This window comes from Neobacillus kokaensis, from assembly GCF_014656545.1.
Taxonomy (GTDB): domain Bacteria; phylum Bacillota; class Bacilli; order Bacillales; family Cytobacillaceae; genus Neobacillus; species Neobacillus kokaensis.
The window spans coordinates 57,672-115,342 of the sequence record NZ_BNDS01000007.1; the positions used below are offsets into that span (position 1 = coordinate 57,672).

At 37.9% G+C, this 57,671-nt stretch carries 60 protein-coding genes and 1 other annotated feature (2 of these 61 cut by a window edge); of the genes, 15 read left to right on the top strand and 45 right to left on the bottom strand.

Annotation, left to right across the window (positions count from 1 at the left end; translation table 11 throughout):
- Positions 1 to 320 carry the 3' portion of a GNAT family N-acetyltransferase gene (locus IE222_RS09960; RefSeq protein ID WP_191272294.1) on the top strand. It extends 103 nt beyond the left edge of the window, so only the last 320 of its 423 coding nucleotides appear in the window; its start codon lies off the left edge, out of view; it ends in the stop codon at positions 318 to 320.
- Positions 321 to 438: 118 nt separating this feature from the next.
- Positions 439 to 2,736 (top strand): UvrD-helicase domain-containing protein, encoded by a 2,298-nt coding sequence (locus IE222_RS09965; protein WP_191272309.1) that lies wholly within the window; start codon positions 439 to 441, stop codon positions 2,734 to 2,736.
- 18 nt (positions 2,737 to 2,754) lie between these two features.
- On the opposite strand, the gene spoVIF is transcribed toward IE222_RS09965, so the two are convergent.
- From spoVIF to IE222_RS10000, 7 genes are all read right to left on the bottom strand, one after another.
- Positions 2,755 to 3,009, bottom strand: coding sequence for a sporulation-specific transcription regulator SpoVIF (spoVIF, locus tag IE222_RS09970; RefSeq protein ID WP_191272631.1), 255 nt, complete (start codon positions 3,007 to 3,009; stop codon positions 2,755 to 2,757).
- A 119-nt stretch (positions 3,010 to 3,128) separates the two neighbouring features.
- Positions 3,129 to 3,245 carry a YjcZ family sporulation protein gene (locus tag IE222_RS09975; RefSeq protein WP_191272317.1) on the bottom strand — a complete coding sequence of 39 codons (117 nt, stop codon included), beginning with the start codon at positions 3,243 to 3,245 and terminating at the stop codon, positions 3,129 to 3,131.
- Between the two features lie 107 nt (positions 3,246 to 3,352).
- Entirely contained in the window at positions 3,353 to 3,709 is a 357-nt protein-coding gene (gene spoVAE / locus IE222_RS09980) for a stage V sporulation protein AE (RefSeq protein ID WP_191272319.1), read from the bottom strand.
- Between the two features lie 11 nt (positions 3,710 to 3,720).
- Positions 3,721 to 4,740: a stage V sporulation protein AD gene (gene spoVAD, locus IE222_RS09985; protein ID WP_191272321.1), complete on the bottom strand. Its 1,020-nt coding sequence runs from the start codon at positions 4,738 to 4,740 to the stop codon at positions 3,721 to 3,723.
- Positions 4,740 to 5,216 (bottom strand): stage V sporulation protein AC, encoded by a 477-nt coding sequence (spoVAC, locus tag IE222_RS09990; RefSeq protein WP_191272323.1) that lies wholly within the window; start codon positions 5,214 to 5,216, stop codon positions 4,740 to 4,742. The genes spoVAD and spoVAC overlap by 1 nt, the downstream gene beginning before the upstream one ends.
- Before the next feature lie 15 nt (positions 5,217 to 5,231).
- Complete coding sequence (locus tag IE222_RS09995; RefSeq protein WP_191272325.1) at positions 5,232 to 5,696, bottom strand: sporulation protein; 465 nt, start codon at positions 5,694 to 5,696, stop codon at positions 5,232 to 5,234.
- A gap of 312 nt (positions 5,697 to 6,008) precedes the next feature.
- Positions 6,009 to 6,368: a DUF1360 domain-containing protein gene (locus IE222_RS10000; protein ID WP_191272327.1), complete on the bottom strand. Its 360-nt coding sequence runs from the start codon at positions 6,366 to 6,368 to the stop codon at positions 6,009 to 6,011.
- A gap of 139 nt (positions 6,369 to 6,507) precedes the next feature.
- On the opposite strand from IE222_RS10000, the gene IE222_RS10005 reads away from it, so the two are divergent.
- Positions 6,508 to 7,026 carry a CotY/CotZ family spore coat protein gene (locus IE222_RS10005; protein ID WP_191272329.1) on the top strand — a complete coding sequence of 173 codons (519 nt, stop codon included), beginning with the start codon at positions 6,508 to 6,510 and terminating at the stop codon, positions 7,024 to 7,026.
- Between the two features lie 38 nt (positions 7,027 to 7,064).
- Here IE222_RS10005 and IE222_RS10010 read toward each other — a convergent pair whose 3' ends face one another.
- From IE222_RS10010 to IE222_RS10020, 3 genes are all read right to left on the bottom strand, one after another.
- A complete protein-coding gene (locus tag IE222_RS10010) occupies positions 7,065 to 7,571 on the bottom strand; it encodes a CotO family spore coat protein (RefSeq protein WP_191272331.1) in 507 nt (168 codons plus the stop codon).
- A 122-nt stretch (positions 7,572 to 7,693) separates the two neighbouring features.
- A complete protein-coding gene (fabI, locus tag IE222_RS10015) occupies positions 7,694 to 8,464 on the bottom strand; it encodes an enoyl-ACP reductase FabI (protein WP_191272332.1) in 771 nt (256 codons plus the stop codon).
- 237 nt (positions 8,465 to 8,701) lie between these two features.
- A complete protein-coding gene (locus IE222_RS10020; protein ID WP_191272334.1) occupies positions 8,702 to 10,573 on the bottom strand; it encodes a monovalent cation:proton antiporter family protein in 1,872 nt (623 codons plus the stop codon).
- 60 nt (positions 10,574 to 10,633) lie between these two features.
- Between IE222_RS10020 and prpE the strand changes: the two genes are divergently transcribed.
- A complete protein-coding gene (prpE, locus tag IE222_RS10025; protein ID WP_191272336.1) occupies positions 10,634 to 11,374 on the top strand; it encodes a bis(5'-nucleosyl)-tetraphosphatase PrpE in 741 nt (246 codons plus the stop codon).
- 27 nt (positions 11,375 to 11,401) lie between these two features.
- Here the strand turns inward: prpE and IE222_RS10030 are convergent, their stop codons facing one another.
- The 4 genes from IE222_RS10030 to IE222_RS10045 are packed head-to-tail and all read right to left on the bottom strand — an operon-like array spanning position 11,402 to position 14,182.
- A complete protein-coding gene (locus IE222_RS10030) occupies positions 11,402 to 12,301 on the bottom strand; it encodes an RluA family pseudouridine synthase (protein WP_191272338.1) in 900 nt (299 codons plus the stop codon).
- 21 nt (positions 12,302 to 12,322) lie between these two features.
- The gene (locus tag IE222_RS10035; protein WP_191272340.1) at positions 12,323 to 13,117 is read right to left on the bottom strand and encodes an NAD kinase; all 795 of its coding nucleotides are present in this window, start codon (positions 13,115 to 13,117) and stop codon (positions 12,323 to 12,325) included.
- Positions 13,118 to 13,161: 44 nt separating this feature from the next.
- Positions 13,162 to 13,800 carry a GTP diphosphokinase gene (yjbM, locus tag IE222_RS10040; RefSeq protein ID WP_275671455.1) on the bottom strand — a complete coding sequence of 213 codons (639 nt, stop codon included), beginning with the start codon at positions 13,798 to 13,800 and terminating at the stop codon, positions 13,162 to 13,164.
- Positions 13,801 to 13,822: 22 nt separating this feature from the next.
- Positions 13,823 to 14,182 (bottom strand): UPF0738 family protein, encoded by a 360-nt coding sequence (locus IE222_RS10045; RefSeq protein WP_191272344.1) that lies wholly within the window; start codon positions 14,180 to 14,182, stop codon positions 13,823 to 13,825.
- Positions 14,183 to 14,286: 104 nt separating this feature from the next.
- Here IE222_RS10045 and IE222_RS10050 point away from each other — a divergent pair, with 104 nt between their 5' ends.
- The 4 genes from IE222_RS10050 (at position 14,287) to IE222_RS27065 (ending at position 16,798) form a co-directional block, all read left to right on the top strand.
- Positions 14,287 to 14,877: a CYTH domain-containing protein gene (locus IE222_RS10050; RefSeq protein ID WP_191272346.1), complete on the top strand. Its 591-nt coding sequence runs from the start codon at positions 14,287 to 14,289 to the stop codon at positions 14,875 to 14,877.
- A 172-nt stretch (positions 14,878 to 15,049) separates the two neighbouring features.
- Positions 15,050 to 15,463 (top strand): globin domain-containing protein, encoded by a 414-nt coding sequence (locus IE222_RS10055; protein WP_191272348.1) that lies wholly within the window; start codon positions 15,050 to 15,052, stop codon positions 15,461 to 15,463.
- Entirely contained in the window at positions 15,444 to 16,325 is an 882-nt protein-coding gene (locus IE222_RS10060; RefSeq protein ID WP_191272350.1) for a ClpXP adapter SpxH family protein, read from the top strand. The genes IE222_RS10055 and IE222_RS10060 overlap by 20 nt, the downstream gene beginning before the upstream one ends.
- A 323-nt stretch (positions 16,326 to 16,648) precedes the next feature.
- The gene (locus IE222_RS27065; protein WP_502253061.1) at positions 16,649 to 16,798 is read left to right on the top strand and encodes a hypothetical protein; all 150 of its coding nucleotides are present in this window, start codon (positions 16,649 to 16,651) and stop codon (positions 16,796 to 16,798) included.
- A gap of 408 nt (positions 16,799 to 17,206) precedes the next feature.
- Here IE222_RS27065 and pepF read toward each other — a convergent pair whose 3' ends face one another.
- The 5 genes from pepF to spxA form a co-directional block, all read right to left on the bottom strand.
- Positions 17,207 to 19,030, bottom strand: coding sequence for an oligoendopeptidase F (pepF, locus tag IE222_RS10065; protein WP_191272351.1), 1,824 nt, complete (start codon positions 19,028 to 19,030; stop codon positions 17,207 to 17,209).
- A gap of 137 nt (positions 19,031 to 19,167) precedes the next feature.
- Complete coding sequence (locus IE222_RS10070; RefSeq protein WP_191272353.1) at positions 19,168 to 20,370, bottom strand: competence protein CoiA; 1,203 nt, start codon at positions 20,368 to 20,370, stop codon at positions 19,168 to 19,170.
- 84 nt (positions 20,371 to 20,454) lie between these two features.
- A complete protein-coding gene (cls, locus tag IE222_RS10075; protein WP_191272355.1) occupies positions 20,455 to 21,966 on the bottom strand; it encodes a cardiolipin synthase in 1,512 nt (503 codons plus the stop codon).
- A 290-nt stretch (positions 21,967 to 22,256) separates the two neighbouring features.
- A complete protein-coding gene (gene mecA, locus IE222_RS10080; protein WP_191272357.1) occupies positions 22,257 to 22,922 on the bottom strand; it encodes an adaptor protein MecA in 666 nt (221 codons plus the stop codon).
- 343 nt (positions 22,923 to 23,265) lie between these two features.
- Positions 23,266 to 23,661 carry a transcriptional regulator SpxA gene (gene spxA / locus IE222_RS10085; protein WP_191272359.1) on the bottom strand — a complete coding sequence of 132 codons (396 nt, stop codon included), beginning with the start codon at positions 23,659 to 23,661 and terminating at the stop codon, positions 23,266 to 23,268.
- A gap of 544 nt (positions 23,662 to 24,205) precedes the next feature.
- On the opposite strand from spxA, the gene IE222_RS10090 reads away from it, so the two are divergent.
- Positions 24,206 to 24,391 (top strand): hypothetical protein, encoded by a 186-nt coding sequence (locus IE222_RS10090; RefSeq protein ID WP_191272643.1) that lies wholly within the window; start codon positions 24,206 to 24,208, stop codon positions 24,389 to 24,391.
- Positions 24,392 to 24,549: 158 nt separating this feature from the next.
- Here the strand turns inward: IE222_RS10090 and IE222_RS10095 are convergent, their stop codons facing one another.
- From IE222_RS10095 to IE222_RS10125, 7 genes are all read right to left on the bottom strand, one after another.
- Entirely contained in the window at positions 24,550 to 25,620 is a 1,071-nt protein-coding gene (locus IE222_RS10095; RefSeq protein ID WP_191272361.1) for an ABC transporter permease subunit, read from the bottom strand.
- Positions 25,613 to 26,473, bottom strand: a complete 861-nt coding sequence (locus IE222_RS10100; protein ID WP_191272363.1) for an ABC transporter permease subunit — start codon at positions 26,471 to 26,473, stop codon at positions 25,613 to 25,615. The genes IE222_RS10095 and IE222_RS10100 overlap by 8 nt, the downstream gene beginning before the upstream one ends.
- 133 nt (positions 26,474 to 26,606) lie before the next feature.
- The gene (locus IE222_RS10105; RefSeq protein ID WP_191272364.1) at positions 26,607 to 27,542 is read right to left on the bottom strand and encodes an ABC transporter ATP-binding protein; all 936 of its coding nucleotides are present in this window, start codon (positions 27,540 to 27,542) and stop codon (positions 26,607 to 26,609) included.
- The gene (locus tag IE222_RS10110) at positions 27,543 to 28,610 is read right to left on the bottom strand and encodes an ABC transporter ATP-binding protein (RefSeq protein ID WP_191272366.1); all 1,068 of its coding nucleotides are present in this window, start codon (positions 28,608 to 28,610) and stop codon (positions 27,543 to 27,545) included.
- Between the two features lie 4 nt (positions 28,611 to 28,614).
- Positions 28,615 to 29,538: an ABC transporter permease gene (locus tag IE222_RS10115; RefSeq protein ID WP_191272368.1), complete on the bottom strand. Its 924-nt coding sequence runs from the start codon at positions 29,536 to 29,538 to the stop codon at positions 28,615 to 28,617.
- Between the two features lie 2 nt (positions 29,539 to 29,540).
- Complete coding sequence (locus IE222_RS10120; protein ID WP_191272370.1) at positions 29,541 to 30,476, bottom strand: ABC transporter permease; 936 nt, start codon at positions 30,474 to 30,476, stop codon at positions 29,541 to 29,543.
- Positions 30,477 to 30,577: 101 nt separating this feature from the next.
- Entirely contained in the window at positions 30,578 to 32,176 is a 1,599-nt protein-coding gene (locus IE222_RS10125; RefSeq protein WP_191272633.1) for a peptide ABC transporter substrate-binding protein, read from the bottom strand.
- A gap of 462 nt (positions 32,177 to 32,638) precedes the next feature.
- Positions 32,639 to 32,890 (top strand) — a binding site (T-box leader).
- 47 nt (positions 32,891 to 32,937) lie between these two features.
- Between IE222_RS10125 and trpS the strand changes: the two genes are divergently transcribed.
- Positions 32,938 to 33,927 carry a tryptophan--tRNA ligase gene (trpS, locus tag IE222_RS10130; protein WP_191272372.1) on the top strand — a complete coding sequence of 330 codons (990 nt, stop codon included), beginning with the start codon at positions 32,938 to 32,940 and terminating at the stop codon, positions 33,925 to 33,927.
- Between the two features lie 52 nt (positions 33,928 to 33,979).
- Here trpS and IE222_RS10135 read toward each other — a convergent pair whose 3' ends face one another.
- The 9 genes from IE222_RS10135 to IE222_RS10175 form a co-directional block, all read right to left on the bottom strand.
- The gene (locus IE222_RS10135) at positions 33,980 to 34,726 is read right to left on the bottom strand and encodes a YjbA family protein (RefSeq protein WP_191272374.1); all 747 of its coding nucleotides are present in this window, start codon (positions 34,724 to 34,726) and stop codon (positions 33,980 to 33,982) included.
- A gap of 171 nt (positions 34,727 to 34,897) precedes the next feature.
- Positions 34,898 to 35,809 (bottom strand): oligopeptide ABC transporter permease, encoded by a 912-nt coding sequence (gene opp4C, locus IE222_RS10140; RefSeq protein WP_191272376.1) that lies wholly within the window; start codon positions 35,807 to 35,809, stop codon positions 34,898 to 34,900.
- Between the two features lie 11 nt (positions 35,810 to 35,820).
- Entirely contained in the window at positions 35,821 to 36,786 is a 966-nt protein-coding gene (gene opp4B / locus IE222_RS10145; RefSeq protein WP_191272378.1) for an oligopeptide ABC transporter permease, read from the bottom strand.
- Between the two features lie 178 nt (positions 36,787 to 36,964).
- Positions 36,965 to 38,683: an oligopeptide ABC transporter substrate-binding protein gene (gene opp4A, locus IE222_RS10150; RefSeq protein ID WP_191272379.1), complete on the bottom strand. Its 1,719-nt coding sequence runs from the start codon at positions 38,681 to 38,683 to the stop codon at positions 36,965 to 36,967.
- A gap of 226 nt (positions 38,684 to 38,909) precedes the next feature.
- A complete protein-coding gene (locus IE222_RS10155) occupies positions 38,910 to 39,920 on the bottom strand; it encodes an ABC transporter ATP-binding protein (RefSeq protein ID WP_191272381.1) in 1,011 nt (336 codons plus the stop codon).
- Positions 39,920 to 40,942, bottom strand: a complete 1,023-nt coding sequence (locus tag IE222_RS10160; RefSeq protein WP_191272383.1) for an ABC transporter ATP-binding protein — start codon at positions 40,940 to 40,942, stop codon at positions 39,920 to 39,922. The genes IE222_RS10155 and IE222_RS10160 overlap by 1 nt, the downstream gene beginning before the upstream one ends.
- 153 nt (positions 40,943 to 41,095) lie before the next feature.
- The gene (locus tag IE222_RS10165) at positions 41,096 to 41,887 is read right to left on the bottom strand and encodes a DUF2268 domain-containing putative Zn-dependent protease (RefSeq protein WP_191272385.1); all 792 of its coding nucleotides are present in this window, start codon (positions 41,885 to 41,887) and stop codon (positions 41,096 to 41,098) included.
- A 123-nt stretch (positions 41,888 to 42,010) separates the two neighbouring features.
- Positions 42,011 to 43,249 carry a beta-ketoacyl-ACP synthase II gene (gene fabF / locus IE222_RS10170; RefSeq protein ID WP_191272387.1) on the bottom strand — a complete coding sequence of 413 codons (1,239 nt, stop codon included), beginning with the start codon at positions 43,247 to 43,249 and terminating at the stop codon, positions 42,011 to 42,013.
- Between the two features lie 62 nt (positions 43,250 to 43,311).
- Positions 43,312 to 44,244, bottom strand: a complete 933-nt coding sequence (locus tag IE222_RS10175) for a beta-ketoacyl-ACP synthase III (RefSeq protein ID WP_191272389.1) — start codon at positions 44,242 to 44,244, stop codon at positions 43,312 to 43,314.
- Positions 44,245 to 44,439: 195 nt separating this feature from the next.
- Here IE222_RS10175 and IE222_RS10180 point away from each other — a divergent pair, with 195 nt between their 5' ends.
- Positions 44,440 to 44,805: a hypothetical protein gene (locus IE222_RS10180; RefSeq protein ID WP_191272391.1), complete on the top strand. Its 366-nt coding sequence runs from the start codon at positions 44,440 to 44,442 to the stop codon at positions 44,803 to 44,805.
- A 35-nt stretch (positions 44,806 to 44,840) separates the two neighbouring features.
- Here IE222_RS10180 and IE222_RS10185 read toward each other — a convergent pair whose 3' ends face one another.
- From IE222_RS10185 to IE222_RS10200, 4 genes are all read right to left on the bottom strand, one after another.
- Positions 44,841 to 45,035 carry a ComZ family protein gene (locus IE222_RS10185; RefSeq protein WP_191272393.1) on the bottom strand — a complete coding sequence of 65 codons (195 nt, stop codon included), beginning with the start codon at positions 45,033 to 45,035 and terminating at the stop codon, positions 44,841 to 44,843.
- Positions 45,036 to 45,051: 16 nt separating this feature from the next.
- A complete protein-coding gene (locus IE222_RS10190; RefSeq protein ID WP_191272395.1) occupies positions 45,052 to 45,999 on the bottom strand; it encodes a BMP family ABC transporter substrate-binding protein in 948 nt (315 codons plus the stop codon).
- A 187-nt stretch (positions 46,000 to 46,186) separates the two neighbouring features.
- On the bottom strand, positions 46,187 to 47,014 hold the full coding sequence (locus IE222_RS10195) for a hypothetical protein (RefSeq protein WP_191272397.1): 828 nt from the start codon (positions 47,012 to 47,014) through the stop codon (positions 46,187 to 46,189).
- A 78-nt stretch (positions 47,015 to 47,092) separates the two neighbouring features.
- The gene (locus IE222_RS10200; RefSeq protein WP_191272399.1) at positions 47,093 to 47,815 is read right to left on the bottom strand and encodes an alpha/beta fold hydrolase; all 723 of its coding nucleotides are present in this window, start codon (positions 47,813 to 47,815) and stop codon (positions 47,093 to 47,095) included.
- A 165-nt stretch (positions 47,816 to 47,980) separates the two neighbouring features.
- On the opposite strand from IE222_RS10200, the gene IE222_RS10205 reads away from it, so the two are divergent.
- A complete protein-coding gene (locus IE222_RS10205; protein WP_191272401.1) occupies positions 47,981 to 48,163 on the top strand; it encodes a YjzD family protein in 183 nt (60 codons plus the stop codon).
- Between the two features lie 130 nt (positions 48,164 to 48,293).
- Here IE222_RS10205 and clpB read toward each other — a convergent pair whose 3' ends face one another.
- Together clpB and IE222_RS10215 are read right to left on the bottom strand one after the other, a co-directional pair.
- A complete protein-coding gene (gene clpB / locus IE222_RS10210) occupies positions 48,294 to 50,891 on the bottom strand; it encodes an ATP-dependent chaperone ClpB (protein ID WP_191272403.1) in 2,598 nt (865 codons plus the stop codon).
- Positions 50,892 to 51,005: 114 nt separating this feature from the next.
- Positions 51,006 to 51,185, bottom strand: coding sequence for a YjzC family protein (locus IE222_RS10215; RefSeq protein ID WP_191272405.1), 180 nt, complete (start codon positions 51,183 to 51,185; stop codon positions 51,006 to 51,008).
- A gap of 261 nt (positions 51,186 to 51,446) precedes the next feature.
- Between IE222_RS10215 and IE222_RS10220 the strand changes: the two genes are divergently transcribed.
- Positions 51,447 to 52,139: a Crp/Fnr family transcriptional regulator gene (locus tag IE222_RS10220; RefSeq protein ID WP_191272407.1), complete on the top strand. Its 693-nt coding sequence runs from the start codon at positions 51,447 to 51,449 to the stop codon at positions 52,137 to 52,139.
- Between the two features lie 31 nt (positions 52,140 to 52,170).
- On the opposite strand, the gene IE222_RS10225 is transcribed toward IE222_RS10220, so the two are convergent.
- The 3 genes from IE222_RS10225 to IE222_RS10235 all read right to left on the bottom strand — a co-directional run bounded on the left by IE222_RS10225 (position 52,171) and on the right by IE222_RS10235 (position 54,741).
- Complete coding sequence (locus tag IE222_RS10225) at positions 52,171 to 52,899, bottom strand: YwiC-like family protein (protein WP_191272409.1); 729 nt, start codon at positions 52,897 to 52,899, stop codon at positions 52,171 to 52,173.
- A 67-nt stretch (positions 52,900 to 52,966) separates the two neighbouring features.
- Complete coding sequence (gene mobB, locus IE222_RS10230; RefSeq protein ID WP_223282641.1) at positions 52,967 to 53,482, bottom strand: molybdopterin-guanine dinucleotide biosynthesis protein B; 516 nt, start codon at positions 53,480 to 53,482, stop codon at positions 52,967 to 52,969.
- Positions 53,476 to 54,741, bottom strand: coding sequence for a molybdopterin molybdotransferase MoeA (locus tag IE222_RS10235; protein ID WP_191272413.1), 1,266 nt, complete (start codon positions 54,739 to 54,741; stop codon positions 53,476 to 53,478). Before IE222_RS10235 ends, mobB begins: the two co-directional genes overlap by 7 nt.
- A gap of 228 nt (positions 54,742 to 54,969) precedes the next feature.
- Here IE222_RS10235 and ric point away from each other — a divergent pair, with 228 nt between their 5' ends.
- Positions 54,970 to 55,665 (top strand): iron-sulfur cluster repair di-iron protein, encoded by a 696-nt coding sequence (ric, locus tag IE222_RS10240; protein ID WP_191272415.1) that lies wholly within the window; start codon positions 54,970 to 54,972, stop codon positions 55,663 to 55,665.
- Between the two features lie 52 nt (positions 55,666 to 55,717).
- Here ric and moaA read toward each other — a convergent pair whose 3' ends face one another.
- Positions 55,718 to 56,734, bottom strand: a complete 1,017-nt coding sequence (moaA, locus tag IE222_RS10245) for a GTP 3',8-cyclase MoaA (protein WP_191272417.1) — start codon at positions 56,732 to 56,734, stop codon at positions 55,718 to 55,720.
- Positions 56,735 to 57,002: 268 nt separating this feature from the next.
- On the opposite strand from moaA, the gene IE222_RS10250 reads away from it, so the two are divergent.
- Positions 57,003 to 57,671: the 5' portion of a Crp/Fnr family transcriptional regulator gene (locus tag IE222_RS10250; protein ID WP_191272419.1), read on the top strand. 30 nt of this gene lie beyond the right edge of the window; the window shows 669 of its 699 coding nt (coding positions 1-669); its start codon is at positions 57,003 to 57,005; its stop codon lies beyond the right edge, outside the window.

The following is a 57,671-nucleotide window of genomic DNA, read 5'->3' on the forward strand; positions in this document are numbered from 1 at the left end:
TTGATCAATATGAGGAAGACTCTGTACATTTTGTAATGTACAATAATGGGTTACCAATAGGCGCTGGAAGATTCCGTGTTATTGACGGTTTCGGTAAGGTTGAACGCATTTGTGTGTTGAAAAATGCGCGTAAGCATGGCGCTGGAAAAGCCATAATGGATTCCATTGAAGCATACGCCGTCGACAGCAGCATTCATAAACTGAAACTTAACGCCCAAACCCATGCTGTTCCTTTTTATGAAAAGATTGGTTATAAAGTCATTTCGAATGAATTTATGGATGCCGGTATCCCACATAAAACGATGATGAAAAACGTTTAAGGAAATGCACTTGCTGTTTCTATGCAGCAAGTGCTTTTTATATCGAAATAACCTTTCCGCATTCCTTGTGGTTTGATATGATAGAATATGTGTCATTTTCATAATAGAGGTATTGAATATGAAATCAGCAATTTACCAAAAACAGACTATTTCTCTCGATCAATTGAATCGAGAAGAATATCAAAAAATATATACTGCAGGGAAAAATGGCGAATTACACTGTCCCACCTGTAAAGAAACAATCCAATTGTTTCTTGGTATACAACGAGAGCCCCATTTTTATCATATTTATGCACCAGTGAAGAAATGCCCTGAACCAGCTCCAACACAGATCATCCATCATTTTACAGAAAGAGGCGGTTTTCGGATTCCTCAAGGGCGAACCATCACAGAAACAGCAAATTCAGTTAATCTTTTTAAGCAATCTAGAAAAATTCAATCGACTATTTCTTTTAACAAAACAAATAATACCGATCTCCCATCGCATTCACCTTATCTTCAGCTTTTGGCAGAAAGCGGAGTAACCCTTGATAAAAATCAAGCAGAGGCCGTAACGGAGACAAATGGTTCATTATTGGTTCTTGCAGGTGCCGGAAGCGGCAAAACGCGGGTGTTAACTGCCCGAACAGCCTATTTGCTTAAGTTTAAAGGCAGTGACCCGCGATCCATTATGCTTGTCACCTTTACTTCAAAAGCTGCAGCTGAAATAAAGAATCGCCTGCTTTCCTATCCTGAAATAAAACGAGATCAGGTTTACCAGCTTGTTACAGGTACATTTCATAGTATTTTTTATCGGATTCTGATGTTTCATGATGGGGCAAATTGGGCAAATGAAAAGCTGCTAAAGAAAGAATGGCAGCGGGACAAGATCTTGAAAGAAGCTGGAAAAGAGCGGGATATTTCGGAAAAGGAGTTTGCCTATGATGCTGCACTTCAGCAAATAGGATATTGGAAAAACTCACTTATGATGCCCCAGGATATAAAGCCCTTGACGGATTGGGATGAAAACGTCCTCTTTTTGTATAAAAAATATGAGGAGTACAAGCAGAATAACGGCCTGTTTGATTTTGATGATATGCTCCTAGGCTGTTACCAACTGTTAAGCAACTCCGCGGATATTCTCGACTATTATCAGGATCGTTTTCAATATTTTTTAATTGATGAGTTTCAGGATATAAATAAGGTACAGTATGAACTGATGAAACTATTATCAGGTAAACATCAAAATGTTTGTGCCGTCGGAGATGACGATCAAGCGATTTATTCCTTTAGAGGCAGTGACCCAGGTTATTTACTCGATTTTGAAAAAGACTTTCCTTCTGCTAAAGTGATCACTCTAGAGCAAAATTACCGTTCTGCACATGAGATTGTCACTGCAGCCAATCAGATGATCGCTTCTAATAAAAACAGAAGGCCAAAACGAATGAAGGCCCAGTTTTCAAGCGGGAATTCACCCGTCGTGTTTTTTTCCTATGATGAAGAGGAAGAAGCGACAATGATTGTCACGGATATACAGGAACGTATTTTAAATGGAGCGAATCCGTCTGAGTTTGCAATTCTTTACCGAACAAATGCAGGCTCTCGAGCTGTATTCGAGCGATTGGCAAGTTCTAACCTGCCGTTTAAAGTTGATCAGGATACAGAGTCCTTTTATGACCGCTATATTGTAAGATGTGCCCTGTCCTTTCTTAAGGTCAGCTTGAATGAGGATGATGCCGGCTGCATGTCCGATATATTACCAATTTTATTTTTAAAACAGGCAATGTTAAGAGAAATCAAGGCTCTCAGTATCCTAAAAGACTGTAGTTTTCTTGAGGCATTAACACATTTGAACACAACTCACGCTTTCCAGGAAAAGAAATTAAAAAAGGCGGTTCCTGCTATTCGGAGCCTTAAGTCATTATCACCCGTTAAAGCAATTGAAAAGATTGAGAAAAAAATTGGCTATCTAGATTTTCTAAAAAAACGAGGCAATGAATCGAATCAGGTTGATAAAGGCTCAGACGATCTTAAAGACTTAAAAGTAGCAGCTAAAGGCTTCAATACAATTGAGGAATTATTAGCCCATGCTGAGCATATGTCAGCAATGAATCAGGAAATTAAAAAATTGAGTAAACATTTTACAGATGCTATTACGCTCAGTACGATTCATAGGGCAAAAGGACTTGAATATAAAATTGTATATCTATTAGGAGCAGTTGATGGCAGCCTCCCTCACGATTTTGCCTTGGAAAGCTCAAGAAATGGGGATTTTTCCGAAATTGAGGAGGAACGAAGACTTTTTTACGTGGCAATGACTCGCGCACGGGATGAATTGCTAATCTCAGTTCCAGAAAATCGGCGTGGAAAAACTGCGGCCTGCTCAAGGTTTCTAAGGCCATTACTTACAAAGACCAAAAAGGCCAATTTCCAATAAGGGAAACGGCCTTTTTGTTTATTTTTTATTAATCATATTGGAAATAGTATTAAAATCCAGCTTACTTCCATCATTAATAATCGTTTTTACAATTTGATCTTCCAAATCTCTGCTGACTGGTTTATTCGCAAGTCTGGAAACTTTTTTAATGACGTTGCGAACCGTTTTTTCATCTTTAAAATTCGCATGCTGTAAGGAATTAGCTAATTCGAAGACATCTTTCATATTCACGCCGGTTTTCTTTTCAATATTCTTAAAAAAACCATTATCCATGGTCAAAACTCACACTCCTTCATAAACTACTTTATTGTATGAAGGAGATGGAAAATGGTGCAAAGAAAGGGCTGGCCATAATGACCAACCCATTCCTCCGTTTACTCTATTACGGTAAATTAATACCAGCTTGCGCCAACAATGATCAATAGAATAAACAATACAACGATTAATACGAAACTACCGCCGTAGCCAAAGCCACCGCCATATCCGTAGCCGCCGCCATAAAAGCACATATTTGAGTCACCTCACTTTAGTAATCTCATTAATAACATATGAAATCACTAAACGATGTGTATAGGCACGGGCAAGCTTATGAAACAATAGAATAAAAAATGAGCATTTATCCTTTAGGCTTAAAAATAAGAGCACCTATAAAGCCAAACACAATGGCTGCAGAAATTCCTGAACTGGTTACTTGGAACATTCCGGTTAAAACACCAATCAATCCATGTGCATTGGCATCCTGAAGGGCCCCGTGAACTAACGAGTTACCAAAGCTCGTTATGGGAATGGTTGCACCTGCTCCAGCAAAATCAACCAAAGGCTCATATAAACCAAATCCATCTAAAACAGCTCCAACTACAACAAGCAGGCTTAATGTATGGCCCGGTGTTAATTTGGCTACATCGAATAATAGCTGGCCGATAACACAAATTAAACCGCCGACGACAAATGCCCAAAAAAACATTGCAAACAAAGAGCTCACCCCTATTTATGATTTATTTCAATTGACACTGCATGTGCAATACATGGTATTGACTCGTTTTGCTGAAAGCTTAGCGGCGATAATAAAGCACCTGTAGCTACAACTAATATTCGCTTATATGTACCTTTTTTCATTTCATTAAGCAAATGACCATAAAGAACAGTTGCTGAACAGCCTGCACCGCTTGCCCCAGATTGAACCGGCTGGTCTTCTTTATAAATAATTAAGCCGCAATCTTGGAATTGTTTTCGTTCTAACTTTAAACCACTTTTGTTTATTAATTCAAAAGCAGTATCATGTCCAATTCTCCCAAGGTCTCCTGTAATTATAAGATCATAATAAGAAGGATCTAACTGCATGTCACGAAAATGAGCCATGATGGTATCCGCAGCGGCAGGTGCCATTGCACCGCCCATATTAAAGGGATCGGTTAATCCCATATCGATGACCTTTCCAATCGTTGCTGACGTTGTGACTGGCATGTTTATCTCCGGATCGTTTGACTGAAGAAGCGCAACCCCCGCTCCAGTCACCGTCCATTGGGCTGTAGGGGGCTTTTGTCCACCGTATTCAGTTGGATAACGAAACTGCCTCTCAGCCGCTGCATTATGGCTGGCAGCCCCAGTTAAAATATAATTCGCCCCTTGGCAATTTATCACAAAGGAAGCTAATGCCAAGCCTTCCATTGATGTTGAACAAGCACCAAACAGACCAAAATATGGTATTTGTAATGTTCTTGCCGCAAAGTTAGTTGGCGTTATCTGATTGATTAAATCACCAGCAAATAAAAACTGTACCTGTTCTTTTTCAATGTTTCCCTTTTTTAAGGCAATTTTTGCAGCTTCTTCGATTAGAACTCGATGTGCCTTTTCGTAGGAATCTTGTCCAATCCATAGATCTTCGAATAGAAGATCAAAATCATTTCCCAGTTTGCCGTTTGCTTCAAATGGTCCTCCCGTTACACCCGTTGCCGAAATCATAGGCCGTTTGTCAAAGACCCATGTCTGATGTCCCTTTAACATTACAAAACCCCCCAGATTTTCAGTAACGTTTTGATTAGTGCAACCACAAATGCCGAAAATACCCCAAATAGAATTACAGAACCGGCGAGTTTAAACATATTCCCGCCAACTCCAAGGACAAAACCTTCTGTTCGATGCTCAATACATGCTGAAATTACAGCATTTCCGAATCCTGTTACGGGTACAGCACTGCCTGCTCCGGCAAATTGTCCAATTCGGTCGTAAACACCAAATCCTGTTAATAACATCGAGAAAAACACCATGGTTGCGACTGTTGGATTGCCCACACTCTGTTCTGTAAAATTAAAAAAATAAATGTAAAAGTAACTAACGGCCTGACCGACCACACAAAATAAGCCGCCAACAAAAAAAGCTTTAATGCAATTTTTTAGAACCGGTCTTTTAATTTCATGCTTTTGCTGGAGCTGTTGATAATTTTGCTGCTGTGGGGTCATTTTCTTTTGTTTACTTGCCATAATTTTCTTCCTTTCTTACTTCATTTCTTCGGTCATTTTTACGATCTCTTGTAAACGCCTTTCTGCTCTCTTTTCAGAGAATTTCCCCGACTTAATTTTTTCCTCCAATCTGACTGCTTCAAGAAAAATTTTATAGTCACTAGAAACGGTAAATTTCTCATCCGGATATTTCTTTTCCAGCATCTTTGTCACATTTTTTTCAATTTTTTTCATTCGAAAACGCTGCAAATGCTTAACCTTATAAACAACAAGATTATTTTTATTGCCTTTCACAACAGCTACATCATAAAGTTGTGAATATGAACTTACATCCTTTTTAATTTTCTCCCCTAAGTTTTGCCCCTGACTATCGGTGACCACAGGTCCGGGGTTAGTTGTTTTCATAAGGGCTAATTGACTATCCTTCACCTCCTGGTTTTGATTACAGGCGGCTAACAGGAATATACTAGTAACTAAGAGCAAATGACTAATTTTGAACATATAATTCCTTCCCCTTTTCCATAAAAATCTACCATCAGTACCATATAGTTTTTTCACATTGGTTAAAATTATGACAAACTATGTTTGAAAATAAAAAACTGCTAGAGGATCTCCAGCAGTTTCATCATTTATTTACTTGTCTTTTTCCCACAGCCGCAGCCTTTTTTCTTGACCAAATTAGATGATTGATTGACCTTAACAGTTTTTGTGCCCGTTTTCTTCTTCTTCATTCTCTTCTCCCCTTGTAATAACGGATTGTTCTCTCTAGTTAGGATATGAAAGAAAAGATAGTCTTGTCTGAGGCAAAAATCCTCATTTTTCCATAATTTGTTGAATAATTGTTTCAATCATCGAAGCAATACCAGCAATAGCCAAAACCAGTATTACCGGTTCAGAATATACTGGTAAAAGAAAATAAAGGCTGACAATAAGTATAGTCATCCATATTCCAGTACACCAATAGCAGCTGAGAAGTTCACCAAAAAAACGCTTCACCCCCGTTTGCTTAGGTATATAATAAACTTCCGTTTCACCTTCTTCATTCTCTTCTTTGACTTCATCAAAAAATGGATTCCGTATAAATTCGGTGATTTTATCAAAAACGAATAGTCTTGTTAACCTAAAGCTGGCAAAAGACAAGATTAGCAGTTGTAAAAGTGTAATTTTCTCCATAAGTCTGTCCCACCTTTTTTGCCTAATATAATGAAACCGCCTAATTTTTGCTAAATAAGGCAATTGTCCGTAACCCAAATGGCTGTCGTGAAATATGTTAGTAATGTAAGATATATTACGGGTTAAGGAGGAAAAATAAATGGGTTGTGGAAAATCTCACCACGAATTTAGCAAAGAGAACTGTGTGTGCCAAGTAGTCCGCGCAATTAATGATCTCCAACAAGCCGTTGCTGCAGAAGAATGCCAGCCATGTACCAGCTGTTTCAACGAGCCGCTTGGTTCGCTAGTATCACCTACAACAACACAAGCAGATACACGGGTGTTTGTTCTAAAGACGGCAGACGGAACGCCATTTAATGCATTCTTTTTCGAAAACAACAATCCTACATGCGTATCCATCTATTTCCGAGTAGAAGATGTTTTTGATAACTGCTGTGCTACACTTCGCGTATTAGCACCTGGAAGAACTGACGCTTCTGGCAATTTTATCCCAGTGAATCTAATCTCTACCGCTAGTAAGGCTGGGTGCTGTGTCAACCTCTCAGCAGTATGCGAAGTTACTGCCTTCCAAGCTACAAATGATTGCGTTACAGTTGACTTAAGCTGCTTCTGTGCCATCCAATGTATCGCTGATGTAGATTTAGGAATTTGCCACTAATCAAATGGCCAGTCGTTAAATCGGCTGGCCATATCTTTTTACTTTTTTAATCCAATCATGATAATGTTTTTTATTTCATCGATTGGTATCGTTTTGGTTGATTTATTATGAAATTGAATGGTGATCTGGTTTTCTTCAGAAGCAGTGAGATAACCCTGGTAATTTTTATTTGCAGTATAAAACACGCATGGGACTGGCGGAAGCACTTTGGGAATATTGAGTAAATAATCAATTCGCTCTCTTATATCCAGTTCATTAAATGGTGTTACCCGCTTTAAAGCCGAATGGATTTTTTCCTTAGGCTTTATATCCACAGCACCTGGACGATTGTTTGGTTTGTCTATTTCTATCGGGATAGGTTCGTGGAAATCCCCTAATTTTGAAGCTGCTTTTATTATTTTTTCTGGAACAGCTTTTTCCTCTTCAACCGTGTCTTCTATTACCGGCTTACTTGTATAAACTTCCTGCATATTAGAGTTAAATTCTGTTCTTCTATAAGTCTGATTGATAAACAGTAATGGTCCTTTAGCTTTCTTTTTTGACATCGACATCACCTCCAGTTGCGGACTTCCTACACTTTATATGTATGCAAGAGGCCTATTCGGGTTAACGGTTAATTTTTTGTTAATACACACAAAAAAGCCCGCGATGTGCGGGCTTTTTAAGATTATAAAATATGATATCCTGAATCTACGTGAATATTTTCGCCTGTTATGCCGCGGGACATATTGCTGAATAGGAAAACAGCTGTGTCGCCAACCTCTTCAGGTGTAGTGGTTCTTCTTAGCGGTGCATTATCTTCAATATTCTTTAAAATCGTATTGAATTCACCAATTACTTTTGCTGACAAAGTACGAATCGGACCAGCAGAGATGGAGTTTACTCGAATTCCGTCTTTTCCAAGGTCAGCTGCTAAATAACGGACGCTCGCATCAAGCGATGCCTTCGCTACACCCATAACATTGTAATTTTTAATGGCACGTTCGCCTCCAAGATATGTCAAGGTAACGATGCTGCCGCCTTCTGTCATTAAGCTGCGTGCTTCTTTTGCAACGGCTGTTAAAGAATAAGAGCTGATATTATGTGCAAGCAGGAAGCCGTCTCTTGTTGTATTCAAATACTCGCCTTTTAGCTCTTCTGTTTTAGCAAACGCAATACAGTGGGCTACACCGTGGATGGTGCCTGCAGTTTCTTTAATTTGTGCAAAACATGCTGCGATGTCTTCATCACTTGTTACATCACATGGAAGGACAAGGGTTCCCTCAGCCTCCAATGAATCTGCTAACTCACGTACGCTGCTCTCTAATCTTTCACCTGCATACGTGAAAACTAGACGGGCACCGGCGTCGTGAAGTGACCGGGCAATTCCCCAAGCAATACTGCGTTTATTGGCTACTCCCATTACTACAAATGTTTTTCCAGCTAAAGAAAAAGTCATTTTTAAATGTCCTCCTAGGTTATCAACTGATATTAGTACTTGGTACTAATTTTACACCAATTCCTCAAAAATGAAAAGTACAAAGAAAATCGTAAGCGCCTCGGTCAGTCCCGCAAAGAACAAGACGAGCCATCGAGAAGGTTGTTCTTTTAGCTTCTTGACGGATTGCCCTGTGACCTCGAGAGACTAGGCGCTGAGCCGGACAATTCTCAAAATGAAATTATACTTTTAACCATCTTAATAAAAACTTTTCGTACCCTCGCTAAATTCCAAGTCACGTTTCAGTTCATCTACGTATTCCTTTGTACCAGTAACAATTAAACGATCGTACATCTGTAGTTCTGTATCACCATGCGGAACGATGGAGTCCTTGCCGCGGAAAATACGGACGATGATAACGTCCCCTGTAAACGGAAATTTTCGCAATGACATACCTTCAAAATGTTCATTCTTCATCACAATTTCATATAGACCCGTTTCTTGATTAGTTAGAATATTGATCACATTTGGTGACTCAATCAGGGCCCGAAGCAGAGCTTTGGTTGACATAAATGAAGAAAACACTTCCACATTATGTTCCCTTAATGATTGTTCTAAATCAGGGCTTTCAATTCTAACAATAACCCTTGGTACACCCTTTTCTTTTGCAGCTATTGCTAATTGTGCGTTCAACTCTTCTTCACCGGTAGAAATGACGACAACCTCCGATTGATAAACCCTTGTGTTCTCTATCGACTCTAACGAATAATCAGGAATCTCCTCAATTTCAAAGAGAGAATTAGATACCTGCTTTTCCGCCTTTTCCATTTTAGGATGGTATAAAATTGGATCATAAAGACCAGATTTTAATTCTAATGATACAGGCAGAGTAATTTGATTAGCCCCCAGAAAAGCCACCGGAACTTTTCTATTTGCCAGTACTTCTTTCGGGAACAGCTTTTTAAATACAATTGGAGTCAATATCGAGGTGATGACTGCCACCAAGATTAATGTCCCCTTCATTTGTTCTGTAATAACTCCAATTCGCTCACCAATTGTTGCTGCCGCAATGACAAGTGATAAAGTCGAAGTTAAAAGAAACGCTGATGAGACAACTGTCTTCATATCATACCAAATCTTCAGAAGGTACACCGGGATAATCTTTGATACTAATAATCCGATGAGCAGCAGCGGAATTAACATTAGCAGTTTTTTCTCACTAAATAAAGTCCAAATATCGAGCTCGACTCCTACCATTACGAAAAAAATTGGAATTAAAAAGCCATAGCCGAATGAGTCAAGCTTATGCACCAGCTCCTGGTTAGGGGATAACAATGAAACAAGAACTCCTGCCAAGAAGGCACCTAAAATATTTTCCGCGCCTACCGTCTCAGATAAACCCACTAATACAATGATTAAAGTAAACACTGCTCTCGTGCCAATTTGCACGGTTCCGGTTGAAAGTGTTGCAACGAATGTACGATTTTTAAATCTTTTCCCAACAAAATAAAGAACAATGCCTGCCGCAAATAAAACCAATAAAAGCCATGTATTTTCATGCTGTGGTTCATACAGGGAAACAAAGACGGCTAATAAAATCATTGTCACTAGATCTGCAATTACGGCAATTAATAAAATAATCTGCCCAATCACCGTTTTCATTAAGTGTGCTTCCTTAAGTGTAGGTACAACCACACCTAACGAAATAGTGGAAATAATGAGTGTCATCAAAAACGCGTTTTCAATAAAACCCGCTAGCACAAATAAGTAGGACAAACCAAGGGAAAGGATGAAGATTCCGCAGAAAATGATTGATGAAACAACAAATGAATTCGGTTCCTTTTTCCCATTAGGCAGGACCTCGCGTTTTTTACTGCCAGTGAAGGCAGTAAAGTCAATTTCTAAACCACTTAAAAACATCAAGAAAATAAAGCCAAGGGTCGAAAGAGTTGAGAGCCACATATCTTCATGCACAAGATCAAAACCACTCTTCCCAATTATTAAACCCATAATAATTTCTGCGACAACAACAGGTATAAAGTTTAATTTCAATCGATGTAAAATTATTGGTGTTAAAAATGCCATTGTGACCACAATAAGCAATGAAATGACGGAAACATGCTGCTCCATTTTTCTTCCTCCTCCTTTAAATGGGCATTTTTTAAAAATCAAATAAAAGGTGGCTCATATATGAAAATTGATATTATAGGTGATATTCACGGATGTTTTCAAGAATTAAGTGAACTCACACGCCAGCTTGGCTATGATTGGAAAAGCGGTATTCCTCTCCATTCAGAAAACAGGATATTAGGCTTTGTTGGCGACTTAACAGACCGAGGTCCTGAATCCCTAAAAGTGGTTGATGTTGTCTGGAAACTAGTATTCGAACACAAAAAGGCCCTCTATACACCAGGAAACCATTGCAACAAGCTTTACCGCTACTTTCTTGGCAACAAAGTTCAGGTTACTCATGGGCTTGAAACAACAGTAGCAGAATATGAATCATTATATAGAAAGGACCAGCAGACCATTCGTAAAAAATTTATTCAGCTGTATGAAAACGCACCACTTTATGCTGTTTTGGACAATGGAAAGCTTATAATTGCTCACGCAGGCATTAAACAGGAATTGATCGGAAAGCCATATGCAAAGGTAAAGACATTTGTCCTTTACGGAGACATTACCGGAGAAAAACATCCAGATGGTTCTCCCGTAAGAAGGGATTGGGCTAAAGACTATAAAGGTAAAGCCTGCATTGTCTATGGCCATACCCCCGTAAAAGAACCGCGGATTATTAACAATACTTATAATATCGACACTGGTGCAGTTTTTGGCGGCAAATTAACGGCAATAAGGTATCCAGAATTGGAGCTAATTTCTGTTCCTTCTACTATGCCATACATCGAGGAAAAATTTAAACGATTTGATTGAAAAGTATAAAAAAAGGCTGATTATTATCTAGTCAGCCTTTAAATATCTTGCCATATCAGGAGGAAGCGGCGCCGTAAAAATCATTTTCTCATGTGTTAATGGATGTGTGAAAATTATTTTTTTACAGTGGAGTGCCTGTCTGTCCATCATTTCGTTAGTGGGACCGCCGTATAAATCATCGCCCATCAGTGGATAGCCTAGATAAGACATATGTACTCTAATTTGATGAGTCCGGCCTGTTTCAAGCTTGAGTTCAACATGAGTAAATTTATGGTGTCTTTCTATCACCTGATAATGAGTACATGCATATTGACCATCTTCGCGAACCTCCCGCTCAATAATGCTGTCCTCTTTCCTGCCAATCGGTGCTGCTATCGTCCCGCTGTCATCAGGAATTATACCGCTTGCTATGGCCTCATAGGTTCTGTACACCTGACCTTTTCGCTGCATTAAACTGAATAAGTGATGGACATGTCGATGCTTTGCTACAAGTACAATACCGGAAGTATTTCGGTCGAGTCGTGTGACAATATGCGGTGCAGAACAAAAACCTAATTTTTCATAATAACCGACGAGGGCATTCGCTAAACTTCCGGAAGGGTGCTCTCTGGAAGGAATCGTATTCATCCCGGCAGGCTTATTAATGACAACAAGAAATTCATCTTCAAACAGAATGGTAAGCGGGAGGTCTTCTCCCTTTGCCCCTTCACTTGGTGATTCGAGCGGGAAAATGACAATTAGTTCGTCTCCAGTCTGAAGCTTATATCTAACATTTACCGTTTCCTTATTGACAAGGATGCTGCCGCCTTTAAATTTTATATCTGTCAATGCCGTCCGAGAAATTTCTTCTATTTTTAAGAAATCTTTAATCAAAAGGCCTGCATTGTGATCATCGATTTCCCACTTCAGTTGAAAACGTGATGTCATATGAATACCCCCCGCCGCTTTTTAATCAGAGATAAATGAATCATGTACTCTTTTCCAAAATGGGAACGGCCGGAAACGGGCAAAACGGATTTTTTCTTCCGGTACTCTGAACTGAATCGATTTCACGTCCTTATGCAGCAGCGTTAAGTGATCAATCGTGATCTGGAAATCCGAGCGATTGACTGGTTTCAGCAGGCATGTATGATGCGCTGGAAGAATCAGCGGGGACCCTACTGTTCTAAACACCCGATTGTTAATCGAGGCCATTTCCGCAATCTGAATTGCGGAAATTGACGGATGTATTATCGCCCCTCCAAGAGCCTTATTATAAGCGGTACTTCCGGAAGGTGTGGAGACACAAAGCCCGTCTCCGCGGAAACGTTCAAAATGCTGACCACGGATTTCAACATCCATAACTAGTGTTCCATCAATACTTTTTACGGTTGATTCGTTTAACGCTAAGTATCTTGCTTCTTTCCCGGCATGGGAATAGCGGATGATAACCTCAAGGAGCGGATATTCGACCACTTGATAAGGGGTTTTGGCAATCGCAATGACCAGCTTTTCGATTTCATCAGGTGTCCAGTCGGCATAAAAGCCAAGATGACCCGTATGGATTCCAACGAAAGCCGTTTTACTTAAACGGCTGCTGTAACGGTGAAAAGCATATAACAGCGTGCCATCGCCGCCAATAGAAATAACAATATCCGGCTGGTCCTCATCATAAATGAGATCAAAGTCGAGTAGATACGTCCTTATCTTATGCATCAAAATATTCGATTTTTGATCTCCTTTTGACGTAATGGCAAATTTCATTTTAATATTCTCCTCGTAGAAAAAATACTTTCAAATACCGTTTATTAGCTTTTCTCTTGCTGCTTTAATTCTTTTTTTCGAGTAAAAAAGGCCTGAGCGTCTTTGATTTCCCCGCGTATTAATGACATTTCCTCATCTAGACGAAATGCTGCCTCGGCCGCTCGCTTCAGACGCATTTGAATATCAGAAGGAAAAACACCTTTATACTTATAGTTAAGAGAATGTTCAATTGTTGCCCAGAAATTCATTGCTAGCGTCCTGATTTGAATTTCTGCAAGAATTTTCTTTTCTCCATGAATCGTTTGAACCGGATACTGAATAACGACATGGTATGAGCGGTATCCGCTTGTTTTTTTATGTGAGATATAATCCCTTTCCTCGATGATGTCGAAATCATTGCGGTTTCTTAATAATTTGACAACCAGATGGATATCCTCAACAAACTGGCACATAATCCGGAGCCCTGCAATATCTTGTATTTCCTCTTCTAATTTATCTAGTGGAATTCCTTTTTGGTTCGCCTTATCAAGAATACTGGCGATTGGTTTGACACGGCCGGTAACAAATTCAATCGGTGAATGATCCGAGTCCAAGTCAAATTGCCCTCTCATGCCCCTTAATTTTACTTTCAGTTCATCTATTGCTTGTTTATATGGGGCTAAAAATTGGTCCCAATGCTTCATTGAATCCACCTCGATGTCTATCTTAAAAAATTTCTTCTACTTTTTCGACCATTTCTTTTCCGTAATTACTGTTACCTTTTATATTGCCAATAATAAATCCTAATTCATCATGAAAATGGAGTAATTCCAACTCCTGATCAGATCCTGACAGCCATACAGGCAACACCTGCTCTAAGGCGCTTTTTAATTCAGACCAAATTTGTTCTGGTAAAACGATATATGTATAATCCTCCTGATCCTCCATCAAATATATGAATGAATATTGTTCAGAATCTACGAGGATTTGCCCTGCGGGAATTAAACCACTGAGTGATTCAGATACTTCTAATTGCAGCTTTGTTTCGGTTATACTAGCTTTTGAGACAGTTAATCTTTGCTTCATCTTCTTCCCCCTATCCTTTTTCAACCTTATTTTAGCATAATGGAGACGATTCTCCCAAGAGTTGCTGTGACACAAAAGGAAACTTTATGAAAGGTTTGATATTAATGACGCAAAATCTAGAAATTGAATTTAAAAATATGCTGACAAAACAAGAATATGAAATGCTCCTCCAAGCATTTCATATTGACAAAAAGGAAATTTTCACTCAAGAAAACCATTACTTTGATACACTGAAGTTTTCTCTAAAAAACATCGGCTCTGCACTGCGGATACGCAGGAAGAAAGATCAATTTGAGATGACACTAAAGCAGCCGGCACCAGTCGGATTGCTGGAAACCAATCAATTATTAAGTAGAGAAGAAGCTGCTGAAGCAATCCAAGCTGGCAAACTGCCTACTGGAAAAATTGAAGAAATTTTGGAAGAGAATAGCGTCCAGTTAGCTGATATCCAATACTTCGGTTCACTTGTAACAAATCGTGTTGAAGTTGAATATGAAATTGGTTTGCTTGTCCTTGACCACAGCCTATATTTAAATAGGGAAGATTATGAACTGGAATTTGAGGTCGAGGACTATCCAAAAGGAAAAGAAGTCTTCCATAAGCTGTTAAAGCACTATGGGATTCCAATACGGGAAACAGAAAACAAAATTCGCAGATTTTATCAGGAGAAATACGAACAAACCAGCAGCAGCTGACATTTCCATTAGATGCTTACTTCAGGAAACTATTTCTACTAAAATAGATTACTTTGTATACATTAATAACATAATTAAACGATTTAATGTGCATTTCCAAGGCAATTAATTTGTGATATGAAATAGGCATTGCTACAATAAACATACAATGAATTGAAAAGGAGTTGTCAACATGATTGAGGATAATATGACACCATTTGATCGTCTTGGTGAAAAAACTCTTCATAATCTAATCGACACTTTTTATAGCCTTGTTGCACAACATCCTGATCTTGCTCCAATATTCCCGAAGGATTTAACTGAAACTGCTCGGAAGCAGAAGCAATTCTTAACACAATATTTAGGCGGACCACCGCTCTATACAGAAGAACACGGTCATCCGATGCTGCGTGCCCGGCATATGCCCCATCCTGTTACACCGACAAGAGCAAGGGCATGGCTTTCATGTATGAATGAGGCGATGGACAAGTCAGGGTTAACTGGACCGCTTCGGGATGAATTTTATTCGCGGCTGTACTTAACGGCCCAACATATGATTAACACCCCAGATTCGGGTGAAGAAATTGATGGTGACATTCGTGAATAGCTCTTGGTATCCTGGCTCAAAGAAAAATTGTCATTGCCATGATAAAAAGCCTATTGAAATTTATATGTTTATCGACCCGTTATGTCCTGAGTGCTGGGCCCTTGAGCCAATTATTAAAAAACTTCGGATTGAATATGGAAAGTACTTTTCCATAAAACATGTTCTAAGTGGAAGACTGGCAAATTTAAATCTTAGCAGCAAAAAAAATTATGAAAATATCGCTAAGGTTTGGGAAAAAACTGCTAGCAGGTCAGGAATGTCCTGTGACGGGAGTCTATGGCTTGAAAATCCTGTGGATGCCCCCTATAATGTTTCGATAGCGCTAAAGGCGGCTGAACTGCAAGGAAGACGTGCAGGGATTCGCTTTCTGCGTAGAATGCAGGAGGAGTTATTTTTAGAAAAACAGAACATTTCTAATTTAACGGTCCTTCTGGAATGTGCGAAAAGCGCAGGTCTGGATATTGAGGAATTCATAAATGATATGCATTCGGAAAGTGCAGCAAAGGCCTTCCAATGCGACTTACAAATCACAACTGAAATGGATGTTACCGAAATACCGACCCTTGTATTTTTTAATGAAAATGTAGAGGATGAAGGGGTTAAGATAACTGGTACTTATCCTTACGAAGTGTATGTTCAAATTCTTGAAGAAATGCTTTCGGTCAAACCGGTTAAAACCCCTCCACCACCACTTGAAGCATTTTTGAAATTTTTTAAATTTGTTGCATCAAAGGAAATAGCGGTGGTATATAACATGCCGATTTCTCATATTGAAAAAGAAATGAAAAAGCTTCTTCTTAAACAAGTGGTAGAACAAGTTCCAGCGAAGTATGGTACATTTTGGCGCTATATTGAGGATTGATAAATGTCGGTTTTGAGTACCGACATATTTTTTATTGTTCAAAAAAATGCCCTGCAGTTATTAATCTGCAAGGCATTTTCTATAAATACGAACAAAGGGGATGGGAGAAATTTTTCACGGTCAAACAAAGGGGTATATGTTTGTTGGTGATCAACTTCCGTATTTAATATAACATGAAGCTAAATACCGAACAATAAGATTGTGCTTTTTTTCACATAATTGTCAAAAAGTCATAAATTCACAAAATGGACAATAGACTTATAGTAGACAAATCTGAATTTAAAGGTGGCATAGCACCCTTGAAGAGTTTTCCTTATTTTATCATGATACTCTTTTTTGTCATAGCATTTTTCCTTCATATACTTGCTCTATTGAAAGTTTTCCCATTAATTATTAGTGTCCCGCTATTATTTATTTCAATTTTAATCATGCTTCTTTACTTCAATAATCGGAAAAAGTTTAAAGGGTTTTAAAAAAGATATTTTAATTGCTTCTACATCACTATCTATTGGTGAATCGGATAGTGATGTCGTCTTCTATAAATAATAACCCTGAGTGAAATCATTTTGTCACTTATCTATCCAGTTTTTTGTTGCCTATAGGTTTGATTGGAATCACTTCCCCATCTCTTTTTCCGAGTTTTGTCGCCAATACCCCCGATTGGAATCACTTCTCCTTCTCTTTCTCCGAGTGTTGTTGCCAATACCCCCGATTGGAATCACTTCTCCTTCTCTTTCTCTAAGTTTTGTTGCCAATCGCTTTGATTGGAATCACTTATATCCAATATCTATATGGAATTGGCGTCAATCCACCCAGTTTAAAAATACATCTCGTTTATTACGTAAAAAAGAGCCAGTACCATCCTGGCACCAGCCCCTATTTTATTCATGTACTAACATTTGCTCTAATTCACCTAATTTTTCTTCAAACACCTTTAGTGCATTTTTAACCGGATCGGCGCTGGTCATATCTACTCCAGCCTTCTTCAGCACTTCAATTGGATAATCTGAGCTTCCGGCACTTAGGAAATCAATATAGCGTTTTACCGCCGATTCGCCTTCTTCTAAGATTTGCTTGCTTAACGCGGTTGCCGCACTAAAACCAGTCGCATATTGGTATACATAATAATTGTAATAGAAATGCGGAATTCTTGCCCACTCCAAGCCGATTTCCTCGTCAATTATAATGTCCTCTTCACCAAAATACTTTTTGTTTAAATCATAGTAAAGTTCCGTTAAGGAATCAGCTGTTAATGCTTCGTTGTTTTGCGCCTTTTGATGTATCAAATGCTCAAATTCCGCAAACATGGTCTGACGGAATACTGTGCCGCGGAAGCCTTCTAAATAATGGTTTAACAAATAAATCCGCTTCTGCTCATCATCAATTGTCTTTAATAAATAATCATTAAGCAGCGCCTCGTTGCATGTTGAAGCAACTTCAGCAACAAAAATCGAATAATTGCCATATGGATACGGCTGTGATTTTCGAGTATAGTAGCTATGAACCGAATGTCCAAATTCATGCGCCAGCGTAAATAAGTTATTCACATTATCCTGCCAGTTCATTAGGATATATGGATTGGTTCCATATGCCCCTGAAGAATAAGCACCACTTCGCTTGCCTTTATTCTCATGGACATCCACCCAGCGATTTTCAAAACCTTCCTGTAAAACTTTACAGTATTCCTCACCTAATGGAGCTAGACCTTTAAGCACCATGTCTTTTGCTTCTTCATACTTAATTTCCATTTTTACATCTTTTACTAGCGGCGTATATAAATCGTACATATGTAATTCATTTAATCCTAATACTTTTTTACGCAGCTTCACATAGCGATGTAATAAATGGAGATTTTCATTGACTGTATTGACAAGGTTGTCATAGACACTTTCCGGAATATTATTCGTAGAAAGAGCCGCGTGTCTTGCTGAATCGTATTTCCTGACTCTTGCATTGAAATTATCCTTTTTCACATTACCGCTTAATGTGCTTGCAAATGTGTTCCGAAAATCTCCATATGTTTTGTAAACCGCTTTAAAGGCATCACGTCTTACTCGCTGATCTTCACTTTCCAAAAAGCGAATATAACGCCCATGAGTAATTTCAACCTCTTGTCCGTTTTCATCCTTAATGGATGGGAATTCTAAATCCGCGTTATTCAGCATCCCAAACGTATTGCTAGAAGCATCCATTACTTCTCCTGCTTCTGCTAATAGCGCTTCCTGCTCAGCGCTTAACACATGCGGCCGCTGGAGATTTATTTCCTCGATTGCATGCTCATAAAGCTTTAATTCCTGTTTTTCATTTAAAAATCCCTTTACTTTGTTCTCATCAATGGAAAGAATTTCGGGAACAATAAAGGCTAACGCACTGGCAACCTGTGAATACAAATTTTTCATCCGGTCGTCTAAGCCTTGATAAAAAGAATTTGTAGTGTCCTGGTCATATCTCATATGTGAATATGTATACAACTTACCAATCCGCTCGAGAAGCAGGTCCTCATATTGTAATGCCTTATAAAAAGTATCTGCACTTTCACTAAGTTTACCTTCAAATTCTTTTATTCCTGGGATTAGACCTTTTACTGCTTGAAATTCTTTTTCCCATTCCTCATCGCTCGAAAAAATATCCTCTAATCTCCAAGTATCCTCTACAGGAAGTGTACTTCTTGCCGGAAGTGATTTTACAGCCGATTCGTTAGTCATAATTTGACCTCCATTCAACTTTATTCGGAATACGAATAGTATTCCACTTACATATATTCTTTTCATTAGGTCTATTTTCCTTTTTTATCTCAGGAAAAAACCGAATACTCATTATTATTATGCCCATTGCTTTTTTTTCATTTATTATTTCGAGAAAATGCTTTAATTTTTTGATGAAAAGATTGCCACATTTCTTCTTTCTCACGATTGGACCTCGGCAATAAAATTTTTTGTTTCAGTTGAAATGTTGTTTCTGTCAGCTTGGTTAATATACCTAATCGTTCTAATAGAAATAAGTAGTCCAATATTGCATCCATATATGGTACTTTATCCAGCTGCGGTAACTGGCGTATAGTAATCTCTTTTCGCCTGATCCTTTTTTTAATAAAATAGGTAATCTCATTCACAGTTATAAAATCACCAAGTTTTTTTCCAATCAATACATCAAAAAATAAATAAGATTGCCAGACAACCGTTGAAGTTTGAATAAATAGAGAATGTGGTACAGGCAGACCTATTTCAGCTGGCAATAAAAAAAGATTCATCTCTCGGTTATACAATTCATGAAGAAATTGATTAGAACGTGCTCCGTTGTTTAATCCCCAATGTAGTTTAAATTGATTAACGACTGCTTCCCATTTTGTGATAGACAACTTGTTAAATGTGAAAGCGGGGGCTAATAATTGTTGTAAACTCATTCGCTCCAGCCTGTGAAATGAATGATGAGCAAACGCGTTTTTAACGGAATAAGGTATGATGGAATCTATGAAGTGAAAAAGTCGTTTTTCGGGGCAATATGCGGGAATATACAAATTCCCCATCTCTGATGTTCGTAAAAATAAATAGTGAAAGTTTGTTAAAGAAGCGATATTACTTTTTCTAAAAGGAAGATGCTGGTTCGAGATGATCCAAAGCGGTGTGTAACCATTTTGTAAATATGAATGTGTCCGCTTACTGAAAATATGTTCTGGTATTGGAGAGCATTGATATTCTAATGCGTATTTCTTCCCTTGATACATGAACATGATATCAGGCCGCTGCTGAATCCCTCGGTCATAATACTCCAATATTGCAGGTATTTTTTGATTCATCAACCAATGATATAGCTGCAGCTTTCCTTCCAGATGATTTTCAGTTTCGCCATCAAAAAGTTCAATACAGGTCCCCGCTCGTTTGTGGGCAAAATGGAAAATTCGCTGATCTCCTAATTTGAGAACAACATCCTCTCCGCAAACCGGGCAGACAAATTCTTCATTTTCCCGTAAAGATAATAGCACCTCCTTCCTTTGATTATTTCCAAGACAGATTGTTTTTCCCGCTTTTGTACACGCTGTTAACAAGCGAACCCCTCCCTTATTCCGTACATAATTCGATAGAATCTGCGGGAATCCTCTAAAAAAAACCCGCCAAATGTGACGAGTTTTTTACAAAAGAGGAGACAAAAGCCGTGCTGTTGATTCAAGTAAGCGAAATCCAATATGCCGTTCCTCAAAAGCTTTTAAGTCTATTTGTTTCGAATATTGAAGATCATTCTCATATTCTTCAACAAGTTTTTGCGTACTTTTCGTTCGGAATAAAAAGGCATTGACCTCAAAATTCAAGTGAAAGCTTCGCATATCCATATTAGAGGTTCCTATAGAGGCTAATTCATTATCAACTATCACGATTTTGCTATGCATAAAGCCGCGTTCATATTGGAATATTTTAACCCCCGCCTCAAGAAGTTCAGGAAAATATGATCTCGATGCATGGAAAACAATCCGCTTATCCGGACGATTTGGAACAAGCAGCCTTACATCTACCCCACTTAAAGCAGCCACCTTTAAGGCAGAAAATATATCTTCATCCGGAATAAAATAAGGTGATGCTATCCAAACTGATTTTTTCGCAGCTGTTATCATCGAAAAAAAGATATTTTTGATAACGCTCCATTCGTTATCAGGCCCCCCGGCAATCAGCTGAACACCGCCATGACTTTTTAGGTCAATTTGCGGGGATAAATATTCTGCAGTTAAAAAACTATGACTTGTCATATAATACCAATCCTGAAGAAAAATCAACTGTAAGCTTCTTACTGCTTCCCCCCTCAGCATTAAATGTGTATCCCGCCAAAATCCGATTTCCTTATCCCTGCCTAAATATTCATCCCCAATATTTAATCCCCCGACAAATCCGATGGTACCATCAACCACAATAATTTTCCGGTGATTACGGAAATTAAATTTATTGTTTAAAAACGGCAATTTAACTGGGCCAAAGGGGACTGTTTCAATACCAGCATTTTTCAGATCATTAATGTAAGTCTTAGAAAGCTGCCAAGAGCCCACGGCATCATACATAAACCGAACCTTAACTCCTTGATTTGCTTTTTCAATTAAAACATTTTTTATTTCCTGGCCAATATGGTCATGCCGGACAATATAATATTCCATGTGAATATGATGTCTAGCCCTTTTTAATACCTGGATTATATGTCGGAATGTTTCATCCCCATTTGTTAAAACTTTCGTAGCCGTGTCAAAGGATATGGGACTATTTCCAAGCTTCTGTGCTAACGTAAATAATTGTCCATGATGCTCCCCCATTAAACCCCTTTTCTCTTCACTCCTAGGGTCATCTTCACCCTCAACCGTTAAAAAGGCCTGTTTATCAAGAAAATATTTTTTCCTGAACATTTTTTCTTTACGATAATTCCGGCCAAAAAGGAGATAAAAGATAAAGCCGACAAGCGGGAAACTTCCAAGAACCACAAGCCATGTAATCGTTTGAGATGGATGCCTGTTTTCTAAAAAGATGACAAACCCAATAAAAATGACTGATAACGAAATCATCACGCTAAGGAAGCCAAGTATTCCGCTCTCTAAACGGTCTCGAAAGAAAAACAAAAGTATGGATAGTACCAACAGAAACAGAATTACCCTTACTGTGTTTTTCATTATCCTCACCTACCAGACCATTGAATATTTTTTATGTAAATAAAATAAAAATTCAATATTAAGAATTGTCCAGCTCCAGCGCCTAGCCCCTCGATGGTCTACAGCCAATCCGTCAAGAAGACTAAAAAACAGTCTTCTCGCCGGCTCGACTTATGCTCGTCGGGGCTGACCACTAAGAAAAACTCCTTAGAATAATCATCGCAGGAACAATCTGTGCTTGTTTCGAAAGCGCTTTCGCTTTTCTTCCTATGTAAAAATACCGATTTCAAATATTGAAATCGGCACTTTAATTAACTAAAATATTTTCGTAATTCCGCAAAAACATTGTCTGCTATTATTTCTTTCCCATATTCTTGAATTCGGTGAATCGTCAGCTGTGTTTCATAACCATATTCAAGCAGGATACTTAAAATATCATCGATTTCCTCTTCTTCAAAAGCATCTTCTGGAAATTCTACGTATAGATAATATTTACTTTCAAAATGATACAGCTTAGTGATTATACTATCTAAACCCGGGCGAGAACTCAGGCTTATTACATCCTCAAAATCTTTAAAGGCAAGTATGAATTCTAATGTATCGTCTTCGAGGATGTCGTCATCAGAATAATTGGGATTGAAATGCTGATCCAAGATTTCTTCTATTTTTTCATCAACAGGCAGATCTTTCATTTTGCCATTTGGAATTGGAAGCTCAAACTTCTGTCCATCTTTAGATAGCTGAGCTCTCGTTACAAGCACTTCTAGACCTTTATCAAGTGCTTGGACTTGGATCCAAAGCGGGCCTTCCATAGAGAACTCCTCTTCTTCATGAACTTCATCCATCATTTCCCAAAAGAGTTCTTCGCTTCGTTCGCGATTATACCAAATTTCCTCACGATCAAAGCCCCTCTCTTCTATATCAACATAGGAAATATAAAATTTTACTGTATATTCATTGATACGTTCAATCTCCATCTTTACCTCTCCCCTCCATTGTCCATATTGAAGGGACAAAAATACCCCCAGGCAGATAATGCTATTTAGTATTTACTCCCGTATAGAGGGTTATTCCATTTAAGGGGTCTCCCCTTCTGAAAACTATATACCCCCGTACTTTCATTTTATGACAAAATTGCTTTTTAGGGAAATAAAAAATCCGAAATATAACTAAACGATTAAAATGCCTATTTACAGAGCTAGAGACACTTTTTCACACAGTATCCACATGAAAGATATTCATTTTATTGTAGCAAATAATCAGGAAAATCACAAATTGTGGAGATATTAAAAAGCCTCCTTGAATAAAGAGGCTTTACTGTTAATTAACCATCCGCTGTGCTTCACGCAATTGAAATGTTCTTACCTTTCTAGGCAGAAACCGGCGGATTTCATCTTCGTTATATCCAACCTGCAGACGCTTTTCATCAATAATTATCGGCCGTCTTAGCAAGCCAGGATTTTCTTTAATTAATTTAAACAAATCTTGCAGCGGCATTGAATCTAAATTAACATCTAATTTCTGGAAGGTCTTTGATCTGGTTGAAATGATTTCATCAGTACCATCCTCCGTCATTCGGAGAATTTCCTTAATTTCTTCCATCGATAAAGGCTCAGAAAAAATATTTCTTTCTTTATATGGAATTTCATGCTCTTCTAGCCAAGACTTTGCTTTGCGACATGATGTACAACTAGGTGAAGTGTATAATGTAACCATATTTTCTTCACACTCCTCTTTTATTTGCAATCCACTATTTAGATGAAGCTATATATATGAGAGTTAAAAAGCAAAATTATAATTATTATAAATAAGTAATTTATATTATTTATTATACACCACTGTTTCTAAAAAAGGTATCCTTTTTTCAAAAATTATTGAAGAACCGCATATTTCAGCAGTTTTTAGTCCCACTATATTAGACGAATAATCTCCCAAAAAGTTTCATGCATTTTATTAATTTTGCTAAAAATTTTTCATATTTCCGAAAGACTGTATAATAATGTTCGTTTCGAGAAATTTCTTTTTTGTGGGTTTTCATTCAGTAATTTTTATATACCACAGTTATACATAACGTAAACATTTCAAACAAGTGACTATATCCCTATATTCTCAATTAAAAAACTAAATGAAAACGCATTCATTTGATTGCAACTTAATAAACTTTCCCCTTTCAATCTCAAGCAAGTTCTTTTAAAATAGGGTTGAGGGATATTAAATATATAGAGGTAAATATTTGATTAAAGAACATGGAGGGACTCGAGTGGCTGCTTACATAACAGATTTAGTAGTTGTCGCCTTATTAATTATCGGTATGACTGCGTTTATGGGTGACATAACAAATGGTATTGGAGAAAGACTTTTCGGCGGAAAGCGCCGCAGTGAATATGTTGATCAAAATGCCCGTTTTCAAACAGGCTGGAAAGCTGTTGGCGGGAAGAGAAAATAATTAGACAAACAATTTCTTTGGTGCAGTAAAGGACAAAATCTAAACAGATATTGTCCTTTTCTTCTTGGTTTGGATCTAAACAGATATTGTCCTTTTTTTCTAATGGTTTGGATCTAACCATTTATTGATATATGCTTAGATTTCTTAACCCTATATCATTATCCTTTGTTTAAAATCACATAGGTCCCTGCCCCAACAAATGCAAGAATCAAAATAATCAATGCCAATTTTTCACCCGACGGCAGGAAACGAAGCTTTCCATGATAGACCTTTCTCTTGGATACTAAAGTAGGTTCAAACCCCGTCTTGATCCATGGTGTGCGCTGATATGCAGACTGGATGCGATTCTTTAAGCCATTTGCCAATAAATTAAAAGATAGGGTGATCATTAGTAACGTAATCAATGGTATATATAAAATATAAGTTGAATTACTATAAATATTTTCCCTTGCCGAACCTACCAAGCCAGCGATTTCTTTCGTAATTGATAAGTAAATTTGTGAATCCGGTCTAAAAATTGTTCCGCCAATAAAGATTTTCATTAAGGCAAGCTGACCCATTATCGCAATTACATGGACGATTTCTAAAATAAACATAACGAGCAATGTTTCCTTTAACTGCGGAAAAATATGCTTCCATACAACACGATGACGGTTTGCTCCTAGAGTTTGAGCTGCTTCAATAAAAATTGATTTTGAAATTTCTTTAGACTTTTTTCGAACAGAAGAAATAATACTTGGAATACTAATAATTGATGCTATGATAATAAAGTAAGAGATTAGAATAAATGATTCTACTTTTTCATCAAAAGTAATTGGCATGAGAAAGAAATACAGGATTATAAAAAGCGGTACATAACTCCATGCGTTCTCAAATGCTTCAAGCCACTGAGGACTTTTCTTCCAGGTTCCTACATATAATCCAATTATAGTCCCTGCTGTCATCTTGAAAATCGTCACGACAGTTGAAATGATTAATGTATATCGGATTCCGTACAGAATCATTGACAACAGATCATATCCCCAGCGGTCCGTTCCTAGTGGATAATCCTTAGAATGAAATGGTTCAAGCGGTGGAGCTATTATTGTTCCATTTACATACCTTGTTCTAAGCGTCTCTGTCAGGGTATGAGGGGCCAAAGCAGGGCCAAAAGTAGCAAGAAAAATAAGAAGGACTGTTAATACAACCCCAGCATATAATGAATAATTGATGGATAAAATTTTATTCATAAATTAATCCTCTTTTGAATAAGTAAAGTACTATTCTAATAGAAAAGTAAACGATTAAAGAAATCAGCAACATAGAAAATAAGCCTATCGTAATTGGCTGAAACTGATTACTTTGAAAGATAAATTTCGTAACTCCGGGCACATTAAGTAAATACTCAATAATAAAGAGATTTCCGATTGCTAATGAAACAACTTTTGTTAATTCCGCAATAATAAAAGGTTCAATATTTTTATATACATGCTGAAAGTTTATGTAATTTGCAGGCATTCCTTTGGAAACTGCTGTACGAATATAGTCTTCACCGCTTGTCTGATAATACTTTACGGCAATTAATTTAAACATATATAAGGTAGGCGCTATAGCCGTTAGCATCATTGGAAACCATGTATTTAATGCTCCCGCATCAGGTCTGAAAGCAATCATTCTCACACCGGTAACTTCATAAATTTTTATCGCCAATACCAGTGAAAAAATGATTAAGATAAAATCAGGAATGGCTGCTAAAATATTTAGAAGTATATTAATGATTCGCGTTACGGTAAACCTGCTTAAAAAAAGTCCAAATAGTAACCCGGTTACTACTGCAGCCAGAACACCAACAAGCAAAATTGAAAAGCTGGTAAAAAAATTTTTTGTAATATCTGCTGCAATGTACCTAACCTGACCGCCAAGCTGGTATGTACCTAAACTTCCTCTAGCAAGTTCACGGATAAACTCTACATACATTTGATCCATCTGACTTAAATTCCAGGTTATATTTTTTTCCAAAGGGTTTATTTCAATAATCGCAGGTATGGCCGCAAGGAAGATAATAATAATAAAAATAAATACAGCTTGCTGCAATATTCGCATTGTTGCCCCCTTTCATATAACTATATTAATATACATAGTTACACCTTAATTTTCCTTGTTTACGGGAATATTGTCAATAAAATTCAATATATTTAAAAAGTATAAAAAATAATACGGTCTCATTGAGACCGTATTATTTTTTATATTGGGTTTTATATTGTTCAAATTCATTTTCCGAGCAGTAAACCAAATGACCCGGAGCAATTTCCCGCATTTCAACTTTTTCGTTTTCACCATAATGATGTGATGCTGGATCATATAAAATACGGCGGCGGGTTCTTTCAGATTCAGGGTCTGGCAGCGGTATTGCTGATAAAAGTGATTTCGTATATGGATGCATCGCATTTTTATAAAGGTCATCAGCCGGGGCCAATTCTACCAGTTTCCCGAAATACATAACCCCAATCCGGTCGCTTATATATTTAACCATTGATAAATCATGTGCGATAAACAGATACGTAAGTCCTTTTTCCCGCTGCAGTTTTTTCATTAAGTTAACAACCTGCGCTTGGATTGAAACGTCTAAGGCAGAGATTGGCTCATCAGCGATAATAAACTCAGGTTCAACTGCTAATGCTCTGGCTATTCCGATTCTCTGTCTTTGTCCGCCGGAGAATTCATGCGGATAACGATTCGCGTGCTCTTTATTTAAGCCAACAGTTTCAAGCAGCTCGTATACACGCTCCATTCGTTCTTTCTTACCTTTAGCTAATCCGTGAATATCAATTCCCTCTGCAATAATGTCCGCAACTGTCATCCGTGGGTTTAAAGAAGCATAAGGATCTTGGAAAATCATTTGCATTTTACGGTTGAATTTTTTCAATTCCGAATTTGACTTTTTGCCATGGACGTTTTCTCCATTAAACAAAACTTGTCCACTGGTAGCATCGTATAAGCGGATTATGGTCCGGCCAGTGGTCGATTTACCACAGCCAGACTCACCAACAAGCCCTAATGTTTCACCCCTATAGATATCAAAGCTGACATCGTCCACTGCTTTTACTTGGTTTGGACGCCCGATATTAAAATACTGTTTTAAATGTTTAATTTCTAATAATTTATCTTCCACTTATTTCCCCTCCTTAACAAGTACAGGTTTATCAAAGGTAGAGGATAATTTTCGCATCTTTCTTTTTACAGCTTCCGGCGGCTCCACTTTAGGGGCATCTGGATGCAGAAGCCACGTTTTAGCAAAATGTGTTTCTGAAATTTGGAACATTGGCGGCTCTTCCTCAAAATCAATAGCCATCGCGTATTGATTTCTAGCAGCAAATGCATCCCCTTTTGGAGGATTTGTTAAATCCGGCGGTGTACCTGGAATGGCAGCAAGCTCTGACTTATGATCACTATCTAAGCTTGGCATCGATGCTAACAAGCCCCATGTATAAGGATGACGCGGGTCATAAAAAATTTCATCAACAGTACCAATTTCAACAATTTGCCCAGCATACATGACAGCAACTCTGTCAGCTACATTGGCTACAACCCCTAAGTCATGGGTAATAAAGATAATGGACGTATCCATTTTCTTTTGTAAATCCTTCATTAATTCTAAAATTTGTGCTTGAATCGTTACATCCAATGCTGTAGTTGGTTCGTCGGCAATCAACAGACTTGGATTAGCGGCAAGAGCAATGGCAATCATTGCACGCTGTCTCATACCTCCAGAAAATTCATGCGGATATTGGTTAACCCTTTTTTCCGGCATAGGAATTCCTACGAGTCTTAGCAGTTCAATTGCCCGTTCTTTCGCCTGCTGTGATTTCATATTTTGGTGTTTGAGTAAAACCTCCATGATCTGATGTCCGACCTTCATTGTTGGATTTAATGAAGTCATCGGGTCTTGGAAGATCATACTAATTTCTTTACCACGGATTTTCTCCATTTCCTTATCTGTTTTCTTAACGATATCCTGGCCATGAAACAAAATCTGCCCGCCAGTAATCTTTCCAGGCGGCATGGGTATCAGCTTCATAATCGTTTGATTCAAAACTGATTTTCCTGAGCCGGATTCGCCTACAACAGCAAGCGTTTCTCCTTTATAAAGGTCAAAATTTATCCCTCGAACTGCTTGCACTTCTCCTCCATATACTTGGAATGAGACTTTTAAGTCTTTTACTTCGAGTATTTTTTCCATGTTCTCACCCCTTATTCCGTAATCGTGGGTCTAGAGCGTCACGCAGCCCATCACCGATAACGTTAAATGCGAAAATGGTCAGAGCAATTAGAATGGCAGGGAAAAATAGACGCCATGGGTAGTATTGAAGAGATGCTAAACCATCACTTGCCATTGTTCCCCAGCTGGCTAATGGCGGGGTTAACCCTAGACCAAGGAAACTTAAAAATGCTTCCGTAAAAATAGCAGAAGGTATTGTTAATGTCATGGTCACCAGAATGGAACCCATCGCATTAGGGATTAAATGACGTCCCATAATACGGGTAACATTTGCTCCAAGTGTTCTTGCTGCTAAAACATACTCCTGATTCTTTAATGATAACACTTCCCCGCGAACAATCCTGGACATATTAATCCAGCCTGTTATCGTCATCGCAATAATCATCGTCGTTAAATTTGCTCCCAAAACAACCATTAATAAAATAACGAGCAATAAATATGGTACACCATATAAAATATCAGCAATACGCATCATGATTTCATCGACACGCCCGCCTTTAAAACCAGCAATTCCTCCCCAAGTTACACCGATAATAAAGTCAACTATAGCCGCTGCTACACCGATAAATAAGGATATTCGGGCACCTTGCCAAGTTCGGGCAAACATATCGCGACCTAGGTCATCCGTACCAAACCAATGTGTTGATGAAGGTGGTTTATTCGTATTCATTAAATCATTTGTTGAATAATCAAATTTTGTCATATATGGTCCAAAGATTGCCATGAAAATAAGAATAATTAATAAAACAATCCCAAACATGGCAAGCTTGTTTTTTCGGAAACGAATAGAAACATCCTTCCAAAAAGAAAGGCTTGGCTTTGAAATTCTCTCGGCATCTGTTGCTTTTACACCAACAATTTGAAATTTTTCTTTTGAAATTTGCTGCATAATTATTCTCCTTTCTTCCCGCCAGCCAATTTAATTCGAGGATCTATTAGTCCATATGCAATGTCGACAAGGAGAATGGACACTAATAATAAAATACTATAAAAAACGGTAACACCCATTATAACAGTATAATCACGGTTAGAAATACTTAAAACGAAATGTGAACCTAAGCCTGGAATACCAAAGATTTTTTCGATAATAAAACTACCTGTAATAATACCTGCAGCCAAAGGTCCCATATAAGATACAACAGGAAGTAGCGCATTACGAATCGTATGTTTCATAATCATTGCTCCTCTGCTTAAACCTTTTGCCTTCGCGGTTTTAATATAGTCATTACTTAGAACTTCAAGCATGCTTGACCGAGTTAATCGAGCGATAAATGCCATTGGCGTAGCCCCTAGTGCCAGCGCCGGCAGGACTGTGTGTGAAAACGTTTCCCAACGAGCTACCGGAAAAAGTCCTAATTTAATCGCAAATAAATATTGTAAAAAAGTTGCCATGATAAAAGAAGGAACGGATATACCAAATACGGCTACAATCATTGCCGTGTAATCCTGCCACTTATTATGTCTTAAAGCAGCTATTACTCCCAATACAATTCCAACAGCAACCGCAAAAAGAATTGCTTCTAATCCTAACGCTAATGAAACCGGAAATCCATCATTGATCAAGTCATTTACAGTCCGTGATTCATATTTAAAGGATGGACCGAAATCCCATTGAACAATTCTACCTAAATAATCCCCATATTGAACATACCAAGGTTTATCAAGGCCATAGTGTTCATTAAGGCTTGCCTCAATTTCAGGAGGTAATTTTTTTTCGGATGTGAATGGGTTTCCTGGTGCTATTCTCATTAAGAAAAACGTTGCAGTAATGATCAGCAATAATGAAACAATCATATACAGCAAGCGTTTGCTAATATATTTAACCAAATGGCACACCTCCATATTTTGCTAGAAAGACCCCAATCAGAAACGAAGGTATACGGGAAATTTCCCATATACCTTTGTTCTAATTGGACATTTAATTGGGTTTATTCAAAATGAGCCCACTTAAATTGTACGTCACCAAGACCAGATACGACGACATCTTTTAACTTCTCGTTTTGAACCCAGCTATTAGTGTAGAAATAAATTGGTGCAACAGGCATTTCATCAATAAAGATAGCTTCTGCATCTTTTAACATTTGTAAACGTTTTGCAGGATCTGATTCAGTTTGAGAATCAGTCAGCAATTGCTTGAACTTAGGGTTTTCCCAGTTTGTATCATTGTTGCCGCCTTTTTTGTCACGGAACAACTCTAAGAAGTTAATTGGATCGTTAAAGTCACCTAACCAGCCCATACGGCCAATTTGATAATCGCCGGAATGAAGCTTCGTAATGTAAACTTTCCATTCTTCGTTTTCAAGTTTTACATTGATTCCGAGCTCTTTTTTCCACATATCTTGAATTGCTTGAGCAATCTTTTGGTGCCCTTCATCTGTGTTGTATGAAAGCGTAATTGTTGGAAGCTTAGAAGCATCGCTTAATCCAAGATCTTTTAAGCCTGCAGCTAAGAATTCTTTTGCTTTCGCTACATCATTATCTTTGAAGTAACCCTTTTCATTTTCTTCAATCATGGATGGTGGTACAGCTGCCATTGCTGGAATTTGTCCGCCAAGAGTAACGTTTTCTACAATTGCCTTACGGTTAATGGCATATGCTAGTGCTTTACGAATATTAGCATTGTTCAATGGCGGCTTTTCGGTATTAAATTTATACCAATAAACCCCTGCAATTGGCTGTGTATGAAGTGAACCATCAGACTTCAACTGTGGAAGAACATCGATTGGAAGTTTTCCAAGTGGAGAACCAGCCCAATCTAATTCACCATTCTTAAACATGTTAAGTTCTGTGTTACCATCATTGATCATATCCATTGAAATCTTCGTTAACTTAACATTTGCAGCATCCCAATAGTTTTCGTTCTTTTCAAGGACAATTTTGCTGCTGTGCTCCCATGAAACCATTTTGAATGGTCCATTTGATGTGTATTGGTCGCCCGCATCTTTATACCAGTCTTTGTTTGCTTTTGCAACTTTACTATTAACTGGAGAGTATGTGTAGAAAGCTGTTAACTCCAAGAAATAAGGAGTTGGGTTTTCTAATGTTACTTCCAATGTTTTGTCATCAATAGCTTTTACGCCAAGTGTATCAGCTTTTGCATTTCCTTCGTTGATTGCTTGACCATTTTTCACATAATACAGTTGATATGCGTATTGTGATTGGTTTGCAGGATCAACTGCCCATTGCCATGCATAAACGAAGTCTTCTGCAGTAACAGGATCTCCGTTAGACCATTTAGCATCACGAAGCTTAAATGTATAAGTCTTTAAATCATCAGAAGTTTTTACATCTTCTGCTGCTGCCATTTCAGGCTTACCATCTTTACCTATACGAGTTAAGCCATCATAGATTTGTCTGATGACACCGCCTGAAGTGGAATCGTTTGCAAGACCTGGATGCAATGAGAAAGGCTCAGTGCTGATATTAATCCGTAGTTCTTGCGCTGCGTCCTTCTTACCGTCTTCTCCTGTTTTACCTTTATCGCCGTCTGCATTATCTTTGCCGCCTGAACAAGCAGCTAGGAACATGCTTAACACTAGCGATAGTACCAGTAGTAGTGAAAGTTTTGTTTTCTTCACTTGTAGACCTCCCTTTTTCTATTTTTCTGAAAAATTACTACATTGCCTATTATACATATTTTAAAATTATTTGTACATTCCTTTTTGAAAATTAATTTCAACATCTAGCAAATTATTAGTATTCCTAGAAAAAAAGTGTGGTATAAAACCTTCTTCTTTATTTTTAAACTTCATTCAAACCCTTTAAATTCAACGTTTACTTTACTTTTTTATTTATATTTTTGTCGGACTTCAGACAAAAATGATAACGCTTACAGAATTTTCTTACTTTTCATATTAGCATAGTTTTTCAAGAGATTATCATTTAATTAAGTTATTTTAATATACTATCACCCACTTTCCTTCACGGAATATTTTTCACATACTTGAAAATAATTATGTGCTTCATTTATAATAGAAATAATTACGAAGAAAAATGCGATGATAAAGAGTAGTATGTATTTTTTACATCATTTTAGAGAGTTTGTGGCTGGTGTGAACAAACATGATGTGAATACTGAATGGACTTTTGAGCTTCTTCCCGAAACCTAATTTTTTAACGGCAGTAGGGAGTGACGTTTTCCTGCGTTAGAAGGATTTTTGATTGTATTAAAGACAATCAAAACTTAAGAGACTCAATTCTTTGAGTAATTAGGGTGGTACCGCGAGCCATTCGTCCCTATTTTTGGGGATGAATGGTTTTTTTATATATTTTTAGGAGGAAATAAGGAATGAAAACAATCTTTTCTGGGATTCAGCCAAGTGGAATGATTACACTTGGTAACTATTTAGGGGCATTAAAACAATTTGTCGATTTACAAAATGATTATAATTGTTTCTTTTGTATTGTCGATCAGCATGCAATTACGGTTCCTCAGGACCCGCAAAATCTTCGTAAAAATATTCGCAGCCTGGCAGCATTGTATCTTGCAGTAGGAATCGACCCTGAAAAGGCAACTTTGTTTATTCAATCTGAAGTACCGGCACATGCACAAGCAGGCTGGATGATGCAATGTATATCTTATATCGGGGAATTGGAGCGGATGACGCAGTTTAAAGATAAATCAGCAGGAAAAGAAGCTGTATCTGCAAGCTTATTAACGTATCCGCCATTAATGGCTGCAGATATTCTACTGTATAATACCGATCTTGTGCCTGTCGGTGAAGATCAAAAACAGCATATGGAATTAACCAGGGATCTTGCCGAAAGATTTAATAAAAAATATAATGACATTTTAACAATTCCTGAAATAAGCCTGCCTAAGGTTGGTGCGCGTATTATGTCGCTGCAGGATCCATTGAAAAAAATGAGTAAATCAGATCCAAATAAAAAAGGGTTTATTTCACTATTAGACGAACCTAATCAAATTGTAAAGAAAATTAAAAGTGCTGTTACCGACTCTGAAGGAATTATAAAATACGATAAAGACAATAAACCCGGCGTCTCGAATTTATTGTCGATTTATTCTATCCTTTCAGGTCATACGATTGAGAAACTTGAAGAAATGTATAGTGGCAAAGGATATGGAGATTTTAAAGGTGATTTAGCTGAGGTTGTAGCAAATTATTTAAAGCCAATTCAAGAAAAATACTATCAGCTTGTGGATTCAAATGAACTTGATGAGATTTTAGACCACGGTGCTGAAAAAGCAAACATAGTTGCAGGCAAAACCCTTAAAAAGATGGAAAAGGCAATGGGTCTTGGTAGAAAAAAAAGATAAGAAAAAAGCCTGATAACAAAGGGTATGGAAACATTCCCTTTGCATCAGGCTTTTAATTTACTTTTGAACCATTTTCCATTTCCCAAAGTTTTTCGAAAAATGGTTGTCCTTTAATGATATTTTCACAGAAAATTTCATGCTTCTTTGACCAGCCGTATTTTGTTTCTTCAAACAACTGCTCCCAAGCCATTTCAAAATTCATTTCTTGAATATGCGAATAACGTTCTGGGCACCATTCTGTATACCAGTATCTTACCTCTGCCTCATTATTTGATGAGAATAATTGATCAAGAGCCATAAATAAAAGCTGCTTTAATTGCCGTTCTTTTCTTGTTAATCCTCTCATCAGATCAGGATCTGGCGATAAAATATGAAATTCCTTCTCTTCTCGCCGTGGGTAAAATTGGTATTTCTTCGCTTCATGCGTGGCAATCATTTCGTATACAAGCTGTTCCTGTCTAGGAATTAACCTACTCTTACGAATAGGTATATTATACCCAATAGTATCTACAGCGAGAATTCCCACTCCATCCGTAACAACAAAGCAATATTCCAGCTGGATTCTTTCGTGGTTTTTTCTTAGATAGGCTTTTTGATAAATCTCATCTAATAATGGCTGCGGTAATTCAGATAGGTCATTCTCAATATAATGGAATAGAACAGATTCGACTTTTATCAGCGGGACTTGATCTAGGAGTTCTACAGCATCATCTTTACGCCATTCATGAAAGTGGCAAACATTATAACCGTTCTCTTCCCCTTCAAACCAATTCACCCAAACATCATGAAGATACAACATAACAACCCCTCACTTCTAGTAGCTATTTGTCTCTCAGTATGGGCAGGGTGCAGTTAATTTATTCCTCAAGATATATATTTTGGGGACAAAGTACTAACAATTTAAAGGATTGGTACGGTAAAGAAATAGAGGCGTAAATTAAAAAATCTACCATATCTTAATGGTAGATTTTTATCTTCTCGATTTAGGATTAAAGGCATCCTTTAAACCTTCACCAATAAAATTAATAGATAAGATGGTAATTGTAATCATCAAAGCTGGAGGCATCCAAATCCATGATTTAAATTGCAGGACATCAGGTTCAACCGCCGAATTCAGCATGTTGCCCCAGCTAGGGATTTCCTGCGGAACACCAAATCCTAGGAAACTTAAACCGGTTTCTGCAACGATCATAGTAGCAAAAGTGATTGTTGCTTGCACAATAATAGTTGACATTATATTAGGCAATAGGTGTTTTACGATTATTTTAGCAGGTGAGCACCCGATGGAAATAGCTGCCGTAATATATTCATTCTCTTTTTCTGCCAATACCTTACTTCTGACAATCCTTGCAATCCCCCCCCAGCTCAGTATACTTATCACAAGAATCAAAACCCATAATCCGTTTACTTTCCCAAAAAGAATTGCATTAATTACAATGACGAATACTAAAAAAGGAAAATTTAAAATTAAATCGGTAAATCTCATTAAAATGTTGTCTACGGCTCCGCCAAAATAGCCAGCAACTGAACCAATCAATGTACCAAGGAAAATTACAAACAATGTACAGCTTAGTCCAACCAAGAGAGAAATTCGGCCGCCGTAAAGAAGCCTTGTGAATACATCCCGGCCGGCTTTATCTGTTCCCAGCCAGTGGTCGCTGGATGGTTCTAAAGACATTTGACCAATATTGATCCTTGAAACATCCGCCGTTGTAATATAAGGAGCCAAGAAGGAAACAATCGCAACTGTAATTAGAAAAATCAAACTAGTCATCGCTAATTTATTTTTAACAAATTTTCTTCGTGCCATTGCCCATGGAGATAAACTTTTTTTCGGGGGGTGAGTCTTTACATTGGTATCTTTCTGAGTCACAATTTCCATTTGATCTCCCCCTAATCTAACCTAATTCTCGGGTCTACAACACCATATAAAATATCAGCGATAAGGTTGCCGACTAGTGTTAAGAAAGAGAATAACATTGTCAAAGTCATTAAAACCGGATAATCCCTTGTTCCTACGGATTGAAGAAACAGCTGTCCGAGACCTGGATAAGTAAAAATGGTTTCAGTAATGATCGCACCGCTGATTATAGCAACCAGGTCAAACCCTAAGAAGGTAATAAGCGGGATCACTGAATTTCTCAAAATATGAACATTATAAATTTTTCTTTCCGGTGTCCCTTTTGCACGAGCTGTACGGACAAAGTCTTTACGGCTATTTTCAATAATGTCATTTCGTAAAAATTGAGTATAGCTTGCAGTACTTAATAAGCCAAGAACAAGTGCTGGTAATAATACATGATGAAAGCGGCTTAACCAATATTCCAATGTTCCTTCTGTTGTACCAATATCTACAGAACCGTTTGATGGAAACCATCCTAGCGTAAATGAAAATAGGAAAATGGCAAACACACCCGCAACAAATGACGGAATAGATAATCCTAAATAATTCAGTCCGCCAATGAGATTGTCCCCAAAAGTATATGGCTTTCGTCCAGAATAGGTACCCATAAAAAATGCCAGGATATAAGTAATAATGATTGAAGTAAGCCCAAGCATAATCGTATTTGGCAGGCGTTCACTAAGGACTTCCGAAACTTCAATTTTAAAACGGGTTGATTTTCCAAAATCCCCTTGAACGAAATTCCCAATCCAACGAAAATATTGCTGTGGAAGCGGGTCGTTATAGCCCAATTTTTCTCTCATTTCCTGGATATATTGTGGATTTGTATTTCTAGGATCAATTTCACCAGAAAGAGAATCACCAGGCATTAATTTTGCTAAGGTGAAGACAATAATGGAGATCAGGAATAACATCGGAATCATGCCCAAAATTCTTCGAAATGCATACTTTAGCATGTGCATTCTCCTTGTCTATAAACTACGCTAAATATGTTAGTAAATATGTAGCTAAATCGTTCAAATAGGAGAGGCTAAGCATAGTACTATGCGTGCCTCCATCCCATTTGAACTAATTAAGCGTTGATCAATCATAGCAGGTATTTAACATAGTTTTATTCATGTTAGTCTGCTGTGATTATTGTTTTATCCACCAATTATTCGGACGGTTCATACCAGAAACGTCAAAGGTTACGCCTTGAACTCGCTTAGCAACGGCCATTGTTTCTTCAAGCTCTGCGATCGGAAGCACAGGAAGCTCTTTCATGAATAGTTTTTGCCATTGAACGTAAAGATCTTTACGTTTTTGGTCGTCTGTTCCAACTATACTGATATCAAGTGCTTGATCCAATAATTTATCACTATCAGCATTTACCCAGCGTGGATAGTTCCAAAGTGCTTTAGAACCCCAAAGTGGAGTTGGATCAGGATCGGAACCAGTTGACCAGCCGCCAAAGAATACTTCCACAGACTTATCAGCTTTTTCAAGCATATCGTAGTATAGGTTTACATCAGTCATTGTCAGTTTTGTTTTTAAACCAACAGCTTCCCAATATTGTGTCAATGCTTTTGCACGAGCTTCAAATGTTGGATTTTGCGTAGCATAATGGCTGAAGTTCACAACAAATTCCTTGCCATTTGGATCCTCACGGAAGCCGTCGCCATTTTTATCTTTGTAACCTGCTTCATCTAACAATTGCTTTGCTTTTTCCGGATCATAAGCAAACTGTTCAAGATCCTTATTATCCGCAGCAATCCAGTGATTAGTAGGGATTGGACGGTTAACTGGTTTACCTACACCAAAGAAGAATGCCTTAACCCACTCTTCACGGTTAATTGCATAAAACATTGCTTCACGTAGTTTAACATTTTGATATTTTTGATCGTTCATGACGTTTTTCTCGCCATCCCAAGTACCTAAACGGAAACCAACATAATAATAGCTAACACCAGGATAGGTAATTGCGTTTACATTATCAAGTGCTTTTACTTGATCAATAATGCTTGGGTGGAAAGATGTCATATCAAGTGTGCCGTTTTTTAGTTCCCCAACAGAAAGGGATGGGTCGATTACTTTAACAACAACTTTTTCGATATGTGGTTTACCACCAAAATATTCGTCAAAGCGTTCCATTTCAATTGATTCACCAGGTACAATCTTGGTTACTTTAAATGGTCCTAAACCGACTGGCTTAGTTCGAACCACCTCGGAACTCATCATATCTTTGACAGCAATTCCTTTAAATGCAGTACGGTTCATTGGATAAGTCCAAAGGTTATCCAGGTTGTTTACTCGTGCCTTATCGAATGTAATTTGGATATGATAATCGTCAATAACTTTAATACCTTCGATTTTGTCTGCCTTTTTATCATGATAAGCTTGTGCGCCTAAGATATTTCTTACATTATCAAAACGTGGACCTTCATATTCTTTATCAGCAATTGTATATAATGCGAATTCCCAGTCTTTTACTGATAATTCATCACCGTTTTGCCATTTAACGCCTTTTTTAATTTCAAAATCGAACACCTTATTGTCTTCTGTTTTCCATGAAGCAATATGCGGCTGTGCCTTTAAGTGCTCATCATAATCGATTAAATTTTCATCAAAGAAATCAATTACTTCTGCATCTGTGGCTGTTCCATAAAATGCATAATTAAATTTACCTTCTGGAGCAGAATCAAGTGCGTACACTAATGTACCACCATCTTGCGGCTCACCAGCTGTTTCGCCAGACTTACCTTTGTTGTCGTCTTCTTTCTTTGTGCCTGCTTTGTCGCTGCCGCTGCATGCAGCCAAGAAAGCTGACAGGACAAGCATTAAAACAGCTAACATAAGCATACTTTTCTTCTTCATTAGGTTCCCCCCTAAAAGTTTTTTAATTTTTTGGCTGTGTTAAACTTGGCTGTAGATTTACGCTACAGGTTTTCGCTTTCCGCGGGCGTCCCGGCGATCCTCCTCGGCGCTTAGGCACCTGTGGGCGTCTCACCTGCTCCGTACTCCCGCAGGAGTCTTCCGCACCTTCCGCTACACAATCAACAGAGTTAAAAAATCAACAATGACCTTTAACACAGCCAATTTTTTAATAAAGGTGGCAAGCCACTCGATGAGATGGTCTCACCTCCTTTAATACCGGTTTTGTTTTCGAGCACTCCTCCATTGCCATTGGACAGCGTGGATGGAAAGGGCATCCTGATGGTGGATTAATCGGACTTGGAACATCCCCCGTTAGAATTATCCGTTCTTTTTTTTGCCTCGGGTCCGGAGAAGGAATCGCTGAAATCAATGCTTTGGTATATGGATGTAAGGGTTCTGCGTATAGACTCTTTTTATCTGCAAGCTCAGCCATATTGCCTAAATACATAACTCCAATTCGATCGCTCATATGTTTTACAACACTTAGGTCATGAGCGATAAATAGGAATGTTAAATCAAATTCTTTCTGTAAATCTTTTAATAAATTTAGAACCTGTGACTGAACAGAAACATCAAGGGCGGAAACCGGTTCATCTGCAATAATCATTTTTGGTCTAAGCGCTAGAGCACGTGCAATTCCTATCCTTTGACGCTGACCTCCGGAAAACTCATGAGCATACTTATAGTAGGCATCTGGCGGAAGACCTACCTTTTCCAAAAGGTCCATAACTTCCTTCTTTAGGTCCTCTTTACTTTTCTTCGTATAATTGTAAATAGGCTCTGCAATGATATCTCCGACCATTTGCATTGGGTTAAGTGATGCATAGGGATCTTGAAACACCATTTGCATATCCTTGCGAATTTCACGCAAATGTTTTCCAGAAATATTAGTAATGTCTTTACCATCAAAAAGGATTTTGCCATCTGTTGGTTTTAACAGCCTTAAAATGGTCCTGCCTGCAGTTGATTTGCCGCAGCCTGACTCTCCAACCAGCCCTAGTGTTTCTCCTCTTTTAATTTCAAAGGAAATATTATCAACCGCTTTTACATGTCCAACGGTATGCTTAAAAAAACCGCCTTTTACAGGGTAATAGGTTTTTAGATTTCTAATTTCTAAAAGATTTTCTGATCGCGGGGTATGCTTTTCACTTTTATTATGTAGGGAAATGGTACTCATTATTTCACCCCTTCTCTTGGTTTACTAGTTTCATAGAGCAAGCAGGCTACTTCGTGACCTTGATCAACATCTGCAAGCATTGGGGTGGTGGTAAAGCATTCAGGCATTGCCTTAGGGCACCTGTTGGCAAATCGGCATCCAACTTTGGGCATATTTGTGAGAGATGGTACAATTCCTTTGATGGAACTAAGACGTTCTTCCTCTTCATCCATTTTTGGAACCGCTCCCAAAAGCAGAGTTGTGTATGGATGCTTTGGATTATAAAACAATGTGTCAACGTCTGTGCGTTCAACAATTTTTCCGGCATACATAACAATCACCTCATCACACATTTCAGCAACTACACCTAAATCATGGGTAATGAGAATGACTGACATATCATTAACTTCTTGAATTTCTTTTAATAGCTCCAGGATTTGAGCTTGCACCGTAACATCCAGTGCTGTAGTTGGCTCATCGGCAATTAACAATTTGGGCTGACATGCTATTGCAATAGCAATCATGACACGCTGCCTCATCCCGCCGGATAATTGGTGCGGATATTCATCAACAATTTTCTCAGGACGTGAGATCCCCACACTTTTTAATAAGGCAATGGACTTAAGTCTAGCCTCTCGTTTGGAGATTTTTGTATGATTGAATAATACCTCCTGCAGCTGATAACCAATTGTAAATACGGGATTTAAGGAGGTCATGGGCTCTTGAAAAATCATCGAAACATCTTTACCGCGAATCTTATTGATTTGCCCTTCAGTCATCTTTTCAAGGCTAATTCCATCGAAAATGATTTCACCAGATTTAACCTTGCCGATTCCTTTAGGCAATAATTGCATAATTGATAGACTCATCACTGATTTACCACAACCGGATTCTCCAACAACTCCGACAATTTGCCGCGGCTTAACTTTAAATGAAACATTATCTACAGCATTATAATATGTACCATCAATATCAAAGGCAGTCTCTAAATTTTTCACTTCGAGCAACGGTGCTTCTTTGAGTAATGACTTTTTTTTGCTCATAGTACACCTTCTTACTTTTTTGAATTATTTTGGTATTTTTGCTATATTTAAATAGAATTCTATTACAGAATTATTACAATTGCAAGACTTTTTTATAAGATTTCCAATTTACAATCTTTTTCAAATAAAAAAAGCCTTTATTATTAGGCTTTTTTAATTGAAGATATTCCTTTTTTTAATAAACTTCGAGGCTGGTATATTGAAGGTTAGTTTTGTAGAATAATTCTCCGAGTTATAATATTCCCTCACAATATTATATCCGGCTGCATATCCAAGTAAAGATGGAATCCTTCCGCCTCCATATAATAACTCATCATGCACTCTTTCATTTTTTTTCGTATACAGCTGTTCCCTAAGGAAGCGATTCCAGAAGAATAATATCTCTCTATCTGTATAAATATTACACCAGTTGGCTAAATACTCTTCCCCGCAATTTTTTAGCACTGCATACTCAGCAAGCCCTTCAATGATAATAGAGTCCAGTAATGTATAATCTTCCATCTTTCGATTCAACGTCCGCAGTCTGCAAACATGGTGGTATTCATGAACAATGAGTGCTTCTAACTCCTTAGGATCATCATAATGTGACAGAAATAGAAACATTTTATCTGGAAATGAGACACCGGCTTTATTTCTTTCTTCTTGCCGGAAAAATATTCCCCCTCTTTGCTCAAGTGGAAATAGAAATATAGGAATATCAGGTCCTGACCATTTATTTTTATACTTAGAAAATAATTTTTTTACTTGCTCCCAGGCTTTATCCTCAATCATTGAATCGAAGTTTTTTCGCGTTCTCCAAGAAGGCCGGTACATGCCGAATTTTAACAGTTGATTATATATCTCACTTGTTTTTTGGCCTTTAAAGTACGGAAGAAGTCTATCACAGATTTTGGCTGGACGGTCAAAGTCCTTTTTAAGCCATTCATCCGTTCGAATAATCCCCATTTTTTCACATCCCTTACTATTCAGATTAACTAATAGTATTTTATGAATGAATTAAGGGGATGTTCTAGGACTGCTCGAAAATGCAAAAAGCCCAGCTTGGAATACACCAAGCCAGGCTATTTTTTATTGATATTTTTTAAATACTATTGTTGCATTATGACCGCCGAAGCCTAATGAGTTACTCATTGCAGCATTTATTTCTTTCGAACGGGCTGTATTTGTTACATAATCTAAATCGCAATCCGGGTCTGGTGTTTCATAATTGATGGTCGGCGGAAGCATGCTGTCCCTCATTGCCAGAACAGTAAAAATAGCTTCAACACCCCCGGCAGCACCTAGCAAATGACCGGTCATTGACTTAGTGGAACTCATTGCGGTTTTATACGCATGCTCTCCAAATACTTCTTTGACAGCCAGCGTTTCAAATTTATCATTGTAATCTGTGCTTGTACCGTGCGCGTTTATATAATCAATTTCTTCCGGCGTCAATCCGGCATCCTCTATCGCCATCTTCATTGCCCTTGCACCGCCTTCGCCGCCTGGTGCTGGTGCAGTAATATGATAGGCATCGCCTGTAGCACCGTAGCCAACAATTTCAGCATAAATTTTAGCACCACGTGCCAATGCATGCTCTAGCTCTTCAAGAACGACGATTCCAGCTCCTTCTCCGATTACAAAGCCGTCTCGATTTTTATCAAATGGTCTGCTTGCTGTTTGCGGGTCTGGATTAGTTGAAAGTGCTGTGTTGGCGCAGAAGCCAGCAACAGACATTCTCGTAATTGGTGCTTCTGCTCCGCCGGTAACCATTACATCAGCATCACCACGCTGGATTACTTTAAAAGCATCACCAATCGAATTGGTACCTGTTGCGCAGGCGGTTACTGTACAAGAATTAAAGCCTCTTGCTCCAAGGGTAATAGAAACCTGCCCTGTAGCCATGTCTGGTATTAACATCGGTACAAAGAATGGACTTACTCGTTTATACCCTCTTTTTTGGAAAATTTCAAATTGCTGTTCAAAGGTTTCCATTCCGCCAATACCGGAACCAATCCACACTCCGACACGATGGGAGTTTTCTTCATTAATTGTCAAATTTGAATCCTTAACCGCCATGATTGCACCAGCAACTGCATATTGTGTAAAGCGATCCATTTTTCTGGCATCTTTTCGTTCCATAAATACTTCAGGGTCAAAATCTTTAACTTCTGCAGCAACCTTAGCCGGATAATCATCTGCATTAAGCCTAGTCAATGGCCCAACCCCAGACTTTCCAGCCAAAATCCCCTTCCAAGTTGTTTCAACATCGTTTCCAAGTGGTGTAACCGCTCCAACGCCTGTCACGACAACTCTACGTTTTTCCATTTGCGCATCTCCTTTAAAATAGCATTTCCATATACTATAATCTATATTTTTTGCTTTTTTTATTATTTTCCCCAGCGGATGGCGATAGCACCCCAGGTCAGACCGCCTCCGAAACCAACCATAACAATTAAGTCATCGTCCTTTATTTTTCCTGCTTCCAATTCTTCAATAAGTGAAATTGGTATCGAAGCTGCTGATGTATTACCATATTTGTTCACCGTTTTAGACATTTTTTCTTCTGGGAGCTCCAGTCTTTGTCTAGAGGCTTCCATAATACGAATATTGGCTTGGTGTGGAATAAGAAAATCAACGTCTTCCTTTTTCAATCCTGCCTTTTCTAGTACATTAATACAGCTTTCGCCCATTTGTCTAACGGCAAACTTAAATACTTCCCGCCCATTCATAATAATGTATTCATCCTGATAAAGATGCTTTCCTCCTGTCCCATCGGCACCTAACTCAAAAGAAAGGATACCGCGCTCACCGGAAACAGGTCCTAAAATAGCTGCTCCAGCAGCATCACCAAATAATACAGCCGTATTCCGGTCACTCCAATCAGTGATTTTAGATAGTTTTTCTACCCCAACAACTAGGACATGTTTGTAGACACCGGATTCAATGAATTGTTTACCTGTTACGATACCATACATAAAGCCGGCGCATGCAGCGCTAACATCCATTGCTGCTGCCTTCTTTGCTCCTAGTCTTTCTTGAATTCTGCATGAAACTGAAGGAAATGGCGAGTCAGGGGTTACCGTAGCAACCAAAATTAAGTCAATATCTTCAGGGGTAATCCCTGCATTTTCAATTGCCTTTTGTGCGGCAATAAATGCCATATCGGATGTATTTACATCATCTGCAGCAATTCGCCGTTCTTCGATTCCCGTCCTAGTTCGAATCCATTCATCAGATGTATCCACTATTTTTTCTAAATCTTGGTTGGTAAGTACTTTTTCTGGCAAATATCTGCCCATACCAATAATACCAGCCCTCATATTTCCATCTCCTTTAGTATTAAAAAACCTCTATATCCTAAGATTTATATCAATTATTATGACTTGGTACTAATTTTATCAAAAGAAATATCCTTTTCGCAACTGTTTCTTCTTCTCTCTCCGCTAATGTACTTTCGATTCCCTTCTTTTATTCATATTTTAAATAATAAGAGACTAGTGAAAGGAGTAAAAGTAATGGACAATCAGGAATTAAATGGGCTTGGACCGCTGGATTCACATGAGGATGACAAATTTGAAGAATCAATTGATCGCATAGACTCTGACTTGCATTGGCTCGAAATACATCAAGAGAATCATAATAGCCAGCAAAACAATCAGGACCCATTCACCGCCTTAATGTTCGGTCCAAGGAGAGCACAGCAGATGACAAAAGAGTTCTCCGGTAATCAATCTTTACACAATCCGTATTCTAATCAGCCTTATATTGATTTAGAAACAATGTTCGGACATATCGATACATTGATTGAATCTACCCGTGGATTAAAGCCATTATTTCAAAAGGTATATCCATATATCGAACGATATATAAAAAAGAAATAAACTGCCTAACTACAGAAGGCAGCTTATTTCTTTTTTTATTGATTTACTTCAGAACGTGTCTCTTCTCTTCCGAGTTCGTAAGCTTCTTGCATGACTTTCATAAATAAGTTCATAAAAGGTTCAATTAATTCCATGGATAATTCAACACCAGACTTATCCAGCTGTGCTTTTGCCTCAGGTATATATTTCATCGCAATTTGCATAAATTGTAAAGATTTATCCTCGTTCATTATGTATCTCCTTTATTTATTTTGGCAATTTCCCTGTAACCTTATATGTTTCGATAGATCGATTTATTTTTTGTATGAATTCTTTACTAACCAAAGGGCTAAATTTCCCTAACGAAATTACATCATCTTGAAAATCGAAAAATAAATTCCCTGATTCAAGCCTTCCATCATTATACCGTTCCGCTACTATTTCATATAGTTTGTCTACTTGCTGAATAGTACTAGTTAATACGGTAGATTCCCCTAAATCAGACTGTTCAGAAACATATCCAATAACATAAAATCCTCGTTCTTTAACTCGTTCAATAACAGGAACGTTAAACCCATCACCCGCGGGATAAATGACATCAACACCTTTCTCCATCATCCTGTCTGCTAATTGCACAGCTTTTTGCCCATTATCCCAATTACCGACATAGTCTATACTTACTTGGATATTTTTATTCTCGGCCAGTGCCCCTTGGTAAAACCCCTCAATCTCCGGCTGCCATTCATAAGCTGCGAGCACACCCACTTTATTTACTCTTGACATATGTGCTGCCACCATACCACCAAAAAACCCCATAGCGTAAGCCTTAAAACTTAGGCTTGTCGTATTGGAATTTTTTGCATCTGAATTAAAAGAAATAAAATGAATCTCTGGATAGTCTTTGGAAATATTATTAAAATATTCACCGTACTCAGAACCATGTCCGAATATCAAATTTACCCCTTTTTGAGAAAATTCTTTTACTGCACGTTCAACTTCAGATTGCGAATCCATCCCTTCTTTGTAGAAAACATCTACATCAAATTTTGATTGGATTTTCAACATACCTTTAAAGCCTTTTGTTCCCCATACTTGGTCATTAATGGTTTCAGGGACTAATAAGCCAACCTTTTGCAAATTTCCTTTGGAATTCGGGCCGCTGCAACCGCCAAGCAGTAAAAGGCATAAAAGTATGATTACGAAACGGTTTAGCATGAATGCATCTCCTTCGTACGGCTGCCTTTTATATTATTTTTTCCATTTTATTTATACAAGATTTCCGAAGATTCTTAGAGGAATCCTTTTTTAATATTTATTCTAACCTCAGATTCCTAAAATGAAAAGGTATTTTACTTGGCCTCAGCTTTTTAACTCCAAAATTTAATACTATTTCACAAAAAATTCATGGCCGCCAGTGGTAATGCATTTTTACATGCTCCTTTTGGAAATTGAGTGCCTCAGTTATCGGTGTTAAACATTTAACTGGCACCCTCATAATTTTGCTGTCTATTTGAATGGATTCCCGCTGGTCCTTTAGCTTACTAATTTCAGCAAGATACCCAGCACATTTCTCCCAATAGTTATTTTTTCCGCTTTCGAGCAAATAACTGCCAGGATTTGCTGATTCAATTATTTCAAAAATGGCTTCTGCCGCATCTGCCGCAAAAAGGGCATCTTTCGTCCATTCACGATCAGAAAGTGAGATTTTACATTTTTGAAATGATGAGATAATCGCTTGCTGAAACAAAAACATTGATGGCTGCCATGGACCGAATATGGCAGGCAAAAAAATAAACTGAATGTTAGGATCCAGCCCCCGCATTTGTTCCAATAAGGTATTCATAGAGGGCAAATTTTGAGCAAGCAATTGAATGGGTGCAATAATTACTATATTGGAGTTTCCCTTCTTTTCTTCTAAATATTGAATAACTTTATTAACCAATATTTCCTTTTCTAACATCGCCTCTTCACGTAGTATATAAAAGTCATATATCGGAAAAATTAAGATTTGTTTTTTTAAGTCATTCCCATTTTCACTAACATTCCATTTGGACAATGAACTCTCAACAAAATTAGCATTTCTACCGATCTCAAGCCTTTTCTCTTCAAGAAATGGGTCGGTTTTCGAATCGATATGAATCCCATTTACTTCGATGCCCTTATTTAACAATGTATGACAGATCTGAAAGCCAACAAAGTTATAAATGCCTATAATAATGGCCTTGTCCATGATTTTTACCTCCTCAAACATACCTTATAGTATCGTATGCGGCACTTTAAGGAATTATTTCTTTTGAGGAGGTCTATGCTATAGTTCTAATTCAAAGTGTTGAAAAAAGTTTATACAAATTTTACCTATTTGTAGTTTTTTTTCGGGGACTATAAAGGTTGGAATAATTGTTGAAGCAGCCAAGATTTTTTTATATTGTTTTGATTGATTATAGGATCTGCCTCCAGACAATACATGGATAATTTTAACAGGAACTTTCCCATCAAGATGAATTTGGTCATCAATGCTCACGATTTTTTCCTCGAGTTCGTTTTGATCCATTTCATAAGCTGTGGTTAATTCTCTCATTAACTTTTTATAAAAAAATTTATGCTCCTTTTCCTGCTCAAGATGCAGCTTTAGCGAAAGAATAGGATTTAAAAGAATAATCGACCTAATCATGTCTTTCATCTTTTCCATTAATTCAACAGCAACAAGAGCTCCCATTCCTTCAGCTAAAATATGAATTTTCGTATTAAGTATCTCGCTTCGAATAATTCTTTCATAAACCCGTTGTGCAAGCTCGACTGCATTCTCGCTCCCCCAGTGCCGCCCGTAAAGATTTGAGGAAAAAATGGTGTAGCCTTTTTCTTTAAGCTCGTTCAAAATAGCATGTTTGCCTTCATTTTGTGTCCAGTAACATTTATTTTCTTCCACAAAATGCCTTTCATCACCAATGATTAATACTCCAAAACCATTAGGTCTTGCTGGATAATATATAATATTCCATTGGGTATCCACCTGAAAGACTCGACTATCCATCGATAAATCTCCTTTTACATATTTCCTCACCATATTGTATGCGGGTTTACTAAAGATGAACGGGGGTTTTGCCTATATTAAGGCTTCATTGAACAAAAAGGTTATTTATTATTTTTTATTGTTATGGTACTATTAAAATTGATGAAAATAGGCAGGTGAAAAATAGTGCGATTTTTTTGGACCTTTTTCTGGTCATTACTTTTAGTAGAAATGCTTGCATATGTAGTTAGCTCGATGACTGGTGCGCAATTTGACTATGTATCGGCTGCTGTTATTTCTGTCGTAGTATCTATTTTAATTATGGTTTTAGCTGCGGTGGTTCCCAATCAACCGGCTGAGAAACACTAAGAAAAAGGTCTCCCATCAATGATGGAAGACCTTTTTTATTTTTTGCTTTACCTGTTGAACTGCGCTCCAGGCACTTGGTTTAAATTAACATGAGTCCGAAATTAGCAATAATCTTTAACAATGCTATTTTTTAATTATGGACTTTTACGGCTAATTCCCCGTTTTCTATTGTAATTTCAACTGTTGAACCGTCATATACTTTGCCGGCAATGATTTCGCGTGCAAGCTTTGTTTCAATATATCGTCCGATATACCGCTTTAACGGTCTTGCCCCATAATTATGATCAAATCCATTTACAGCAATGAATTCTTTAGCATCCTCTCCAATAGAAATATGGATTTGCTGCTCTTTTAGACGGTTCTCTAGATTTTTTAACATCTTAACAACAATCTTTTTTATTTCTGCTAACGAAAGTGGTTTAAAGAGAATTGTTTCATCGATTCGATTAAGGAATTCCGGCCTGAAATGTGCCCTTAATTTACTCATTACATTTTCCCTTGCTGTATCTGAAATTTCAATTTCGTTTTCATTCTGTTCTAGTAAAAACTTTGAGCCAATATTAGAAGTCATAATAATCACAGTGTTTTTAAAATCCACCATTCTTCCTTGTGAATCGGTTATACGACCATCATCCAGTGCTTGGAGGAGGATATTGAATACCTCTGGATGAGCTTTCTCAATTTCGTCCATTAATATGACGGAATAGGGTCTTCTTCTCACAGCTTCTGTCAACTGTCCTCCTTCTTCATATCCTACGTAACCTGGAGGGGCCCCAATTAATCTTGAAACAGCATGCTTTTCCATATATTCGGACATATCAATTCTGACGATATGATCTTCACTATCAAATAAAGATTCTGCCAAAGCTTTGGCCAATTCCGTTTTTCCTACACCTGTAGGACCTAGAAATAAGAATGAACCGATAGGACGGTTAGGATCTTTAATCCCTGCCCGCGCTCGCAGTACTGCATCAGCAACTAAATTAACCGCCTCCTCTTGACCAATCACACGTTCCTGCAGAATGTACTCTAATCTTAACAGCTTCTCTCTTTCTCCCTCAACTAATTTAGAAAGAGGGATGCCTGTCCATCTAGATACAATATTGGAAATTTCTTCGCCGGTTACTTCTTCTCTGAGGAGTTTGTCATCCTTCTGGTTATCTATTTCTAGCTCGTTCAATTCCTTCTCGGCCAATGGAATAAGTCCGTGGCGCAGTTCTGCTGCACGATTTAAATCATATTTATCCTCAGCCTGTACAAGTTCACGGCGAAGCTTTTCAATGTGTTCTCGTTTTTCTTGCAGCTTAGTAATATTCTGTTTCTCTTCGAGCCATTTTGCTTTCATAGCATTAGCCTGTTCCTTTAAATCAGCTAATTCTTTTTGCAAATGTCCAAGCCGTTGTTTGCTTGCATCATCTTGTTCTTTTCTTAATGCAGCTTCCTCTATTTCTAATTGCATCACACGGCGAGTTACCTCATCCAGTTCTGTCGGCATGGAATCTATTTCAGTGCGAATCATCGCACAGGCTTCATCGACTAGATCAATGGCTTTATCCGGCAAAAAGCGGTCTGTTATATAGCGGTCTGAAAGAACAGCCGCAGCCACTAACGCATGGTCATGGATTTTTACTCCATGGTGAACCTCAAAGCGTTCTTTTAGTCCACGTAAAATTGAAATACTATCTTCTACGGTAGGTTCTTGGACCAGCACCTGCTGGAATCTGCGCTCTAGTGCGGGATCTTTTTCAATATATTTACGGTGTTCATCTAAGGTTGTAGCCCCAATACAATGAAGCTCGCCTCGAGCGAGCATTGGCTTTAACATATTGCCGGCATCCATTGCTCCATCCGTTCTTCCGGCGCCGACAATAGTATGGAGTTCATCGATAAATAGTAATATTTGTCCTTCACTTTTTTTAATTTCGTTTAGGACAGCCTTTAAACGTTCTTCGAATTCACCTCTAAATTTTGCACCGGCAATCAATGCGCTCATATCAAGAGCAAATACGGTTTTATCCTTTAATCCCTCAGGAACGTCCTTTCTGACAATCCGCTGTGCCAGCCCCTCGACAATCGCCGTTTTCCCAACCCCAGGCTCACCAATTAGGACAGGGTTATTTTTTGTTTTTCGTGACAAAATTCGTATCACGTTACGGATTTCAGCATCCCTGCCGATAACCGGATCAAGTTTTCCCGCCTTTACCTCCGCAACAAGGTCTCTCCCGTATTTTTTTAAAGCTTCATAACCAGCCTCTGGATTTTGTGAAGTCACTCTTTGGCTCCCCCTTATCTCTTTAATTGCTTTTAAAATATCTTCTGCCGAACGACCAAACGATTGAATAATTGTTTTCATTTCAGAGTGATTTGCATTTACGGCAGCTAAAAGGAAATGTTCAACGGAAATATACTCATCAGAAAATTTACCTGCAAACTCCTCGGCACTTACCAATAACTTTTGCAGCTTGTTGGTAATATATAGTTTGCCCTGTTCCACTCCGCTTCCGCTTACTTCTGGCTTTTTTGCAAGCGAGTTTGTTAAATCTTCTTGTACTTTATTTGCGGGGATTCCTCCCCTTATCAGGATAGTGTTTATTAAACTGTCGTCTTGATTCATCAGGGACAAAAATAAATGGGCTTCATCAATCTCTTGATGTTTTTTTTGAATGGCAAGCGTCCGTGCATGCATCATACCAGCCTGCATCCGTTCAGTCATACGATTTATATCCATATTTCCCACTCCCCTTTGACCTTTTCTGACCTTTTATACTTATTATAGAAAAACCTTTTTAAAAAGTAAAAGATAAAGCCATCCATAAAGGGATGACTTTATCTTGTTTGCTCATCATGGTTTCCTCTGATAGGTCCATACTCGTTCATCGTTGGAGTTTTCAGGAAAAGGATCTCCAGCTTTTAGCTTTATTTTTTTTGGATTGATGACATTGCTTCCAGTCTCTCCGACTTCAATATACACACCATTATTAGGGGCTTTCTTCCCTGGTTTGAATTGACGATTTTGTCCCATAATGACCCTCCTTCATGATTACATTAAATAGTATTTCCTTTTCAAACAGGTCCATTAAAGGAATTTCTTTCATTTTTTAGGATTCGACATATTTCCCAAGAAATATTGCTGGTTTTTTGACGATTGTATGAACTTATTCCACAAATATTGCAAAATAATCTTTGTTATCAATATAATTATAGTAAAATCCTGAAAAAATCTAACTGTTCTTCCCATTATTTTTTTATCAGTTGGGTTCGTACCTGTAAAGGCGGTTTTAGTATGCTGTCAGTAAAAGAAATTCCGGTCACATTATCACACCTCTTTGAAACTGTTCGTCACGTAAAAAAAGTGGAGAAAGGCACCTTCTTATTCCAAGAAGGCAGGCAGGCAGATGAATTATATATTATTCAAAGCGGCATCCTGCAGCTTAGTAAAATCATTCCAGATGGACGTGAACTTACTTTAAGGATGTGCAACAGCGGTGACTTCGTAGGTGAATTAAATTTATTTTCTTCATCTTCACGCTATTTATTAAGCGCAAGAGTTGTTGAAAGCGGCGAAGTAGCCGTAATCATGAGGACTGAATTGGAGGAAAAATTATCACAAAACCTCCCTCTTGCCTTTGAATTCATTCGATGGATGAGCCTCCAATATCGTAAGACCCAAACAAAGTTTCGCGATCTTGTCCTACATGGAAAAAAGGGAGCATTATATTCGACCTTAATTAGGATTTGCAATAGCTATGGACTAAATACCAGCGACGGGATTTTAATTAATATACCATTAACGAATCAAGAATTAGCCAATTTTTGCGGCACATCACGTGAAGTTGTTAACCGGCTTTTAAGCGATTTAAGGAAAACCGGTATTATTTCCATTTCAAAAGGTACTATTACAATCCATGATGTAAATTATTTAAAAGAGGAAATTGATTGTGAAGATTGCCCCGTTGAGATATGTAAAATTGATTAAAATAAAAAATCGGTCAATATGTCCGATTTTTTTATTTTAATTTAAGGATTTGTATTGTTATTAAGATAAAAAAGATAGCGGAATTCACGATTTCATAAATCCCTATTTGTTTTGGCGATAACTTTTTGCCGTAGAACATAATCGCTCTAACCAAGCTTGGAATATAAGCAAAAACTACAATCCATAAGCCTAATACCATCCAAGAAAGCACTAATAGGGTATGATACACCCATGAAACCCATTTGAATCGTGAATTTTTCTTCTCCCTAATCATTGTCTTAACATAAAAGGTACAGCCAATGAAAAATAAAATAGAACTTAAAAAACTGTAAATAAGTGTTTCAGTTGAAATCATCCCGGCTGAAAAATAACTGCTAGCCAACCCAGCAATGGAAAACGCACAGATTGCACTAATATCATTCATAAAAGCACGATCCCGATTAATGGATGTATAGTATGCATTAATCACAAAGAACGGAATCATTAACAATCCAAAGTAAATTATTGGTGGCCTCTCAAAAAGCGGGAATAACAGCAGCAACCATGCTGGTACTAAATAAATGATAGTCCACTTTATATAATATGAAACCTTTTTCTTTTTAAAAATCAGGAGCATTGGATATGTTGCTAAATACAATAAAAGCCAGCCGAAAAAAAATGGGACATGCTGCCATACAAATCCGCTAGAGATCACTCCCAGCCAAAATGGGATGATTACCATTGCCCAAGCACCGTGCTGTTTTGGTAAAAATAGCTTCATTTTGTTTCACTCCTTCTTCTATTACCAATACTATAAAATAGGCAAATAGAAAAATAAGTGAAGAACATCACTTTGTACATAAGTGAACAATGAAATTTACCGCCTCTTCATCAAAAACTGAAAAGTTAGGTATATTCATATCCGATTGAATATACCTAACAGTATCTTCCTGCCAATACACAATAGCCTGAATGTTGTTTAGTTTATATAATAAAGCCGTATCCGCCATTTCCTTAATGATTACCAGCTTAGGATAATCTGCTGACTTATGTCCCTCAATCAAAATAACATCGGGCTGAAAAAAGTCCATTAGCAAAATTTGTTTTTCTAAGCTAAATTCTTCACTTTCCCCCTGGAGGATTAAGCGGCCATTTCCTTCTACAATAGAAGCCTCCGCGCCAAACTCTATATACTTTGATGAGTCCTTTTCATTCGGTACGTCTGGCTTTCCGCCATGTCCATGATGTTTAATCACTGCCGTTTTGATTCCATCGGCTGTAAGCCTTTGAATAAGTTTTGTTGTGAATGTTGTTTTCCCGCTATTTTGATAACCAACAATTTGGAATATAACCGGTTTTACCACGGCCACTCACTGCCAATTTGGTCTTCGAGCATTAATATTTCCACTTCCGTTCCGGAGGTGAATCCCCTAGTTCCGCCGGGAAGAATGGTTAGAGAATTTGCACCGGCAAGGCTCATGATAATATTTGACTTATCCAGCCCGCTAGGTGTTACCATAAGTCTGCCATCTTCAATATAAACCGAACTGCGGACAAATCTTGTAAAAGGGTTCGCTTTCGGAAAATCAGTCTTAAGCTCAGCCTTTTCTTTTCGTAAATGTGGTTTTGGAACGCAAAGCAGCCTTCGAATAATCGGTCTAGCAAATAATTCAAAACCAACATAACAAGCTGAGGGATTTCCAGAGAGCCCGAACAATAGCTTACCCTTATGCTGTGCAACAGTCGTTACACTTCCAGGACGCATCGCAACCTTATTAAAAAGAACTTCCGCTCCTAATTTTTCATAGATTTCCGGAAGAAAATCAAAATCTCCGACAGAGACTCCCCCTGTTGTTATAAGGATATCTACCCCATCTAAAGCATTTTTTACTGCCGTAAAACAAGTATCAAATTCATCTGGCAATTTGCCGAAATAATGGACTTTTCCACCAGCTCTTTCAATTTGTGCTGCAATCATATGTGAATTGCTATTACGAATTTTTCCTGGAACTAATGGTTCTTCCACTTCCAATAGTTCCGTTCCGGTAGCAAACAAACCAACCAAAGGCTTTTTCGCAACAGGCACATGTTTATAACCAAATGTTGCGAGCATGGCTTGAATTCCAGGGTTAATCAATGTTCCTTTTTTTACGAGGACTTCCCCTTCTTTCGCATCTTCTCCACGAAATGAAACATTCTCGCCTTTTTTAAACTCTCGCTTAATAGACATATGCGGAATCCCATTCTTTTCGAAGGTTTGGGCCACTTCGAACATAACAACTGCATCCGTTCCTGCAGGCATCATCGCACCGGTCATAATACGAACAGCTTGATTCTTCCCTATCATCTTTTGCGAAACCATGCCCGCTCCAATATGATCCACCACTTCAAATTCAACAGTATTTGATACAGACGCCTCTCTTGAATCTATTGATCTAATCGCAAATCCGTCATAGGGTGCCCGATCAAAATGAGGTACATCGCAGGTAGCAACTAAATTCTCTGCCAAAAAGCGGCCATAGCTTTCTTCAATCAGTACCTTCTCAATAACACCATGCGATTGAAACTCCATAATTTTTCTTACTGCATCAGCTATTGGAATTGGTTGTCTTCTTTCAAACAAATTCATCGGCTCCTATCTAAAAAAAACAGTTCATTATAACGTATCTACATTCATTATAAGACTACATAAAACTTATAGACATATCAAATATTAAAGGTCTAAAAAGATTTTTAGAAAAAAAACAAAAATATAGCGAATGTGTGATTCAGGTCACCTAGTTTTCCCCTGGTTTGGATTATGCTTAGATTTGTAAGCACTACCTTTATGATATAAAAGGAGGATTTTCAGATGACTTTCCCATTTACAGCTAATTCATTAGTTAAAGATATTGTAAACGAATTACCAAAAACGAGCGATGTATTTAAAAAGAATCGGATCGATTTTTGCTGTGGCGGCAATATACGATTATCACAGGCCGTTTCCCAGCATGGACTTGATATAGATGTGTTGTTAGATGAATTAAAAGTTGTTTTCGATAAATATATAAATGCTGAAAAAGATATTGAGGTTTGGACAGATTCTGATTCGAATACAATCATTGATCATGTTATTCAAAATTACCATCGCGTTTCTGAGGAGGAATTAAGAAATCTCAGTCCATATGTTACGAAGGTATCCCGTGTGCATGGAGACAATCATCCAGAACTATTGAAGGTAAATGAACTATTCTTCGAATTCAAAAAAGAATTGATCGAGCATATGGAAAAGGAAGAGGCCGTTGTATTCCCATTAATTAGACAGCTTGAAGAAGGCACCGTCCCAAATCGTGAAGAAGCGATTCAAATGATTATTGAACTTGAAAAAGAGCATGATCACGCTGGAGAAGTCCTTAGACAAATCCGTGAAGTAACATCGGATTTTGCTCTTCCGCTTGATGCCTGCGGTACGTATCGTTTAGTTTATGCTCGTTTAGAAGCACTAGAAGGGTTAACCTTTATGCACGTTCATCTTGAGAATAATATTCTATTCCCAAGATATATATAATAAAAAACGAGCCTGCAATCATAATCAGGCTCGTTTTTTTTGAGCAACGATGTTAACCTCCGATATAGGACATTTCAATTTTCTTACGATTTTTATTTGTTTCTGCCGTTCTTTCGTCTGAATACCGGTCCATACGGCCATTCCAAATTGCCGTAATCCGCTCGGCTAATTGCTCATCCGTCGCACCGTTCCGCATAAAATTCCTAATATCCTGGCCATTTCCATTAAATAAACAAGTAAAAATTTGACCATTCGCCGAAAGCCGCGCCCGTGTACAGGTAGAACAAAACGATTCAGATACAGAAGTAATAAAGCCTACATTAACATCATTATCCTTATAACGGTACAATTTTGCTACCTCACCGTAGTAAGAAGGATCAACCGGCTCAAGCTCAAAATGTTCCTTTAATAATTTATAAATTTGTCTTTTTGTCACAACATCATCCATTTTCCAGCCATTCGTTGAGCCAACATCCATAAATTCAATATATCGCAGCTCTAATCCATTCTTTTTACAATAATCAGCCATTGGAATTATTTCCGAGTCATTTAATCCTTTTTTAACTACCATATTAATTTTAACACCCAGACCAGCTTGCTTAGCAGCTTTAATTCCATCAAGAACCGGACCTGTCCCCACACCGCGTCCATTGATTTTTCCAAATAACTCATCGTCTAAGCTGTCCAAACTAACATTGACCCGTTTTAATCCAGCCTTTCTCAAGCTTGGTGCCAATTTTGGTAATAATACACCATTAGTTGTAAGGGCAAGATCGCTTAATCCTTCGATATTTGAAAGCTTTTCAACTAAGGTTGGCAGATCTCGTCTTAACAGCGGTTCTCCACCGGTTAAACGGAGTTTTTCAACACCTAATTTAACAAATATTTTTGCAACACGTTCAATCTCTTCATAGGTTAACAAAGCGCTTCGCGGCAAGAATTCAAAATCTGGCCCAAATTGGTCAGCAGGCATACAGTATTGGCAGCGAAAATTACAGCGGTCAATCACGGAAATGCGCAAGTCCCGTAAAGGTCTATTTAATTTATCTTTAATAATGGTTTTTTCCATTAAATATCAACTCCATTATGAAAAAGAACATATTATAACTATTGTATCAAACGTTTACAAAAAAAGGCTGTTAGTTATTTACTAATACTACAATTTTATTATACATGATAATTCCATAAAATTAGCAGAACTCCTTTAAAGCATTCACAAGTTTTCACTATATTGTCATTGTTTACCCAGTTCGCCATGCATTTCTTACGATAAAATGTAATTAATGAAAAAAATTAATCCGTATAGGTTCAATATATTATTTTGGGAGTGAGCAGAGATGACGATAATTATGAAACCAACTCAATCGATTGAAATAAAAGAATTACTAAAATTCGCTGACCGGACATTTACAAGTGAACGCGGGAGATTCTTATTTCAAGAAGGAATGGCTGCAGAGGAGCTTTACGTTATTATTTCCGGAAAAATTCAAATCAGTAAAATTACAGCCGATGGTCGTGAACTTTCTTTAAGGATCTGCGGCGAAAATGATATATGCGGTGAGCTGACATTATTTACAGACAGTCCAAGATATTTATTAAGTGCCAAAGTCCTCGAGGAAGGAAAAATTGCCGCGATTAAAAAAGATGTTATTGAGAGTGAAATTTTCCAAAACAGTAAACTTGCCTATGAGTTTATGAAATGGATGAGCGATCATTTTCGCAAAACACAAACTAAATTCCGTGACCTTGTGCTCAATGGAAAACGCGGTGCACTTTTTTCTACTCTTATCCGAATGACCAATAGCTATGGTGTTCCAAAAGGTAATTCCATTTTAATTGATCTCCCATTAACCAATCAGGAGCTTGCCAATTTCTGTGGTACATCACGTGAAAGCACCAACCGAATACTTAGCGAATTAAAACGTGACAATATCATTTCCGTTAAAAAGGGGAAAATCACCGTTTTAGATTTACAATACTTAAAAGATGAAATTGGGTGCGAAAAC

What these genes read in the sequence shown, in the direction of transcription:
- IE222_RS09965 (WP_191272309.1), top strand. Translation starts at nt 439, where the DNA reads ATGAAATCAGCAATTTACCAAAAACAGACTATTTCTCTCGATCAATTG.
- spoVIF (WP_191272631.1), bottom strand. Translation starts at nt 3,009, where the DNA reads ATGGATAATGGTTTTTTTAAGAATATTGAAAAGAAAACCGGCGTGAAT.
- IE222_RS09975 (WP_191272317.1), bottom strand. Translation starts at nt 3,245, where the DNA reads ATGTGCTTTTATGGCGGCGGCTACGGATATGGCGGTGGCTTTGGCTAC.
- spoVAD (WP_191272321.1), bottom strand. Translation starts at nt 4,740, where the DNA reads ATGTTAAAGGGACATCAGACATGGGTCTTTGACAAACGGCCTATGATT.
- spoVAC (WP_191272323.1), bottom strand. Translation starts at nt 5,216, where the DNA reads ATGGCAAGTAAACAAAAGAAAATGACCCCACAGCAGCAAAATTATCAA.
- IE222_RS09995 (WP_191272325.1), bottom strand. Translation starts at nt 5,696, where the DNA reads ATGTTCAAAATTAGTCATTTGCTCTTAGTTACTAGTATATTCCTGTTA.
- IE222_RS10000 (WP_191272327.1), bottom strand. Translation starts at nt 6,368, where the DNA reads ATGGAGAAAATTACACTTTTACAACTGCTAATCTTGTCTTTTGCCAGC.
- IE222_RS10005 (WP_191272329.1), top strand. Translation starts at nt 6,508, where the DNA reads ATGGGTTGTGGAAAATCTCACCACGAATTTAGCAAAGAGAACTGTGTG.
- IE222_RS10010 (WP_191272331.1), bottom strand. Translation starts at nt 7,571, where the DNA reads ATGTCAAAAAAGAAAGCTAAAGGACCATTACTGTTTATCAATCAGACT.
- fabI (WP_191272332.1), bottom strand. Translation starts at nt 8,464, where the DNA reads ATGACTTTTTCTTTAGCTGGAAAAACATTTGTAGTAATGGGAGTAGCC.
- IE222_RS10020 (WP_191272334.1), bottom strand. Translation starts at nt 10,573, where the DNA reads ATGGAGCAGCATGTTTCCGTCATTTCATTGCTTATTGTGGTCACAATG.
- prpE (WP_191272336.1), top strand. Translation starts at nt 10,634, where the DNA reads ATGAAAATTGATATTATAGGTGATATTCACGGATGTTTTCAAGAATTA.
- IE222_RS10030 (WP_191272338.1), bottom strand. Translation starts at nt 12,301, where the DNA reads ATGACATCACGTTTTCAACTGAAGTGGGAAATCGATGATCACAATGCA.
- IE222_RS10035 (WP_191272340.1), bottom strand. Translation starts at nt 13,117, where the DNA reads ATGAAATTTGCCATTACGTCAAAAGGAGATCAAAAATCGAATATTTTG.
- yjbM (WP_275671455.1), bottom strand. Translation starts at nt 13,800, where the DNA reads ATGAAGCATTGGGACCAATTTTTAGCCCCATATAAACAAGCAATAGAT.
- IE222_RS10045 (WP_191272344.1), bottom strand. Translation starts at nt 14,182, where the DNA reads ATGAAGCAAAGATTAACTGTCTCAAAAGCTAGTATAACCGAAACAAAG.
- IE222_RS10050 (WP_191272346.1), top strand. Translation starts at nt 14,287, where the DNA reads ATGACGCAAAATCTAGAAATTGAATTTAAAAATATGCTGACAAAACAA.
- IE222_RS10055 (WP_191272348.1), top strand. Translation starts at nt 15,050, where the DNA reads ATGATTGAGGATAATATGACACCATTTGATCGTCTTGGTGAAAAAACT.
- IE222_RS10060 (WP_191272350.1), top strand. Translation starts at nt 15,444, where the DNA reads ATGGTGACATTCGTGAATAGCTCTTGGTATCCTGGCTCAAAGAAAAAT.
- IE222_RS27065 (WP_502253061.1), top strand. Translation starts at nt 16,649, where the DNA reads ATGATACTCTTTTTTGTCATAGCATTTTTCCTTCATATACTTGCTCTA.
- pepF (WP_191272351.1), bottom strand. Translation starts at nt 19,030, where the DNA reads ATGACTAACGAATCGGCTGTAAAATCACTTCCGGCAAGAAGTACACTT.
- cls (WP_191272355.1), bottom strand. Translation starts at nt 21,966, where the DNA reads ATGAAAAACACAGTAAGGGTAATTCTGTTTCTGTTGGTACTATCCATA.
- mecA (WP_191272357.1), bottom strand. Translation starts at nt 22,922, where the DNA reads ATGGAGATTGAACGTATCAATGAATATACAGTAAAATTTTATATTTCC.
- spxA (WP_191272359.1), bottom strand. Translation starts at nt 23,661, where the DNA reads ATGGTTACATTATACACTTCACCTAGTTGTACATCATGTCGCAAAGCA.
- IE222_RS10095 (WP_191272361.1), bottom strand. Translation starts at nt 25,620, where the DNA reads ATGAATAAAATTTTATCCATCAATTATTCATTATATGCTGGGGTTGTA.
- IE222_RS10100 (WP_191272363.1), bottom strand. Translation starts at nt 26,473, where the DNA reads ATGCGAATATTGCAGCAAGCTGTATTTATTTTTATTATTATTATCTTC.
- IE222_RS10110 (WP_191272366.1), bottom strand. Translation starts at nt 28,610, where the DNA reads ATGGAAAAAATACTCGAAGTAAAAGACTTAAAAGTCTCATTCCAAGTA.
- IE222_RS10115 (WP_191272368.1), bottom strand. Translation starts at nt 29,538, where the DNA reads ATGCAGCAAATTTCAAAAGAAAAATTTCAAATTGTTGGTGTAAAAGCA.
- IE222_RS10125 (WP_191272633.1), bottom strand. Translation starts at nt 32,176, where the DNA reads ATGTTCCTAGCTGCTTGTTCAGGCGGCAAAGATAATGCAGACGGCGAT.
- trpS (WP_191272372.1), top strand. Translation starts at nt 32,938, where the DNA reads ATGAAAACAATCTTTTCTGGGATTCAGCCAAGTGGAATGATTACACTT.
- IE222_RS10135 (WP_191272374.1), bottom strand. Translation starts at nt 34,726, where the DNA reads ATGTTGTATCTTCATGATGTTTGGGTGAATTGGTTTGAAGGGGAAGAG.
- opp4C (WP_191272376.1), bottom strand. Translation starts at nt 35,809, where the DNA reads ATGGAAATTGTGACTCAGAAAGATACCAATGTAAAGACTCACCCCCCG.
- opp4B (WP_191272378.1), bottom strand. Translation starts at nt 36,786, where the DNA reads ATGCTAAAGTATGCATTTCGAAGAATTTTGGGCATGATTCCGATGTTA.
- opp4A (WP_191272379.1), bottom strand. Translation starts at nt 38,683, where the DNA reads ATGAAGAAGAAAAGTATGCTTATGTTAGCTGTTTTAATGCTTGTCCTG.
- IE222_RS10155 (WP_191272381.1), bottom strand. Translation starts at nt 39,920, where the DNA reads ATGAGTACCATTTCCCTACATAATAAAAGTGAAAAGCATACCCCGCGA.
- IE222_RS10160 (WP_191272383.1), bottom strand. Translation starts at nt 40,942, where the DNA reads ATGAGCAAAAAAAAGTCATTACTCAAAGAAGCACCGTTGCTCGAAGTG.
- IE222_RS10165 (WP_191272385.1), bottom strand. Translation starts at nt 41,887, where the DNA reads ATGGGGATTATTCGAACGGATGAATGGCTTAAAAAGGACTTTGACCGT.
- fabF (WP_191272387.1), bottom strand. Translation starts at nt 43,249, where the DNA reads ATGGAAAAACGTAGAGTTGTCGTGACAGGCGTTGGAGCGGTTACACCA.
- IE222_RS10175 (WP_191272389.1), bottom strand. Translation starts at nt 44,244, where the DNA reads ATGAGGGCTGGTATTATTGGTATGGGCAGATATTTGCCAGAAAAAGTA.
- IE222_RS10180 (WP_191272391.1), top strand. Translation starts at nt 44,440, where the DNA reads ATGGACAATCAGGAATTAAATGGGCTTGGACCGCTGGATTCACATGAG.
- IE222_RS10185 (WP_191272393.1), bottom strand. Translation starts at nt 45,035, where the DNA reads ATGAACGAGGATAAATCTTTACAATTTATGCAAATTGCGATGAAATAT.
- IE222_RS10190 (WP_191272395.1), bottom strand. Translation starts at nt 45,999, where the DNA reads ATGCTAAACCGTTTCGTAATCATACTTTTATGCCTTTTACTGCTTGGC.
- IE222_RS10195 (WP_191272397.1), bottom strand. Translation starts at nt 47,014, where the DNA reads ATGGACAAGGCCATTATTATAGGCATTTATAACTTTGTTGGCTTTCAG.
- IE222_RS10200 (WP_191272399.1), bottom strand. Translation starts at nt 47,815, where the DNA reads ATGGATAGTCGAGTCTTTCAGGTGGATACCCAATGGAATATTATATAT.
- clpB (WP_191272403.1), bottom strand. Translation starts at nt 50,891, where the DNA reads ATGGATATAAATCGTATGACTGAACGGATGCAGGCTGGTATGATGCAT.
- IE222_RS10215 (WP_191272405.1), bottom strand. Translation starts at nt 51,185, where the DNA reads ATGGGACAAAATCGTCAATTCAAACCAGGGAAGAAAGCCCCTAATAAT.
- IE222_RS10220 (WP_191272407.1), top strand. Translation starts at nt 51,447, where the DNA reads ATGCTGTCAGTAAAAGAAATTCCGGTCACATTATCACACCTCTTTGAA.
- IE222_RS10225 (WP_191272409.1), bottom strand. Translation starts at nt 52,899, where the DNA reads ATGAAGCTATTTTTACCAAAACAGCACGGTGCTTGGGCAATGGTAATC.
- ric (WP_191272415.1), top strand. Translation starts at nt 54,970, where the DNA reads ATGACTTTCCCATTTACAGCTAATTCATTAGTTAAAGATATTGTAAAC.
- moaA (WP_191272417.1), bottom strand. Translation starts at nt 56,734, where the DNA reads ATGGAAAAAACCATTATTAAAGATAAATTAAATAGACCTTTACGGGAC.